Here is a 54275-nt window from a genome sequence, read left to right on the forward strand (position 1 = left end):
GCCGCGCTGCCGCCGAGCAGGCCGCCAAGGCCCGCCTGGCCAGCTTCAACCGCGCTACGGCTCACGTGCGCCTGGACTTGCCGGGGCGCACCGACCTGTTCGCCGAGCGCAGCATCGAGCTGTACGGTTTTGTCGACGGCCTCGACGGCCAGTACCAGATCGACGCGGTGGAGCATGTGTTTACCAGCTCGGGCTGGCGCACCACCGTGCAGGGCAATGGCGGCAAGGCGGGCAAGGTGCAGGCCAAGGGCGCGGCCCCGCGCCGCCAGGCCGCGATCAAGGCGTGAAGAGCGATACAGGGAGGGAAGTTACCCATGCTCACTGAAACACAATTGCTACAGATTTTGCCGAACGCCCGCCCCGTAGCGGGCGTTTTTCTTTCTGCACTGAACGTCACCCTGCCACGTTGGGAAATCGATAATCCCAAACGCGTGGCGGCGTTCATCGCCCAGGTAGGCCATGAGTCAGGCCAGTTCCGTTATGTGAAGGAGCTGGGCAACGAACGCTACCTGGCCCGCTACGACACCGGCAGCCTGGCCCAGCGCCTGGGCAATACGTCCCAGGCCGATGGCGATGGCCAGTTGTACTGCGGGCGTGGCCTGATCCAGGTGACCGGGCGCAACAACTACCAGGCCTGCAGCCGCGCCTTGTTCGGCGACGAGCGCTTGCTGGCGCAACCGCAACTGCTCGAACAACCACGCTGGGCCTGTGAATCGGCGGCGTGGTTCTGGCATTCACGCGGGCTCAATGCCCTGGCTGACCGGGGCGAGTTCAACCGCATCACGCGCCATATCAATGGTGGGCTCAATGGGCTGGAGGAGCGTCTCAAACTCTGGGCCCGGGCGCGCGAGGTGTTGTGTTGAGCCGATGGCAACTGGCGCTGGGCGGCTGCTTGCTGATGCTGTCGGTAGCGCTGGCCTGGCAGATTCAGGGCTGGCGCCATGGCCGCCAGCTGGCACAGCTGGCGCAAGCCCAGGCCGAAGCCGAGGTCGCCCGAGTGCTGGCCGAACGTGAGCGGCGCCAGGTGCTCGAACGACGTCTGGAAGAAAATGAAACCCGTTATTTCAAGGAACTTGCCGATGCTCAGCAGTCTCAGGCTCGCCTGCGTGATCGCCTTGCTACTACCGATCTGCGCCTGTCGGTCCTGGTCGAACGCGACACCCTCCTTTCCGCAGTGCCTGCCACCGCCACCCCCGGCAGCCTGGATCATGCAACCGTACGTGCCGGACTTGAGCCGGCGCATGCTCGACGAATTATCGCCATCACCGATGAAGGGGACCGGGGGCTGATTGCGTTACAGGCTTGTCAGGCTTATGTGCGGGAACTGCGTAGCGGGCGTTAGGGCAAAACGGACGCGTCTGTGCCTGTGAGGCATGCACTTGAAAGGCGCAAAAATGCTACGGTGTTTTCACCCCCTTCAAGGAACCCGTCATGGACCCGATCACCGTCCTCGCCACCCGTCTCGGCGAACACCTGCGTCGCTTCAATGCTCAGGTCACCACCGCTGAATCCTGTACCGGCGGCGGTATCGCCGAAGCCATCACCCGGATACCTGGCAGCTCTGCCTGGTTCGAAGCCGGCTATGTGACCTATTCCAATGCCCAGAAAACCCGTCAGCTGAATGTACCGGCGGCATTGTTTCCCGAGGTGGGCGCAGTCAGCCAGGAAGTGGTCGAGGCCATGGCCCGTGGCGCCCAGGCCGCCAGTGGTGCGCGTTTCGCCGTGGCGGTCAGTGGCGTGGCCGGCCCCGACGGCGGTTCGCCGGCCAAACCAGTGGGCACCGTGTGGCTCGCCTGGGCCGATGGCAGCCATGTCACCAGCGAACGGCGGCACTTCGAGGGCGACCGCGAAGCGGTGCGGCGACAGACGGTGATCGCCGCGTTAGACGGCTTGTTACAGCTTGGTGCCGAGTAAATCGACAACAGGGGTTTGCTCGCGCGCTCGCCTGTGGAATAATACTGGCTACTTATACAGGTATTCCGGCCATCAGGGCCAAGTCGAACACGTGAGGATTGCAATGGACGACAACAAGAAGCGCGCCTTGGCTGCGGCCCTGGGTCAAATCGAACGCCAATTCGGTAAGGGCGCGGTCATGCGCATGGGCGACCACGAGCGCCAGGCGATTCCGGCCATCTCCACCGGCTCCCTGGGCCTGGATATCGCCCTCGGCATTGGCGGTCTGCCGAAAGGCCGTATCGTCGAAATCTACGGCCCGGAGTCGTCGGGTAAGACCACGCTGACCCTGTCGGTCATCGCCGAAGCCCAGAAGAATGGCGCCACCTGTGCCTTCGTCGACGCCGAGCACGCCCTCGACCCCGAGTATGCCGGCAAGCTGGGTGTCAATGTCGACGACCTGCTGGTTTCCCAGCCAGACACCGGCGAACAGGCCCTGGAAATCACCGACATGCTGGTGCGCTCCAACGCCGTTGACGTAATCATCGTCGACTCCGTGGCTGCCCTGGTACCCAAGGCTGAAATCGAAGGCGAGATGGGCGACATGCACGTGGGCCTGCAGGCTCGCCTGATGTCCCAGGCACTGCGCAAGATCACTGGTAACATCAAGAACGCCAACTGCCTGGTCATCTTCATCAACCAGATCCGTATGAAGATCGGCGTGATGTTCGGCAGCCCGGAAACCACCACCGGTGGTAACGCCCTGAAGTTCTACGCCTCGGTGCGTCTGGACATCCGCCGTACCGGTGCAGTCAAGGAAGGCGACGAGGTGGTCGGCAGCGAAACCCGCGTCAAGATCGTCAAGAACAAGGTGTCGCCACCGTTCCGCCAGGCCGAGTTCCAGATCCTCTACGGCAAAGGCATCTACCGGAACGGCGAGATCATCGACCTGGGTGTGGCCCAGGGGCTGGTCGAGAAGTCCGGTGCCTGGTACGCCTACCAGGGCAACAAAATCGGTCAAGGCAAGGCAAACGCTGCCAAGTACCTGGCTGAGAACCCGGCCATTGGCGCCGAGATCGAGAAGCAGATCCGCGAGAAGCTGCTGACCGCTGGCGCTGTTGCTGCTGCCGGGAAGGCTGCGGCTGCCGAAGCTGATGCCGATGACATGGCCGACGCTGACGCCGGCTATTGATTGCACGGGTACCGAACATGTCCGCCGAACTCGACACCCCCGTCGCTATCAGGCGGACAGCCATGGACCTGCTCGCGCGACGTGAGCACGGTCGTGTCGAGCTGACGCGCAAATTGCGTCAGCGCGGCGCTTCGGATGAGCTGATAGAGCCCGAACTCGATCGGCTTGCCGAAGAAGGGCTGCTCAGCGAAGCCCGCTATCTCGAAAGCTTCATCCGTTATCGTTCCGGCTCTGGCTATGGCCCTGCGCGAATTCGCGAGGAGCTGAGCCAGCGCGGCTTGGCGCGGGCGGATATCGAGCAGGCGCTGCGTGACAGCGGGGTAGAGTGGAGCGAGCGCATGCGTGAGGTGTGGCAGCGCAAGTTTGCTGGTCAACGCCCCCACGACCCGCGTAGCCGTGCACAGCAGACGCGTTTTCTTGCTTACCGTGGATTCCCCATGGACATGATCGGTCGTCTGCTCAGTGGACGTGATCTCGACGACTACTGAAGATGAGGGGCGCAGTACGCCCCTCCACAGCAACACGGTATCAATTGGCTTTCAACGCCTCCCGGGCCCGCTGGGTGGTATGCATGGGTTGCGGCTTGGCCCAGTTCTCCGGCAAGTTGATGAAATCCACCAGTTCGCGCAGCCGGCCCTGATCCCGGCCATTGAAGGCAAATGACAAACGGGTCAGGTGGCTGAAGTTGCCCACTTCGTGCTCGGCACTGCTGTCAGGTTGTTGGTGATACTTGCCACTGAGGCGCAAATCGGCGAAGCCTTCCTGAATGTCATACAGCGCCGCCTCGCTGAGCGGGTGATGCATGCGGATCACGAACTGGCTCTTCAGCCAGCGGCTGGAATGGTAGTTACTGTAGAACTGGTTGATTTCCTCGACCGCCTCGTCGGCGCTGTGCACCAGGCGCAACAGCTTCAGGTCGCTGGGCAGGATGTAGCGGTTTTCTTCCAGCTGGCGGCTGACGAAGTCCAGGCAATCGCGCCAGAAGCTGCCGCCCGGCGAGTCCAGCAGCACTACCGGTACCAGCGGGCTTTTGCCGGTCTGGATCAGGGTCAGCACCTCCAACGCTTCATCCAGGGTGCCGAAACCGCCTGGGCACAGCACCAGGGCATCGGCTTCCTTGACGAAGAACAGTTTGCGGATGAAGAAAAAGTGGAAAGGCAGCAACTTGTCGGTGCCGTCCACCGTGGGGTTGGCGTGTTGCTCGAAGGGCAGGGTGATATTGAAACCCAGGCTGTGATCGCTGCCAGCGCCTTCGTGGGCTGCAGCCATGATGCCGCCGCCGGCGCCGGTGATGACCATCAGGTCCGAACGCGCCAAGGTCGCGCCCAGCTCGCGGGCCAGGGCGTACATCGGGTGTTCCAGTGGTGTGCGTGCCGAGCCGAACACGGTTACCTTGCGCCGACCCTTGTAGCGTTCCAGGGCGCGAAACGAGTGGTCCAGTTCGCGCAGGGCCTGCAGGGTGATCTTGGCGCTCCAGCGGTCGGTGTCGTCATGGGCCATGCGCAGGATGGTCAGCATCATGTCGCGGTACAGCGGCAGGTTGGGGCTGTCCGGTGCCACCAGTTGCAGTTGTGCGTCGATGTTGCTCAGGTCGATGTTGTTGTCGCGAAAGTGGCTGAACAGCAGTTCGTTCGATTGGTAAGGCATGCAACGTCTCCTTCTACACCAATACCTCTGACCTCAATCTAGACCCTTGCGTCCGATCGTGCCGGGGTGTTTGGCCTGGCCGCTCGTCAGCAGGCAACCACTGGCGATGCGGGTTTGGTTAACTGGATAGGCGAAACGTGTCGATGCAGGAGGTGGCGGTATGCATCGCTTGATCATCGAGGTGGACCGGCAGCTTTACCAGCAGCTGGAAAATGCGGCCCGGGCGCATCACCTGAGCCTTGAGGCCGAATGCCGACGCAGGCTGTTGGGGCTCGAATGCCAATCGCGCTACTTGCAGGCGTTGCTGGCAGAGATGCGCGCCGATGCCGCTGAAGGATGTTGGCGCGCCCGGGAGGACGAAAAGGCGTAGCGATTACCGGTTGTCGTTACTTCTTCTTGTTGCCGGCCACGCAGCTGGCATTGTCGAAGGCCTGGTCCATGATCGGCTGGTTGGTCTTGTGTACCGTGAAACGGTAGACCATGACTGCGCCCTTGGACATCAGGTTGCGGAACCCGTTGTTGCGGCAGACGCTGTCACCCAGCTGGCTGCGAACCTGTTCCGGGTTGGCCTGCATGCGCTCGGCATGGCTCTGGCGCACGCTCAGGTGGTTGATCAGTGCCTTGCCTTCCACGGTATAACCCTGGTCGAGGATATCCTCGTTGATGGCCCGCGGGGTGCCGACACTGCTCTCTTTGGCGACCTTCTGCAGCATGTTGTTCAGGTCGTAGTCCTGCTTGGAAGCCGCCTGGGCTGCCAGGGGCAGGGCGAGCATCAGGCTCAGGACGGTGGCGATACGGCGCAGCATGGATCTCTCCTGGTTCGGTGACTGGCGCTTTGACATGCGCGGGTCGACAGCGTTCCGTTACTATCGCGAAGGGGCGAGGTTCAGGCACGTCAAAACCCGATTATAAAGACCGCCTTGCCGGCTGCACAGCAATTGCGCCCTGTTCTGGTAGACTGGCGACCTTGTTTTCACCGAGCAATCCTAGTGTCCGTACCCAATCTCTCCAGAGGCCTGCCGGCATGAGCCATGCGGTAGCGCGCCTGCGCGCCGAACGCCTGGCGCGCAGCAACAAGCCTTTTATTGCCCGGGGGTCGCGTGCCGAACGTTGCCCGGATTGCCGGGTCATCGCCAGCCATTGCCTGTGTGCCTGGAAGCCGCGGGTGCAGGCCGATTCCGGCATGTGCCTGCTGATGCATGACACCGAGCCGCTGAAGCCGACCAATACCGGATGGCTGATCGCCGACCTGATCGAAGACACCTTCGCCTTCGGCTGGCTGCGCACGTCGGTCGACCAACGCTTGCTGGCATTGCTGGACGACCCGCGCTGGCAGCCCTACATCGTCTTCCCAGGCGAATTCGTTGCCCAGGAACGGGTGGTCAGCGGAGTGCGGCGTGAACCGGGCAAGCGCCCCTTGTTCATCCTGCTGGACGCTACCTGGACCGAGGCGCGCAAGATGTTTCGCAAAAGCCCGTACCTCGATCGCTTCCCGGTGTTGAGCCTGGCGGCCGAGCAGATGTCGCGCTACCGCCTGCGTCGCTCGCGGCGCGATGATCACTTCTGTACGGCGGAAGTGGCTGCCATGTGCCTCGACCTGGCTGGCGATACCCAGGCCTCGCAGGCACTGGATGCCTACCTGGATGTGTTCAGCCTGCATTATCTGAGCGGCAAGCGGCGCCTGCCACTGGATGAGCAGGACGACACCCATCAGCGTTTGCATACCTTCCTATAGTCCAAGGGGCACAACCCCTGCTTTGGTTCATAATGACCCTACCCGAGTGCCCGACACAGAACAGGATCCCCAGATCGATGGCCACTTATGAAATCCTGATTGCCGATGACCACCCGCTGTTCCGCGGCGCCCTGCGCCAAGCCGTTACCCTCGGCCTGGGCCCGGATGTGCGCCTGGTGGAGGTTGCCAGCATCGCCGAACTGGAAACCCGCTTGAGCGAAAAGGCCGACTGGGACCTGGTGCTGCTGGACCTGAACATGCCAGGCGCCTACGGTTTTTCCGGGCTGGTGCTGTTGCGCGGGCAATACCCGCAGATTCCGGTGGTAATGGTTTCGGCGCAGGAGGAGGCCGCCGTGGTGGTCAAGTCCCGCGAATTCGGTGCCAGTGGTTTCATTCCCAAGTCCAGCACCCTGGAAGTGATCCAGGATGCGGTGCGCAAGGTGCTCGACGGCGAAGTCTGGTGGCCGCCGCAGGCATTTGAAAAGGTGGATGTCTCGGCCGAGGCCAAGGCCGCCAGCGAAGGCCTGGCCAGCCTCACGCCGCAGCAGTTCCGGGTACTGACCATGGTCTGCGAAGGCTTGCTGAACAAGCAGATCGCCTATGAGCTGAATGTGTCGGAAGCGACCATCAAGGCCCACGTCACCGCGATCTTCCGCAAGCTCGGCGTGCGTACCCGCACCCAGGCCGCGCTGCTGCTGCAACAACTTGAATCGGTTGCCAGCAACTGATCGCGCGTGCCTTCACGCTTTTTTTACCCTTGCCGCTCTAGGCTGCTGGCCTTTCGGTTGTTAAGTGACTCACATGACATCGCCATTCAAGGGCCAGACCGGCCTCAAACGTATCTTCAACGCCGCCGGCTATTCGCTGGACGGCCTGCGCGCCGCCTTCAAGGGAGAGGCCGCGTTCCGTCAGTTGGTCCTGCTCAACGTGCTGCTGATCCCAATCGCCTTCTGGCTACCGGTCAGTCGCGCGGAGCGGGCGATCATGATTGCCGTGTGCCTGTTGGGCCTGATCGTCGAGTTGTTCAACTCGGCGGTGGAGGCGGCCATCGACCGCATCTCGCTGGAGCGCCACCCGCTGTCGAAGAACGCCAAGGACATGGGCAGCGCGGCGCAACTGGTGGCGCTGACCATGGTGGCGTTGGTGTGGGGCGTGATCCTGCTTTAAGCGATTGGCGGCAGCACGATCTCGTCACTGCGGGTAAAGCCCGCGGTGAAGTTGCGGCACAGTTCGAGAAATTCGCGCATGGCCGAGGTCTGGTACTTCTGTTTGTGCCAGATGAAGTAGAACTGGCGCCTCAGGTCCAGCTCCGGGGTTTCCACCGCGACCAGGCTGCCGCGGCGGAAGGCGTCGCGCAGGGCCAGGCGCGAAATGCAGCCGATGCCCAGGCCTGATTCCACTGCGCGCTTGATGGCTTCGGTGTGCTCCAGTTCCAGGCGGATGTTGAGGTTGCTGCGCTGATGGCGCATGGCCTGGTCGAAGGTCAGGCGTGTACCGGAGCCCTGTTCGCGCAGTATCCAGGCTTCCTGGGACAAGGTCTGCACATCGGCGCGGCCCAGCCTGGCCAGTGGATGCTGCGGCGCGCAGAACACCACCAGTTCATCTTCTACCCAAGGTCGAACTTCCAGGTCCGGGTGGTTGCAGTCGCCTTCGATCAGACCCAGGTCAATTTCGTAGTGCGCAACCTGTTGCACGATATGTGCGGTGTTCTGCACATGCAGCTTCACCTGGCTTTCCGGGTGCACCTGCATGAAGCTGCCGATCAGCAGGGTGGCCAGGTAGTTGCCGATGGTCAGCGTGGCGCCGACCGCCAGCGAGCCGAAACCGGACTTGCCATTGAGCAGGTCTTCGATTTCCTTGGCCTGGTCGAGCAGGGCCACGGCCTGCGGCAGCAGCTGCTGGCCCAGGGCGTTGAGGCTCAGGCGCTTGCCGGCACGGTCGAACAGCTGGCAGCTGGACTGGCGTTCAAGTTCGGTGATCGAGGTACTGGCAGCCGATTGCGACAGCGCCAGCACACTGGCGGCGCGGGAGACGCTCTGGTGCTGGGCCACGGCAACGAAGACCTGCAGTTGACGAAGTGTGAATCGCATATCGATATAACCGATAACACATATCTTGATAATCCAGTTAACAGATATTGTCGCTGCCCCTAAACTATCGCGCAACTGCGCGTCTTGCGCGCGCCGCGTCTTTCTTCAGGAGCCCCATTAGATGAGCAACATGAACCACGAACGTGTCCTCAGTGTGCACCACTGGAACGACACCCTGTTCAGCTTCAAGTGCACCCGTGACCCGGGCCTGCGCTTCGAGAACGGTCAGTTCGTGATGATTGGCCTGCAGCAGGACAACGGCCGTCCACTCATGCGCGCCTATTCCATCGCTTCGCCGAACTGGGAAGAGCACCTGGAGTTCTTCAGCATCAAGGTGCCGGACGGCCCGCTGACCTCCCAGCTGCAGCACCTGAAGGAAGGCGACGAGATCATCATCAGCAAGAAGCCCACCGGCACCCTGGTGCTCGACGACCTGAACCCGGGCAAGCACCTGTACTTGCTGAGCACCGGCACTGGCCTGGCGCCGTTCATGAGCGTCATCCAGGACCCGGAAACCTATGAGCGCTTCGAAAAGGTGATCCTGGTGCACGGCGTGCGCTACGTGAACGAAGTGGCCTACCGTGAATTCATCACCGAGCACCTGCCACAGAACGAGTTCTTCGGTGAAGCGGTACGCGACAAGCTGATCTATTACCCGACCGTGACCCGTGAGCCGTTCGAGAACCAGGGCCGCCTGACCGACCTGATGCGCAGCGGCAAGCTGTTCAGCGACATTGGTCTGCCACCGATCAACCCGCAGGACGACCGCGCGATGATCTGCGGCAGCCCGAGCATGCTCGACGAGACCAGCGAAGTGCTGGACAGCTTCGGCCTGAAGATCTCCCCGCGCATGCGCGAGCCGGGCGATTACCTGATCGAGCGGGCCTTTGTCGAAAAGTAAGGCGCAGGTTGGTGCAAGAAGGCGACCTCCGGGTCGCCTTTCTTATGCCTGAAATTATTGCAGGGTCTGTTCCGGCAATTTTCACAAGTAAACGCGCCAAGAGGCCGGAACAGCAAACACAACCTACTCGACGCGCATCTCGCCGCTATATACCAATATCTCCCGACAGCGTTTGCACAGGTAGCGCCGTCCCTGACGCACCAGCTTGTGCCGCTGCGCGGTAAACGGGAAATCGCTGTGCGGGCAGGGGCAGCGGTAGATATAGCGGGTGGCCACGCGTCGCTGCACCTCGTAGTTGTGGCAGCGGTTGGGCGGCAGTTCATAGACGCCGCGCATGATCAGTTGCCATTCCTCGCCATGGGCCTGAATGGCGTCGCCGAACAGCTGGTGGGCCACCAGATGCGCCACTTCGTGAGCCACGGTCTGGCGCAGGAAGTCTTCCTGGTTCTCCCGGTACAGTTGCAGGTTGAAGCGCAGCAGGTTTTCGTGCAGGTGGGCGACACCGGCTTTTTGCCCACGCAGCTTGAAGCTGACTTCCGGGCGCGGGAAGGTACGTTTGAAGAAGGTTTCGGCTTGCTGGTAACAGGTTTCGACGCGTTGTAATAGCAGCTCGGGCATGGCGGGATGGTTCTCCTGGCCGAGCATTATGCCGCAACCCTGGGCAGCCTGCCGAGCCACCGGTCAGCGCACAGGCAGAGGCCGCCTTGCGGCGGCCCCTGGCAGATGCCCCAGTGTTGGTCACGTTCTAGTTGGTGTACACGGGCCCCACGCCCAGGCCCCAGATGATCACCGTGGCAGCCATGATCGCCACCAGTACTACCAGGCCCACCGCCAGCACCGAGCTGGAGAACAGGAAGCCTTCGTCGGACGGGATGTTCATGAACGTCGGTAAACCGACGTACAGCAGATACACCGTGTAGCAGATGGCTGCGGTTCCTATCAGCATGCCCAGCCACAGGTGCGGGTACAGCGCCGCCAGGCCGCCGATGAACAATGGCGTGGCAGTGTAGGTGGCAAAGGCAACGCACTGTGCCATGGACGGGTTGGCATCGTAGGTGCGCGCCATCCAGTGGATGAATGCGCCCATCACCGCGACCCCGGCAAGCATTGCCAGGTACGACATGATGCTCATCCAGATGGCGCTCTCCATGGTCAGCATCACCGCCGGTCGATCGCCGATCACCCAGCCGACCTGGGTGGTACCGATGAACGCTGAAACAGCGGGAATCGCCGCCAGGATCAGGGTGTGCGTCAGGTACATGTGGCTGATGGTTTCTTCTTCGCCACGAATTTCCCGCCATTCCTGGTCGGGATGGGTAAACAGCCCCACAACGTGATGAATCATGCCGATCACTCCTCTCAATGTTGCCAGATGCCCCCAAATGGAGCGCAGCGGCCCGAGGCCGGAACACCGATGCAAGCGGTAATGTGGCCTTATGTCGCAGTATAGGAAGCCGTTACCTACATAAACCGTGCTTTTTAGAGCAAATCGCGCTGTCAGTGCGCCTCTTGATTACATTGAAGTCTTTGTCGGAATGCCTACAGCAGCGGCGCGTTTGTGCGTAAAATAGCCGGCTTTTGTCACACCTCGCGGATCCAAGCGCTATGGGCACCCTCTCGGTCAACCAGAACAAACTGCAAAAACGCCTGCGTCGTCTCGCCGGCGAAGCCATCACCGACTACAACATGATCGAGGATGGCGACAAGGTCATGGTGTGCCTGTCCGGCGGCAAGGACAGCTACACCATGCTCGACGTTCTGTTGCACCTGCAGAAGGTGGCGCCGATCAAGTTCGAGATCGTCGCGGTGAACATGGACCAGAAGCAGCCGGGCTTCCCGGAGCATGTGTTGCCGGCCTACCTCAAGGAACTGGGCGTCGAGTACCACATTGTCGAGAAGGACACCTACTCGGTGGTCAAGGAGCTGGTCCCCGAGGGCAAGACCACCTGCTCGCTGTGTTCGCGCCTGCGTCGCGGCACCCTGTACACCTTCGCCGACGAAATCGGCGCGACCAAGATGGCGCTGGGGCACCACCGCGACGACATCGTCGAAACCTTCTTCCTCAACATGTTCTTCAACGGTGCGCTGAAGGGCATGCCGCCGAAGCTGCGTGCCGATGATGGCCGCAACGTGGTGATCCGCCCGCTGGCCTACTGCAGCGAGAAGGATATCCAGGCCTATTCGGACATGAAGGAATTCCCGATCATCCCGTGCAACCTGTGCGGCTCGCAGGAAAACCTGCAGCGTCAGGTAGTCAAGGACATGCTGGTGGAGTGGGAGCGCAAGCATCCGGGCCGTACCGAGAGCATCTTCCGCGCTCTGCAGAACGTGGCACCGTCGCAGCTGGCCGACCGCAACCTGTTCGACTTCACCAGCCTGAAGATTGACGAAAACGCCACGCCGCGTTTCCTTGATGTGCTGAATATCTGACCCATGCGCGACTATCAGTGGCTGCACGAGTATTGCCTGAATCGCTTCGGCTCGGCCAAGGCCCTGGAGGCTTTCCTGCCGCAGCCGCGTACGCCGGCGCAACTGCGTGACATCAGCGACGACCGTTACCTGTCGACCCTGGCCCTGCGCGTATTCCGCGCCGGGCTCAAGCACAGCCTGGTGGATGCCAAGTGGCCGGCGTTCGAGCAGGTGTTCTTCGGCTTCGACCCGGAGAAGGTGGTATTGATGGGCGCCGAACACCTGGAGCGGCTGATGCACGACGAGCGCATCATTCGCCACCTGGGCAAGCTCAAGAGCGTGCCGCGCAATGCGCAGATGGTGCTCGATATCACCAAAGCGCATGGCAGCTTTGGCGCATTCATCGCCGACTGGCCGGTGACCGATATCGTTGGGCTGTGGAAGTACCTGGCCAAGCACGGCAACCAGCTGGGCGGGCTATCGGCGCCGCGCTTCCTGCGCATGGTCGGCAAGGATACCTTCATCCCCACCGATGACATGGCGGCGGCATTGATTGCGCAGAAGGTGATCGACAAGCCGCCGACCAGCCAGCGTGACCTGGCCCTGGTGCAACAGGCGTTCAACCAGTGGCATACCGAGAGTGGCCGGCCGCTGTGTCAGTTGTCGGTGATGCTGGCGCACACCGTCAACCATTGAGATCCGGGGGCCGCAAAGCGGCCCCGAATTCAGCTGCCTTCGCCCGCCAGGCGCCGCTCGTGCTGGAACTTCCAGCGCACATACAGCAACCCGGCGATGAACAGCCCCAGGCTTACCAGCACCTCAAGCCAGCCAAACACCGACCGCGCCGGGTCGAATGCCGCCAGCACGCCCTTGATGAAGTAGATATTCACCACGAAACAGGTCCACGCATGCGCGCGGGCGCTGCCTGCCAGCATGCCCGGCAGCAACAGCAGCAGCGGCACCAGCTCGATCGCCAGAATGACCTCGACCCGAGCCCCATGCAGGTTGGCGAAATACAGATTGTTCACCAGCAGCAGGGCGACCAGGCCGAAGAAAAATGCCAGGCTCAATACTCGCGTCAGGCGCAGGCGCGGGGCCAGCCATTCCAGCGGCGGCAACACCTTGGGCTTTCTAGCCACGTGCGGCCTCCAAGGCCTTGGCGGTAGTCGCCAGGCGTTGACCCAAGGCGCGGCACAGGGCGATTTCGTGCTGGTCCAGTTCGCGCTTGCCATCGGCCCCGGCATGATGACTGGCGCCATATGGCGTGCCGCCGCCGCGGGTTTCGAGCAATGCCGATTCGCTGTATGGCAGGCCCATGACCAGCATGCCGTGGTGCATCAGCGGCAGCATCATCGACAGCAGGGTGGTTTCCTGGCCGCCATGCAGGCTGGCGGTGGAGGTGAACACGCCCGCCGGCTTGCCGACCAGCTCACCGCCCAGCCATAGGCTGCTGGTGCCATCCAGGAAGTACTTGAGCGGCGCCGCCATGTTGCCGAAGCGGGTCGGGCTACCCAGTACCAGCCCGGCGCAGTGGCGCAGGTCGTCCAGGGTGGCGTACAGCGCGCCACTGGGCGGGATGTCCGGGGCTACCGCTTCGCATTCGGTGGAAATCGCCGGCACCGTGCGCAGGCGAGCCTCCAGGCCGGCCAGCTCGATGCCGCGGGCGATGTGCCTGGCCATCTCGCTGGTCGAACCATGGCGGCTGTAATACAGCACCAGGATATAGGGCGCGGTCACGGCAGGATCTCCAGCACTTTCTCCGGCGGACGGCCGACCACGGCCTTGTCACCGGCGACCAGGATCGGCCGCTCGATCAGCTTGGGGTGGCGGGCCATGGCCTCGATCAGTTGCGCGTCGGTCAGCGCCGGGTCGGCCAGGTTCAGGTCCTTGTATTCGTCTTCGCCGGTACGCAGCAACTGGCGCGGGCCGATACCCAGCTTGCCGAGCAGGGCCGCGAGGGTGGCGACGTCGGGCGGGGTGTCGAGGTAGCGCACGATGGTCGGTGCCAGGCCGCGGGCTTCGAGCAGTTCCAGTGCGCCGCGGGATTTCGAGCAGCGCGGGTTATGATAGAGCGTCAGGTCGGTCATGTCGGGTCGCTTCCAGCAGGGTGTGGCGGCTATTCTAACCGCAGCGACTGACCATTTTGCTTGAAAACTCGAGAAGGATTGACCCATGGCAAGGCGTCTGGCAGCAGTACTGGCCATCACCGCGAGCCTGTTGCTCGGTGGTTGCGGTGCCGATTATGGCGTGGACCAGCACGGTAATACGGTTAAGGCCGAACAGCTCGACGGGCACTGGCTGGTGCTCAACTACTGGGCCGAATGGTGCGGGCCGTGCCGTACCGAAATCCCGCAACTGAACGCGGCGGCCAAGCAATGGGCGGGCGACGGCATCAAGGTGGTGGGGGTGAATTTCGACGGCTTGCAGGGGCAGGACCTGAAGCAGGCTAGCGAAACCTTGGGCATCGATTTCACCGTGCTGGCCCAGGACCCGGCCGAGCGTTATGACCTGCCGCGCAGCGAGGCGCTGCCGGTCACCTATATCATCGATGACCAGGGCAACGTGCGTGAGCAGTTGTTGGGTGAGCAGACGCTCGAAGGGCTACAGGCCAGGATCAAGGCCCTGAAGGGCGCCTGATGTACCCGGGGCCGCAAAGCGGCCCCGGCAGTCCTCAGCCTTCTTCAGGCCAGAAGCGCAGCGGCTTGCCCTCGGCCGGCCAGAAACGCATCTGCTCGATCGGCGACACGTCCCAGCGTTGCACGGTTTCCAGCGCCTGCAAGAAGCGTTTTTCCTGCTCCATCAAGGCCGGCGCGCACAGTTTGCGGGTCTTGCCGACCTTGCCGAAGCTCAGGTGCTCGCCCTCCAGCGTGTATGGTGCAAACCAATGGTTGCAACCCGCGTTGCCATAGGCACGGCCATCGCTGGCCAGGGTCAGGGTCAGGTGGCTGTAATCGACCAGCGGCCGTTCGCCAATCCACTCCAGAACATAGCTGCGCTCCTGCTGCAGCCTGGCAGGTTCGGCGGCGCAGCCCAGCAGGCCGGAGGCAATCAGCACGCCGGTCAGCAGATTCTTCACTCGGCGCTCTCCTGGCAACGCGGGCACAGGTGTTTTTCGCCACGGCAGGCCCAACCCAGCTCGGCAATACGTGCACTGGCGGCAGGCTGGCGGGCTTTCTTGCCCAGCTTGGCATCCACTGCAAACTCGAACTCGAGCACGGCGTCGCAGCTGTCGCAGGCGACCTGCCAGGCAAGGATTTCCAGCTCGTTGAATACCGGGCCACTGGCCACGGCAACCCACTGGCCGCGCGGGTTGATCAGGTGACGCACGCTCTCCACGGTCAGGCGCATCGACAGGTCCTTGCTGCCCTTGAGAGTGACCAGCAGGGTATCGCCTTTGTGCATCGAACCACCGTTGCCGGTGACCTGATAACGGCCCGGCACCAGGGCGCGGCACTCGATCAGGGTGTGTTGCGGGTTGAAAAGGGTGTAACGGAAATCGTGCTCGACCATGGGTCCTCCAGAAATGCCGCGTATCCTAGCACTAACCCATCACCAGATTCTGTGGTTTGCCTGCCGCCCAGCGGTCGATGTTGTCCAGTGTGGTCGCAGCGATGGCATCCAGGGCTTCACGGGTCAGGAAGGCCTGGTGAGCCGTGACGATCACGTTGGGGAAGGTCAGCAGGCGGGCCAGTACGTCGTCCTGTAGCGGCAGGTCGGAGCGGTCCTCGAAGAACAGCTGGGCCTCTTCCTCATAGACGTCCAGGCCCAGGTAGCCGAGCTGGCCGCTCTTGAGTGCGTCGATCAGTGCCGGGGTGTCGACCAGCGCGCCGCGACCGGTGTTGATCAGCATGGCGCCGGGTTGCAGCCGGGCCAGGCTGTGCGCATTGATCAGGTGGCGGGTGTGCTCGTTCAACGGGCAGTGCAGGCTGATGATACGGGCTTCGCGCAGCAGCTCGGCCAACGGCAGGTAGCGCGCGCCCAGCGCTAGCAACTCTGGGTTGGGATGAGGGTCGTAGGCCAGCAGCTGGCAGCCGAAACCGGCCATGATGCGGGCGAAGGCGGAACCGATCTGGCCGGTGCCGACTACGCCGACGGTCTTGCCGTGCAGGTCGAAGCCGGTCAGCCCGTGCAAGGTGAAATCACCTTCGCGGGTACGGTTGTAGGCTCGGTGCAGGCGCCGGTTGAGGGCCAGGATCAGCGCAACGGCATGTTCCGCCACGGCATGCGGCGAGTAGGCCGGCACGCGCACCACGGTCAGGCCCAGGCGCCGGGCGGCGGCCAGGTCGACATGGTTGTAGCCGGCCGAGCGCAAGGCGATCAGGCGCGTGCCGCCGGCGGCCAGGCGCTGCAGAACCTGGGCGTCGAGCTCGTCATTGATGAAGGCGCAGACCACCTCGTAGCCCTCGGCCAGGGCCGCGGTGTCGAGGGTCAGGCGGGCAGGCTGGAAATGCAGGTCCACGCTGGTGCCGCTGGCGGCCTGGCTGAAGCTTTCCTGGTCGTAGTGCTGGCTGCTGAACAACAGGGCGTGCATGGTAATGCTCCTCAAGATTCACTCGGCTGCGGCCCCAGGCCGCTCTGCTCAGGCGCTCAATCTGGCCTGGACAGCCAGGCGGTCGATGGCAGCATCCAGTTCATCCAGCGCCTGCTGCGCCTGGGGGTGTTCCTGCTTGAGCAAGGTCTCGCTGCGTTGGCACGCGGCGCGCAGCTGCGGGACACCGCAGTAGCGCGAGGCGCCGTTCAGCCGGTGCACCTGCTCGATCAGCGTGGTGCGGTCGTCGGCCTCGCGGGCGGCGCGTATGGCTTCGCGGTCAGCCTCCAGCGAGGCCAGCAGCATGCTCAGCATGTCGGCCGCCAGGTCCGCCTTGCCGGCGGCCAGGCGCAGGCCTTCTTCGGGGTCGAGCACTTGCAGTTCATCGCCGCTGGCCAGTTGTTCGGTCAGGCGCTCCTGCCGTGGCGTGCCCAGGCTCAGCCCGGTCCATTTCATCACCACCTGGGCCAGTTGCCGTTCGCTGATCGGTTTGGTCAGGTAGTCGTCCATGCCGCCATGCAGCAACGCACGTTTCTCGTTGGCCATGGCGTGGGCGGTGAGGGCGACGATCGGTAGCGGGTTGCCGCTCTGGGTGTTTTCCCACAGGCGGATCTGCTCGGTGCAGGCGCGGCCGTCCATGCCGGGCATCTGCACGTCCATCAGCACCAGGTCGAAGGGCTCGTTCTGCACTGCCTGCACCGCAGCATAGCCGTTGTCGACGGCCAGCACTTCGGCCCCCAGGTCTTCAAGCAGGGTCTGCACCAGCAGCAGGTTGGCGGCATTGTCGTCGACACAGAGGATCTTCGGCTGGCGTTGTCCGTTGACGCTGTTCGCCTCGCCCAGGGGACGGCGCGGTTGCACCAGCTCCAGCAACAGACGCCGCAGTTTGCGGGTGCAAGTCGGCTTGGACAGCAGTTGGCCATGACCGTTGGGCAGGTAGGGATGATACAGCGCCTGCTCGGTAGTCGGGCACAGCACCACGCACTGGCAATGGTAACGTTCCAGCTGCTGGTGGTAATGGCCCAGCTGTTCGGGCGACAGGTTGCCCAGGTTGGCCCCGAGCACGGCGAACTCGAATGGCTGGCCGGCCTGGCTGGCGGCCTGTACGCCCTGCAGCAACTGGGCATAGGAGGTGAACAGGCTGACGCTGAGCCCGCAGTCTTCCAGCTGGTGTTCCAGCGCCTGGCGGGCCAGTTCGTGACCATCGACAATGGCTGCGCGGCGGCCCAGCAGCGGTTGCAGTGGCGGCTCCTGGAGATCGTCGTGGGCCTTGGGCAGGTTGAGGCTGATCCAGAACTGCGAACCTTCGCCCGGGGTGCTGTCGACGCCGATCTCGCCGCCCATCTGCTCGATCAGACGCTTGGAAATCACCAGGCCCAGGCCGGTGCCGCCGGGCTGGCGAGCCAACGAGTTGTCGGCCTGGCTGAACGCCTGGAACAGCGTGCGCACATCCTGGGGCGACAGGCCGATACCAGTGTCCTGCACGCTGATGCGCAACTGTGCGCTGTCTTCGTGCTCGTCTTCGAGCATGGCGCGCACGACGATGGTGCCCTCGCGGGTGAACTTGATGGCGTTGCTGACCAGGTTGGTGAGGATCTGCTTGAGCCGCAGCGGATCGCCGATCAGCGACGACGGGGTGTCGCGGTAGATCAGGCTGAGCAGCTCCAGCTGCTTGGCATGGGCAGCCGGGGCGAGGATGGTCAGGGTGTCCTGGACCAGGTCCCGCAGGTTGAACGGGATGCTGTCGAGCACCAGCTTGCCGGCCTCGATCTTGGAGAAGTCGAGGATCTCGTTGATGATACCCAGCAGGTTGTCGGCGGATTTCTCGATGGTGCCCAGGTAGTCCAGCTGACGCGGGGTCAGTTCGCTTTTCTGCAGCAGGTGGGTAAAGCCGAGGATGCCGTTGAGCGGGGTGCGGATTTCATGGCTCATGTTGGCCAGGAATTCCGACTTTATGCGGCTGGCCTCCAGAGCCTCCTTGCGCGCCATGTCCAGCTCGATGTTCTGGATCTCGATGGTTTCAAGGTTCTGGCGCACGTCCTCGGTGGCCTGGTCGATGCTGTGCTGCAGTTCTTCATGGGCATTGTGCAGGGTTTCAGCCATACGGTTGATGCCGCGCGCCAGTTCGTCCAGCTCATGGCTGCCCATGGTCGGCAGGCGTTCTTCCAGATGGCCGTCCTTGAGCTGGTTGACCGCGTGCTTGATGCGCTCGATGGGATCGTTGATGGTACGGCTCATGCGCAGCGCCAGCAGACCGCTGAGCACCAGGCAGGCGAGGATCAGCAACAGGCTGGTGAACAGGTTGCGGTAGCCGCGCAGTAGCGTGCCGTCGTGGGACAGCTCGATCTCGACCCAGCCCAGCAGGCGTTCGGCTTCGGCCGGCACGGCGTCGGTCGCCAGGTCGCGATGGTGGCCGAACACCGGCATCAGGTAGCGCGTGGCGTCATTGCCGCTGCGCTGCAGCAGTTGCATGCCGGTGCCGCCGCTTGGCGGCTGGTTGAGCATGCTCGGGCCGGCGTGGGCCAGGCGTGTGCGGTCCGGGGCCAGGAAGGCGACGGCGCGCACATCGGCTTGCTCCAGGGTCTGTGCGGCGATGCGCTCCAGTTGCGCCGGTGCCAGCCTGGCCATGGCGGGTGCAGCCAGCGGTGCCAGTTGTTCGGCAATCATCTTGCCGCGTTGCAGCAACTGGGTGCGCAGGTCGTTTTGCTGCAGCCAGGTGAAGTAGCCGCCCAGCACCAGCGCCATCAGACTGGCTGGCAGCAGGGCCAGCAGCAGGACCCGGCTGCGTATTCCCAAGCGATCGAGCACACTCGCCTCCTGTCATGTGCCTGGACGCCGTCAAGCGATGACGGCCAAGGCGGGAAGTTACTCCGCCTGCGGCAGCATTGCACCTCTTTAGTCGGTGTTTCATGCCAGTTGCCGCGCATTGGTCGCAGCGCGGTTGCCCGGCGGGCGGCGGATGCTCGATAATTGCGCAATTGAGAATGCATGGCAGTTGCCAATGAATCCCGAAGCTTTTCACAACTGCAATATCCTCGCTATCGAGGATGACCCGGTGCTGGGTGCCTACCTGCACGAAACGCTGCAATGCGGCGGCTTCCAGGTGACCTGGTGCCGCAATGGCCTGGAGGGCCTGGAAACAGCAGGGCGTCACGCCTTCGATGTGGTGCTGCTGGACATCCTGCTGCCCGGGCTCAATGGCCTGGATGCCTTGGCGCAGTTGCGCAAACGCAGCGCCACGCCGGTAATCCTGATGTCGGCACTGGGGGCCGAGGCCGACCGCATCAACGGTTTCCAGCGCGGCGCCGATGACTACCTGCCCAAGCCGTTCAGCATGGCCGAACTGCAGGTGCGCATCGAGGCGATCCTGCGCCGGGTCGCCCTCGAACGGCGCCACCGCGCCCCGCAGGCGCAGCCCGCCAGTGGTGAATTGCACTACGACGAAGGCCTGTGCGATGTACGCCTGGAGGGCCGCCTGGCTGGCCTCACGCCCAGCGAATATCGTCTGCTCGACATCCTCAACCGCAACCCCGACGAGGTGTTGAGCAAGCCGTTCCTGTACCAGCAGGTCCTGCAACGGGGCTATTCGCGGCATGACCGCAGCCTGGACATGCATGTCAGCCAGATCCGCCGCAAGCTCAAGGCCATCGGTTATCACGCACGGCAGGTCCGTACCGTGTGGGGCAAGGGCTATGTGCTCAGCGCCAGCGAGGCGCAGTGAGCCATGCTCGACCGTCATTCGTTGTTCTGGAAACTGGCCATCCTGCTAGTGGGCTTCTGCCTGCTGATGATCGGCCTCAGCTACACCTGGGGGCGGCACATGGAAACCCAGGACGCCTTTCTTTCGGCACCGGCGCAGCAGGTGTTGCGTGGTTATGCCAGCGAGGCCGAGCAGGCCTGGCGCAGCGGCGGGCGGGCAGGGCTGGACCGTTGGGTGGCAACGATGCGCCAGCGCGAACGTGGCTGGGTTGGCGTTTTCGACCTCAACCTGCGGCCACTTGACAGCGCCAGCCTCGACCCGCAGATCATGCAGCGCTTGACCCGCCTGCGCGGCGTCGACTGGCCGATGAGTCAGCGCACCGTGGGTCAGCCATGGCTGCGCATACCGTTTCCGGGGGCAGCGGAGCAGGGCTTGCTGGTGATCGAACTGCCGCAGCGCTTCAACCCCGGCCAGCACCGGCTGTTATGGCGGGTCGTCACCAACGGCATCATCCCTGGTTTGTTCACCCTGCTGCTGTGCGTAGGTCTTTACCGCATGCTGATCGTGCCGTTGAACCAGTTGCGCGAGCAGGCCAACGCCTGGCGCGCCGACCAGCTGTCGGCGCGCCTCGACTCGCGTACCATCGCCCGGCACGACGAACTGGGCGAGCTGGCCCGCGCCTTCGACCAGATGGCCGAGCGCCTGCAAGGCACCGTGGCCATGCAGCAGCAATTGCTGCGCGACCTGTCCCATGAAATGCGCACGCCGCTCAGCCGGTTGCGCGTGGCCTGCGACGGTGAAACCGACCTGCCGCGCCTGCGCGAACGCCTGTCGCGAGAGTTGGCCTGCATGCAGCAACTGGTCGAGGATACCCTGCAACTGGCCTGGCAAGACGCCGAGCGTGCGCCGCTGAACCTGGAGCCGATCGAGATTCACGCCTTGTGGGACTTGTTGGCCGAGAACGCCAGCTACGAGAGCGGCTGGTCGCTGGCGCGGCTGCGCTGTGAGGTGCCGGCCGACTGCTGGGTGCGGGGCAACCTCAATCATCTTGCCCAGGCGCTGGAGAACCTTTTACGCAATGCCATCCGGCATTCACCGGCCGAGGGTGTGGTGCGCTTGGGCGGGCAGCGTGACGGCAGCTATTGGCGGCTGTGGCTGGAGGATGAAGGTGGCGGCGTAGGTGACGAGGACCTGGAGCGGATCTTTGCGCCGTTCTCGCGGCTGGACGGCTCACGGCCCGGGGATGGGGGCTTCGGCCTGGGGTTGAGCATCGCCCGCAGTGCCATTCAGCGCCAGGGCGGCACCTTGTGGGCAGAAAACGGTAAACGCGGGCTGCGGTTGTGGATGCGCTTGCCCTTATATGCAGAGGACACCCAACAGGCAAAGCTGCCCTGCAGGACAACCACAACAGGCACATATAGCTTGTAGCTATATTCATCACAGATTGCGTGATATGGCCGCGCAGGGTTTGCCGGTATGATAGGCGCCCCTGCCGTCCGGATTGTGAAATACGCCATGACCTTGCAGTACCCAACCATCGCCGATTGCGTCGGCAATACGCCTCTGGTTCGCCTGCAGCGCATCGCTGGCGAAACCAGCAATACCCTCCTGCTCAAGCTCGAGGGTAACAATCCTGCCGGCTCGGTGAAGGACCGCCCGGCATTGTCGATGATCACCCGTGCCGAACTGCGCGGCCAGATCAAGCCCGGCGACACGCTGATCGAAGCCACCTCTGGCAACACTGGCATCGCCCTGGCGATGGCAGCGGCGATCAAGGGCTACAAGATGATCCTGATCATGCCCGACAACTCTACCGCCGAACGCAAGGCCGCCATGACCGCCTACGGCGCCGAGCTGATCCTGGTGACCAAGGAAGAGGGTATGGAAGGTGCCCGTGACCTGGCCGAGAAGCTGCAAGCCGAAGGCCGTGGCCTGGTGCTGGACCAGTTCGCCAACGGCGACAACCCGATCGCCCATTACACCAGCACCGGCCCGGAGATCTGGCAGCAGACCCAGGGCACCATCACCCATTTCATCAGCTCCATGGGCACCACCGGTACCATCATGGGCTGCTCGCAGTACCTCAAGGAACAGAACCCGGCGGTGCAGATCATCGGCCTGCAGCCGATGGAAGGTTCGGCCATCCCCGGCATCCGCCGCTGGCCCGAGGAGTACCTGCCGAAGATCTTCGACGCTACCCGCGTCGACCGGGTGGTCGACATGTCGCAGCAGGAAGCCGAGGACACCACCCGCCGCCTTGCCCGTGAAGAGGGCATTTTCTGCGGCGTGTCGTCCGGTGGTGCGGTCGCGGCCATGCTGCGCCTGTCCCGCGAGGTGGAAAATGCCACGATGGTCGCGATCATCTGCGACCGTGGCGACCGTTACCTGTCCACCGGCCTGTTCGACCTGAGCTAAATGTCCAAGAAGAAAAGCAACAGCGGTCTGCGTTTCCAGCCGGCCGGCGGCAACCGTACCTCCCAGGTGCCCGTGGGCAAGAAACAGCGGCTGGACATCGAGCGTCTGGCCGGTGACGGCCGCGGTATCGCCTTCTTCGAGGGGCGCACCTGGTTCGTCAGTGGCGCCCTGGCCGGAGAGGCGGTGGAGGCGCGGGTGCTCAACGCTCGTGGCAAAGTGGTCGAGGCCCGCCTGGAGCGGCTGCTGCAGGCCAGCCCCGAGCGCCGTGAGGCCCCCTGCCGGTACTACGGCCGTTGCGGTGGCTGCAACCTGCAGCACCTGCCGCACGAGGCACAGCTGGCGCTCAAGCAGCGTACCCTGGCCGAGCAGTTGCAGCGGGTGGCCGGCGTGCAGCCCGAGGAATGGGCCGCCCCGCTGAGCGGGCCTGAATTCGGCTACCGGCGCCGGGCCCGCGTGGCGGTGCGCTGGGATGCCAAGGCACGCCAGTTGCAGGTAGGCTTCCGCGCCGAAGCCAGCCAGGACATCATTGCCATCGATGATTGCGCGGTGCTGGTACAGCCCTTGCAGTCGATTCTGCGCCACTTGCCGACCGTGCTGCGTTCGTTGAGCAAGCCGCAGGCGCTGGGCCATGTCGAATTGTTCAGCGGCACCGCCGAGGCGCTGCTGGTGCGTCATGTCGCGCCGCTGCCAGCAGAAGACCTGGCCAGGCTGCAGGCGTTCTGCGCGCAGGCCAGGGCGCAACTGTGGCTGCAAGGCGAAGGCGAGCCGGCACCGGTGGAGCCGACAGCGCAACTGGGCTTCGCCCTGCTGCCATGGCAACTGGAACTGGCCTGGCGCCCAGGGGACTTCGTGCAGGTGAATGCCCAGGTCAACACGGCAATGATCGAGCAGGCCCTGGCCTGGCTTGCACCGCAGGCCGACGAGCGTGTGCTGGACCTGTTCTGCGGCCTGGGCAACTTCGCCCTGCCGCTGGCGCGCCGGGCGCGTGAGGTGGTAGCAGTGGAAGGCGTGCAGGCCATGGTCGATCGGGCCGCAGCCAATGCCCGGAACAACAATGTGCATAACGCACGGTTTTTTCAGGCCGATTTATCGCAGCCTTTGGCAGGCACCGGATGGGCCGCCGAGGGCTTTTCTGCGGTACTCTTGGATCCACCGCGCGACGGTGCTTTCGAGGTGGTGCAAGGCATCGCCCGCCTCAAGGCCAGACGGCTGGTCTATGTATCGTGCAACCCGGCCACGCTGGCGCGAGACGCCCAGGTGCTGGTCGGCCAGGGGTACCGGTTAAAAAGGGCCGGGATTCTCGACATGTTTCCTCAGACGGCGCATGTCGAGGCCATGGCGTTATTCGAAGCGGGCTAGCTGACTGGCCCCTTGGTGCGGCTTTCACGGAATGGCAGCCGCACGGTGATCGCCAGCGCACCTGCGTGGTGCGCTGTATGGAAAGGTAAAACAAAGATGGTACAGGTGAGAGTGCACCAGCCGGTCAACACTGACGGCAGTATCAATCTCGATGCATGGTTGGACCATGTGGTGAGCGTCGATTCGGCACTGGATCGCGCAGCGCTGAAAGAGGCCTGCGAGTTCGCCCATGAGGTCGAGAAAAAAGGTAACCCGGCCAAGCATTCCTGGGCAGACGGGACGTCCAGCTTCCAGGCGGGCCTGGAAATCGCCGAGATCCTCGCCGACCTCAAGCTCGACCAGGATTCCCTGGTAGCGGCAGTCATCTATCGCTCGGTGCGCGAGGGCAAGGTGACCCTGGCCGAGGTCAGCCAGCGTTTCGGCCCGGTTGTGGCCAAGCTGATCGACGGCGTGCTGCGCATGGCGGCCATCAGCGCCAGCCTCAGCCCGCGGCAGTCGCTGGTGCTGGGTTCGCAGGCGCAGGTCGAGAACCTGCGCAAGATGCTCGTGGCCATGGTCGATGACGTGCGCGTGGCGCTGATCAAGCTGGCCGAGCGCACCTGCGCGATCCGTGCGGTCAAGGCCGCCGACGACGAGAAACGCCTGCGTGTTGCCCGCGAGGTGTTCGATATCTATGCGCCGCTGGCCCACCGCCTGGGTATCGGCCACATCAAGTGGGAGCTGGAAGACCTGTCCTTCCGCTACCTTGAACCCGATCAGTACAAGCAGATTGCCAAGCTGCTGCATGAGCGGCGGCTGGACCGCGAGCGCTTCATCAGCGACGTGATGAACCAGCTGCAGAACGAACTGCTGGCCACCGGCGTCAAGGCCGACATCAGCGGTCGGGCGAAACATATCTATTCGATCTGGCGCAAGATGCAGCGCAAGGGCCTGGAGTTCAGCCAGATCTATGACGTACGTGCGGTGCGCGTGCTGGTGCCGGAAATCCGCGACTGCTACACCGCACTGGGTATCGTGCACACGCTGTGGCGGCACATTCCCAAGGAGTTCGACGACTACATCGCCAACCCCAAGGAAAACGGCTACCGCTCGCTGCACACCGCGGTGATCGGCCCCGAGGGCAAGGTGCTGGAGGTGCAGATCCGTACCCACGGCATGCACGAGGAAGCCGAACTCGGGGTTTGCGCCCACTGGCGCTACAAGGGCACCGACGTCAAGTCCAGCTCCAACCATTACGAAGAAAAGATCTCCTGGCTGCGCCAGGTGCTGGAATGGCACGAAGAACTGGGTGACATCGGGGGCCTGGCCGAGCAGTTGCGGGTCGATATCGAGCCGGACCGGGTCTACGTGTTCACCCCGGACGGCCACGCCATCGACCTGCCCAAGGGGGCTACCCCGCTGGACTTCGCCTACCGCGTGCACACCGAGATCGGTCACAACTGCCGCGGCGCCAAGATCAACGGGCGCATCGTGCCGCTCAACTACAGCCTGCAGACTGGCGAACAGGTCGAGATCATCACCAGCAAGCACGGCAACCCCAGCCGTGACTGGTTGAACTCCAACCTGGGCTATGTCACCACCTCGCGCGCGCGGGCCAAGATCGTGCACTGGTTCAAGCTGCAGGCGCGCGACCAGAACGTCGCTGCCGGCAAGACCTTGCTCGAGCGCGAGCTCAGCCGCCTGGGCCTGCCTCAGGTGGACTTCGAGCGCCTGGCCGAAAAGACCAACGTCAAGACCGCCGAAGACATGTTCGCCTCGCTTGGCGCAGGCGACCTGCGCCTGGCTCATCTGGTCAACGCGGCCCAGCAACTGTTGGAGCCTGAGCGCATCGAGCAGATCGAACTGGTGCCGCGCAAGCCAACCGGGCCACGGAGCGGCAAGCGTGGCGACATTCAGATCCAGGGTGTCGGTAACCTGTTGACGCAGATGGCCGGCTGCTGCCAGCCGTTGCCGGGCGACGCCATCGTCGGCTACATCACCCAAGGCCGCGGCGTCAGCATCCACCGTCAGGACTGTGCCTCGGTGCTGCAGTTGGCAGGCAAGGAGCCCGAGCGCATGATCCAGGTCAGCTGGGGGCCGATTCCGGTGCAGACCTACCCGGTCGACATCGTCATCCGTGCCTACGACCGCCCGGGTCTGTTGCGCGACGTGTCGCAGGTGCTGCTGAACGAGAAAATCAACGTGCTGGCGGTGAATACCCGCTCGAACAAGGAAGACAACACCGCGCTGATGTCATTGACCATCGAGATTCCCGGCCTGGACGCGTTGGGGCGCCTGCTGGGGCGGATCTCGCAGTTGCCGAACATCATCGAGACGCGGCGTAATCGTACGCCTTGACACTGCGGCGCCTGCTTCGCGGGGTGGGTTGAACCGCGAAGCAGCCACCACCGAAGGACTCCTGCTCAGATGACCTACACCCTTGACGACCTGCTGCACCTCATGGCCCGCCTGCGCGACCCGCAGTACGGCTGCCCATGGGACCTGCAGCAGAACTACGCGAGTATCGTCCCGCATACCATCGAAGAGGCCTACGAGGTCGCCGATACCATCGAGCGCGGCGATTTCGAGCACCTGCAAGGCGAGCTGGGCGACCTGCTGTTCCAAGTGGTCTACTACAGCCAGCTGGCCCGCGAAGAGGGGCGCTTCGAGTTCGATGGCGTGGTCGACAGCATTACCCGCAAGCTCATTCGCCGCCACCCGCATGTGTTCCCTACTGGTGAGTTGTATGCGCCGGTAGACACGCCAAGCCTGACCGAGGCCCAGGTCAAGTCACGCTGGGAAGAAATCAAGGCCGAGGAGCGCGCGGAAAAAAACCAGCCCGAGCAGTTGTCGCTGCTTGACGACGTACCGGCGAATTTGCCGGCATTGTCGCGTGCCGCCAAACTGCAAAAGCGCGCGGCCACCGTCGGTTTCGACTGGCCTGAGGCATTGCCGGTGCTGGACAAGGTCCGCGAGGAACTGGACGAAGTGCTGCAGGCCATGGCCGACGGCGATGCCAATGCGCTCGAAGATGAAATCGGCGACCTGCTGTTCGCCACGGTCAATCTGGCCCGCCACCTCAAGCACGACCCGGAACACGCCCTGCGCCGCGCCAACCGCAAGTTCGAACAGCGTTTTCGCTTCATCGAACAGGCCTTGCGCGACAGTGGGCGCCCCATCGAGGATTGTAACCTTGACGAGCTGGACGCCCTTTGGGGTGAAGCCAAACGTCAGGAAAAGAACCTGCCCAGCTGCGGCTGAGCTGTTGCATAAGTGAGTGAACATTCATGAGCCTTTCCCTTCGCGACCAATTGCTCAAAGCCGGTCTGGTCAACCAGAAACAGGTTTCCCAGGCCAACAAGGCCGAGAAGAAACAGAAACGCCTGGAGCACAAAGGCCAGGTCGAGGTGGACGACAGCCAGCAGCGCCTGGCCAAGGAAGCCATGGCCGAGAAAGCCAGGCGTGACCAGGAACTGAACCGCCAGCAGCAGGAAAAAGCCGAGCAGAAGGCCCGTGCCGCGCAGATCAAGCAACTGATCGAAGCCACCCGGCTGCCCAAACTGAACACCGAGGACTACTACAATTTCGTCGACGACAAGAAGGTCAAGCGTATTGCCGTCAACGCCCTGATGCGCACCAAGCTGAGCAACGGTGCGCTGGCCGTGGTGTCATTTGCCGGTGGTTACGAGGTCATCCCCCGCGAAGCGGCGGTGAAGATCCAGGAGCGCGACCCCAGCCGTATCCTGCTGCTCAACACCCATGTCGAGGAAGCGGACGAGGATGACCCGTATGCGGCGTACAAGATCCCCGACGACCTGATGTGGTAAACAGCAAAAACCCCGCCTTGGCGGGGTTTTTCATGGGTAGCGGATTCATTGCGTGGTGCGCTGGTTTTCCAGGTTTTCCAGCTCGGCCCGGTACTGGTGTGCTTCGTGTTCATTGTGGAACATGCCCACCAGCTGGCCTTGTTGGTGCACATCCCAGATCCGCACGCCAGCGGCCAGGCCTTCGTGGGACATTTTCGATTCGTCGCGTTCGGTTACTTGGACTGTCATCGTTAAACTCCACTTCTTGAGTTGGCTGCGACACTCTGTCGCACACCCTCTTTATAGAGTTTGTTAGCAGGCTAAGTAAATAAAACAGCCATGAAACAAGTTTCATGAAATGGGATACGTGTTGCCTGTACCGGCCCACGGTCTACCAGGCAAAAAAAGCCCCGCACAAGGCAGGGCTTCGGGTGCTGCGGGCAGCGCGGATCAGTTACCCTTCACCGGTTTGCCGTCGACCGTGCCATCCTGCAGCACGATCACGTACTCCTTGCCGTCGGTCTCGACCTGACGCAGTTGCACCAGCAGGTAGTCCCAGTTCTTGGCAAACCACAGCTCGGTGATGCGCTTGCTCTGGCTTGGGTCGCGTACACGCTCGACCTTCACCGCATCCACCTGGCCGGTCTTGGTGGTGACCTTTTCGGTACCCAGCACGCGGAAGTCGTAGGTGTCGATCTCGTCACCGTCGACCACCTGGTAGGTCATGCTCTTCTTGCCGGCGGCCACGTCATGCTGCAGGGCCAGCTGGTAGGACGACTTGTCGAGCACGCCACGGTTCAGCGGCAGGTTGATGGCATCGCCACGATCGCTGCCGGTGACCTTCTTGGCGTTCCAGTCGAAGTTCAGGTCGACCTTCTTGGCCTTGCCCAGGCCGCCGCGCTCGAAGTGATACTGCTGCGGCAGCAGGGTATCGTTGTCCATGCGCAGGGTGCTTTGCTCGGTCAGGCTGGCAATCATCATGGAAGCCTTGAAGTTAAGGTCCCAGGTACCGTTGGCATTCTTGACCAGGCTGCGCTCGGCGGTGCCGCTCATGGGCAGCTGTTTCCAGTCGGCGGTGTAGCTGGCCGAGAAAGGCTTCAGATCAGCTGCCTGGAGGGGCAGGGCGAGCACGGCGAGAGCCAAGAGCAGGGCGCGACGCATAAATTCTCCTAGGATCGAATCAGGTGACCGCTGGCCGCCAGGGGTTGGCCATCCAGTAATGCGCCCTGTTCGCCGAGGCGCAAGCGCCCCTCAGCGTACCAGCGCACTGCCAGCGGGTAGATCAGGTGTTCCTGACGGTGAACCCGCTGGGCCAGGCTTTCGACGGTGTCGTCAGACGCCACCGGCACTACAGCCTGTACGACCAATGGGCCGCCATCGAGTTCCTCTGTCACGAAGTGTACGCTGCAGCCATGCTCGGCGTCGCCTGCCTCCAATGCCCGCCGGTGGGTATGCAGGCCCTTGTACTTGGGCAGCAGCGACGGATGGATGTTGAGCAGGCGGCCCTGGTAGTGGCGTACGAATTGGCCACTGAGGATGCGCATGAAGCCGGCCAGTACCACCAGGTCCGGAGCAAAATCGTCGATGCGCGCCATCAGCGCGGCATCGAAGGCTTCACGGCTGTCGAACTGGGTGTGCTCGAGTACCACGCTGTCGATGCCGGCCGCCGCGGCGCGTTGCAAGCCGTAGGCGTCAGCGCGGTTGGAAACCACCGCACGGATACACACCGGGCTGTCGGCGCCTTGGCAGCTGTCGATCAGGGCTTGCAGGTTGCTGCCGGAGCCCGACAGCAGTACCACTACATTGCAGGTCTTGCTTGGCATCAGTGTGCCTTGAGGTTCTGCAGCTCGACCTGGGCAGCGCCCTCGGCGGCTTCGGCGATGTGGCCGATCACCCATGGCTGCTCACCGGCGGCGCGCAGTTCGTTCAGGGCGGCTTCTACCTGGTCCTGGGCCACGCAGATGACCATGCCGACACCGCAGTTCAGCACGCGGTGCATTTCATGCTCGTCGACGTTGCCCTTTTCCTGCAGGAAGTCGAACACCGCCGGGCGCTGCCAGCTGGCCACGTCGATCACCGCCTGGGCGTTGGCCGGCAGTACGCGAGGAATGTTGTCCAGCAGGCCGCCACCGGTGATGTGGGCCATGGCCTTGACCGCGCCGGTGTTCTTGATCAGTTGCAGCAGCGGCTTGACGTAGATGCGGGTCGGCGCCATCAGCAGGTCAGCCAGCGGCTTGCCGTCCAGCTGGGTGTTCTCGATGTCGGTGGCCGACACTTCGAGGATCTTGCGGATCAGCGAATAGCCGTTGGAGTGCGGGCCCGAGGAGGGCAGGGCGATCAGCGCGTCGCCAGTGGCGACCTTGGAACCGTCAATGATCTCGGCCTTTTCCACGACGCCGACGCAGAAACCGGCCAGGTCATAGTCTTCGCCTTCGTACATGCCCGGCATCTCGGCGGTTTCACCACCGACCAGCGAGCAGCCGGCCAGCTCGCAACCGGCGCCGATGCCGGTGACCACGGTGGCCGCCACATCGACGTTGAGCTTGCCGGTGGCGTAGTAGTCGAGGAAGAACAGCGGCTCGGCGCCGCACACCACCAGGTCGTTGACGCACATGGCGACCAGGTCCTGGCCGATGCTGTCGTGCTTGTTCAGGTTCAGTGCAAGGCGCAGCTTGGTGCCGACGCCGTCGGTGCCGGACACCAGCACCGGTTGCTTGTAGCCGGCCGGGATCTCGCAGAGGGCGCCGAAGCCGCCCAGGCCACCCATGACTTCAGGGCGTGCGGTGCGTTTTGCCACGCCCTTGATGCGTTCGACCAGTGCTTCGCCGGCGTCGATGTCTACACCGGCGTCCTTGTAGCTCAGGGAGGGTTGCTTGCTCATTGATCCAGGCCTTTAGGAGGGAGGGATTCTAAAAAACGACCATGACGGCCAAGGCCGGCTGGTAAGCGGCGGCTGCCTGAAACGTCAGTGGTCTGTGAAGGCGCGCGATTTTATCAGGGTTGCCGTGCAGCGGCCATCCTCAGGCCGACGGGCAGGGCGGTAATTGTTGAAAAAAGCCTTGGGGTGGTTGATGCGGTTGCATGTGTATAAGCTGCAAGCAACGAGCTGCAAGCTGCTTCGCAAGGCAGTCTGGCGCTCGGCCTGCTTTTTCTTGCCGCTTGAAGCTTACGGCTTGAAGCTCGACTGGACAGGAATCCTCCATGCGTTTGTTCAATATTCTGGCAGCCGGTTGCCTGGCCCTGATCTCCGCCACCGTCCAGGCTGAAAATGTCTCCGGCCTTTACCAGGTGCGCGAAGCGGTGTCCGGGCCGGGCGCCGAAGCCCGCGCCGCGGCTACCGCCAAAGCGCTCGACACCCTGGTGCTGCGTCTGACCGGCGACCCCAAGGCGGCGCAGAACCCGGCGTTGGCCGAGCTGCGCAAGGACCCACAGCAAATCATCAACCAGGTGGGCAGCGAGGCCGGGCCACCCGAGTCGGTGCTGGTCGAATTCGACCCCGGCAGTACCGAGCGGGCCCTGCGCAAGGCCGGCCTGGCCTTGTGGGGCAGCAACCGCCCGTCGATCCTCGGTTGGTGGCTGAACGACAGCGCCGAAGGCAGCAGCCTGGTCGGCGATGGCCAGGCCAGCGCCCAACCGCTGCGCCGCGCAGCCCAGCACCGTGGCCTGCCGCTGCGCCTGCCGCTGGCCGACCTGCAGGAGCAACTGGTGGCCAACCCCGGGCAGATCGAAAGCAGCAACCCGGCGCCGCTGCGTGAAGCCTCCGAACGCTACGGTGCCGATGCGCTGCTGGCGGTGCACGCCCGCGAAGCCGACGGCAAGTGGCAAGGCAAGTGGCAGCTGTGGCTGGGTGACCAGCGTGAGCAAGGCACTGCCGAGGGGGCCGACCCGGCAGCCTTGGCGGACGCCGTGATGCAGGCGGTCAGCGTCCGTCTGGCGCCGCGCTACGTCACGCGCCCCGGCGCCAGCAGCCAGTTGCAGGTGCAAGTGCAGGGCATGAACCTGCAGCGCTACGCCGAGCTGGCCCGCGTGCTCGAACCTTACGGCCCGCGCCTGCAAATGGTCGAGGGCAGCACCCTGACCTATGCGCTGACCGCCAGCCGTGAACAGCTGCGGGCCCAGCTTGGTCTGGCCAGGCTGCAGGAAGTACCGGCCGAGCAGGCGTCGGCGTTGCCGGCCCCGCCAGTTGCGGCAGGGGCGCCGGGCGTGCCACCGTTCACGCCGGCCCAGCCTGCGGCCACGCCGTTCAACGGCCTGCGTTTTCGCTGGTAAGGGGAGGCACACAGCATGACCGACGTACGTCGTTGGATCTGGCTGGGCGTTGCCTTGCTGGTCGCTGTGCTGCTTTATAGCCTGCACAACATCCTCACCCCGTTTCTGGTCGGCATTCTGCTGGCTTACCTGGCCGACCCGCTGGTCGATCGCCTCGAGCGCCTGGGGCTGTCGCGCACCTGGGGCGTGATCGCGGTGTTCGGCTTGTTCACCCTGCTGCTGCTGGCCCTGCTGCTGGTGCTGGTGCCACTGCTGGCCAAGCAGCTGTTGCGTCTCTACGAGCTGGCGCCACAGATGCTCGACTGGCTTGAACACATGGCGTTGCCCTGGGTGCAGAGCCGCCTGGGTCTGGCTGACGGCTTCTGGAAATTCGACCGGATCAAGGCCGCCATCGGCAGCCACATGAGCCAGACCACCGACCTGGTCGGCATGCTGCTGTCGCATGCCACCGCCTCGGGCCTGGCGCTGATGGCCTGGTTGGCCAACATGGTGCTGATCCCGGTGGTGGGCTTCTATCTGCTGCGTGACTGGGACCTGATGATGGCCAAGCTGCGCAGCCTGCTGCCGCGCCAGCGCGAGGCGCAAGCGATGGGCCTGGCCGGGGAGTGCCATGAAGTGCTGGGTGCTTTCGTCCGCGGGCAGTTGATGGTGATGGTGGCCCTGGGCGTCATCTATTCGGCCGGGCTGATGCTGGTGGGGCTGGAGCTGGGGCTGCTGATCGGCATGCTCGCGGGGCTGGCGGCCATCGTGCCGTACATGGGGTTTGTCATCGGTATCGGCGCGGCCCTGGTGGCTGGCCTGTTCCAGTTCGGTGGCGACTTGTACCCGATGCTGGGCATCGTCGCGGTGTTCATGGTTGGCCAGGCGCTGGAAGGCATGGTACTGACGCCTTTGCTGGTGGGAGACCGCATAGGCCTGCACCCGGTGGCGGTGATCTTCGCCATCCTGGCCGGCGGTGAGCTGTTCGGCTTTACCGGTGTGTTGCTGGCGCTGCCGGTGGCGGCGGTGATCATGGTATTGCTGCGGCATGTGCACGACCTGTACAAGGAATCGGACATGTATGCCGGGGGCGTCGACCCGGAGCTGTGATGCCAGGCCGCGCCACGGCGCGCGGAACCTGTTTGGGACGCAACTCCTTGATTTTACTTGTGCTATCCGCTGCCGTGATTGTGCGCCCCGCGCTGCGGGTATAGACTTTGCAGATTGTTCACCAAAGGCCCCCCTGCGGTCCTGCGACCGCCCGCGAGCATGAAACCACCGATCCAGTTGCCCCTGGGTGTGCGCCTGCGCGATGACGCCACCTTCATCAACTACTATCCGGGCGCCAATGCTGCGGCGTTGGGCTACGTCGAGCGGCTATGCGAAGCCGACGCCGGCTGGACCGAAAGCCTTATCTATCTATGGGGCAAGCAGGGTGTTGGCCGTAGCCACTTGCTGCAGGCGGCCACCCACCGCTTCCAGCAACGCGGCGAGCCTGCCGTGTACCTGCCGCTGGCGCAATTGCTCGACCGTGGCGTCGAGCTGCTCGATTACCTGGCCCAGTACGAGCTGGTGTGCATCGACGATCTGCACGTGATCGCTGGCAAGGCCGACTGGGAAGAGGCCATGTTCCACCTGTTCAACCGCCTGCGTGACAGCGGCCGGCGGCTGCTGCTGGCGGCCTCTGCGTCGCCGCGCGAACTGCCGGTCAAGCTGCCGGACCTGAAATCGCGGCTGACCCTGGCCCTGGTGTTCCAGATGCGTGGCCTGTCCGACGAAGACAAGCTGCGCGCTCTGCAATTGCGTGCTTCGCGCCGTGGCCTGCACCTGACCGACGAAGTCGGCCATTTCATCCTTACCCGCGGTGCACGCAGCATGAGTGCCCTGTTCGACCTGCTCGAACGCCTCGACCAGGCCTCGTTGCAGGCACAGCGCAAGCTCACCATCCCGTTCCTAAAGGAAACCCTCGGCTGGTAAGTGCCGAAAACGCTGGGCCAGAGCGGCAAAACAAAAAAGTCACATCTTTTTCGATAAAATTTGCAAATGGCCATGATAGAGGGCATAGTTTCACCCTTCTAAAGGATTACAGACACGGTCGTGCCCATGCTCAAGCGCTTCGCACCCCTCGTGCCACTCGCACTCGTGACCCTGCTTTTTGGCTGCGCGGCCCATGGCCCGGCTTCTCATTCCGAGCAGCAGCCCCAGGATCACAGCCCGATCGCCGCAGAATCGGCGTTCAAGGCCAAAGCCTCGTCCTCGTCGGTGTTCGGCGAGCCGCAAGAGCTGGCCACCGAAGATGACCTGGAGGCCTTCTCCAGCAGCAAGCCTTACCAGTTGCCAGCCTTGGCTGACAGCATTCTCGAGCGTGGCATGTCGCTGATCGGCACCCGCTACCGTTTCGGCGGCACCTCGGAGAAGTCCGGTTTCGACTGCAGTGGTTTCATCGGCTACCTGTTCCGCGAAGAAGCGGGCGTGACCCTGCCGCGTTCGACGCGTGAAATGATCAACGTCGATGCCCCGAAAGTGGCCCGCAACAAGCTCAAGCCTGGCGACCTGCTGTTCTTCAGCACCAACGGCCGCGGCCGCGTCAGCCACGCTGGCATCTACCTGGGTGACAACCAGTTCATCCACTCCAGCAGCCGCCGCAGCGGTGGCGTGCGCATCGACAGCCTCGGCGACAGCTACTGGAGCAAGACCTTCATCGAAGCCAAGCGGGCCTTGGCCATGGCGCCGACCAATATCGCGCGCAACTGATAGCAGAATGATGTACCTTGCCACGGCGGCGATGCTTTGAAAAAAGCTCGCCGCCGTGCGCATTTATAGAAAGCGTCTAATCTAAATTCTCAACTCTTTTCGGCTGCGGCCCCGCGACCTCAGACAGGATGTTCTGGCCATGGTAAGACTGGCGCGCTTCGCATTGATTTCCCTGGCAGCCTTGCTGGCTGCATGCTCCAGCCGCGCGCCAGCGCCGGCCCCTGTGGTACAGCCGCAGGTCACCTACAGCCAGCCCAGCCCGTCGCCGATTGCCGATGACGTGTTGATGCGCGCCATCGGGTTGGTGGGCACGCCTTATCGCTGGGGGGGCAATACCCCGGATTCCGGCTTCGACTGCAGTGGCTTGATCAAGTATGTGTACCGGGATGCGGCTGGTATCAGCTTGCCCCGTTCGACTCGGGAGATGATTGTGATGCGGGCGCCGACAGTGGATGTCGGGTCGCTGCAGTCCGGTGACCTGGTGTTCTTTGCCACTGGTGGCGGTTCGCAAGTCAGCCATGCCGGTATCTATGTCGGGGAGGGTCGTTTCGTGCATGCACCATCCACGGGCGGCACGGTACGCCTGGACTACCTGTCCAACAGTTACTGGGCCAAGGCCTACCTGCAGGCCAAGCGGGTGATCCCCGCCGGGCATCTGGCGCAGAATCCCTGACTGTTCCCGCACGCTCCACGGTTTGACCTGTCTGGCCTCAGGGGCTATGCCGCTACCACCCGACAGTGGCAGCACAGGTCAGCATCGCTACAGGATCAAGTAAACCTGGAGTGATGATGAGTACTGTTTTGCAAAGAGTCGAACGTGGCCTGGATGCGGCTGACGCAGCCCATCCACTGGTGCAACTGGTGGACGAAGTCATCCGTGACTATCCCGATCCCTCCGCACTGGCCGCCGAGAAGGCTGCTGGCATACTGCTCAGGCGCACCGGCAGGGCGATGGACCCGCGTTTCGTGTGGTGGCATCAGTTCGAGGGTACCAGCGTCAGCAGCCCACGCAGTTTCACTGGCTGGCAGCATGCCGGGCCGCCAAGCAAATCGTTGCGGCTGCCGGAACTGGTCATCGAGCGTTTCGACTCTGGCTTCCAGGAAGCCAGTGACGAGTTGAACACCTACGGCGGTTTCTACCGGCAGGGCGCGCATGCCCCAACGTTCGACGAACGTAACGAAGTGCCGATGCTGCCTAGCGATGTGCATGACGACTTGTGGGCGCTGGACTTTGCCGCCTTCTATCGCCAGCGCATCACGGCGTTTTGGGAGAAGCATGGCCGGCATTTTCGGACTTTGGCCAAGGTCAATCTGCTGGGGCAGGCCGCCAGTGCATTGCGTGTCGGGCGCATCGGCGGGCTGGACCATTCGCGATTGCGGGCCATGGTGGCCGATGACCTGCCAGTCGATGGCTTGCCCACCCCGGCCATGCTGGCACGTGACAGCCGCCGCAGCCCCCTGCAGGTTTGCCGCTACGCGTTGCATCAGGATGACCGCGGCTGCCTTTACAGCCTGCACGCCGAGGACGGCCGGGTAATCCTGTACCTGCCATGGGCCGAGGAAGCGCTGAGAGCATTTGAGTCGGCACAAGCCATGGCGCAGTGGCTGCGGGCTGAACTCCAGGTATCGCAACGCTTGCAACTGTTCATCGACGCCAGCCGGATACACGATCCAGATAGCAACAGGACCGCCGCCGCGCACCTGCGCGCCATAGCCGATAGCCAAACGGAACAGGCGGCGCTCACGCTGCTCGACGTTATCAAACGGCCGCTCAATCAGGAATTCTTCGCTTACCTGGCGAGCCTGGCGTCTGCCGAGATGCAGCAACAGGCGACATTGATGGTCGGCAATGCCGAGTTGCGCAAGGCCCTGTGGCAAGGTTACCTGGCTGCCTTCCTGAAGGTTTTTGGCAGTTTTGCGCCATTGGGGCGTCCCTTGCTGTGGATCATGCTGGGAGTGACAGTCGGCAAGCTTGCGCTGGAAGTGGATGCGGCGGTGTACGAGCCGGACGCGCAGACGCGCAAGGCTGAGTTGCGAGCGGCCATGATCGACACCCTGCTGGCTGCCTTGGGCCTGGCCGACCTTGGTTTCCAGACCAGCTTCGATTCGCTCACCTATGAGGTGCCCGAGCATGAATCAGGGGCATCGCTCGCGGATTGGCAAGTGCAGGGGTCGGCAACGCTGCCGGTAGAAGGGCTGGAAAGCAATGGCCTGCTGTCCGGAGACGTGGGCGAGGCGGGGCGCCTGCAAGGCGTGCTGGTGCAAAGCAATGGCAGTTGCTGGATCTCGCTGAACGGTCTGTCTTACCGCGTACGCTATAGCCACGACCTGGGCTGCTGGTTGATTGTGCCGGCTGACAACCCTTACGCATTTGGCCCCCTGCATCCCGTGCGGCTGAACGCGAATGGCGAATGGGAGTTGCTGGTCCCACCGCGGTTGACAGGGGGCAACCCGCCTCCGATCGAGGGGGTGGCAGATGTCAATTCTGCATTCTGGGATACTTATACGCGCCTTGATGGGCTGCGCAGCAAGCGGCTGGCGGCAAACGCCTTGAGGCGGCAGAAGGCGTTGCTGGAGTCGTGGCCGATTCCTGCCCTCGAGCCGGAGCGTGTCCCCGACCTGGATGAACATGGCCTGGACTGTGTCATGGTCAACGGCGCGCCCGAGTATTCCTATCGCCACGGCCGGCAATACTTCAACTCGCTGATCGAGTACTACACCAGCGACGAGTCGCAAGTGAACGATGTGTTTCGCCATGGGCAATACCGTTATGGCGATGAGGACAGCTACATCGCCAACCTGGCCGACTCGCTGCAGCGGCTGCCGGAAAGCAATGCGGTGACATTGTATCGTGGTGGCCATGCCACGCGTGGTACCGGAGCCGGGCTATACCGTAGCGGCCAGTTGCGGGTCGGGGATGCGCTGATCACCACCGATCTCACTGCATTTACCGAAAACCCTTATATAGGTGTCGAATTTGCCACCCGTACTGCCAGCCAGCAGGCTGCGAGCGTGGCGAGAACATTCGACGACAGTTCGGTGATCTTTCAGCTCCCTGCCGGTCGCTATGGTGGCGGTACGCCGATCAGCCCGTTTTCCCTGTACTGGGATGAAGCTGAAACGCTGTTCCTGCCGGGCCAGTATTTTCGCGTCGACAAGCTTGAGCAGGTGTATGGTGCCGACTATCACTTCATCCTGGTAACGCTCAGCCGTACGACCAGGCCCGCATCGGGCGTGGTCCACGACCTGCGAACCGGCGAAGCATTCGATGCCCAGCGGTATCGCGAGCGCTTCAGGACACCGGCGCTGGCACAGCGGTTCTTCCCCGTGTTTTAGCGCAAGGCCTCGTTCGGCAGCAAAGGCGCCCGCTTCGATTGACGCTCCCGGTGCAACCCTCTAACCTTCGCGCGTGTTTCAGGTGTCCTGCCAGCGCTGTCTGGGCAGGGTGAAACTGGGAAGCCGGTGGGCGCCAGCAAGGTGCGATTCCGGCGCTGCCCCCGCAACGGTAGGTGAGACGCGGCCGCGCAGGGCCACTGGGTGCCAGCGCCCGGGAAGGCGCGCAGGTTTGGGCGAACGCCCGCTCACAAGCCCGGAGACCGGCCTGATACTGCCAACGGCATCACGGAGGGTGATGCGCGGTGCACCGTGGCTCGCGGCCATGGCCTCTGCGCGTTCTCCGTCTGCCCGCCTATTACCTGTCGTCGCGCGTTGCCGTGGCGCCAGCCAGCGGAGAACCTGATGAGCGAGTCCACCGAACGCGACGAACGTCACTTGGCGCGCATGCAGCGCAAGAAAGCGATCATCGACGAACGCATCGCAAATTCCCCCAACGAATGCGGCCTGCTGCTGGTGCTGACCGGCAATGGCAAGGGCAAGAGCAGCTCGGCCTTTGGCATGCTCGCGCGCGCCCTGGGGCATGGCATGCAGTGCGGTGTGGTGCAGTTCATCAAGGGCCGCAACAGCACCGGCGAAGAGCTGTTCTTCCGTCGCTTTCCGGAGCAGGTGCGCTACCACGTGATGGGCGAGGGCTTTACCTGGGAAACCCAGGACCGCCAGCGCGACATTGCCGCCGCACAAGCGGCCTGGGCCGTGTCGCGCCAGTTGCTGCAGGACCCGGGCGTCCAGTTCGTGGTGCTGGATGAGCTGAACATCGCCCTCAAGCATGGCTACCTCGACCTTGACCAGGTGCTGTCCGACATCCAGGCGCGCCCACCGATGCAGCATGTGATCGTCACGGGCCGCGCCGCCAAACCTGAAATGATCGAGCTGGCCGACACCGTGACCGAGATGGGCATGCTCAAGCATGCGTTCCAGGCCGGTATCCGTGCACAGAAGGGCGTCGAACTGTGAGCCAGCCCCGTCATTGCCCCGCCGTATTGATCGCGGCACCGGCCTCCGGCCAAGGCAAGACCACCGTTACCGCCGCCCTGGCCCGCCTGCACCGCAACCGCGGGCGCAAGGTGCGGGTGTTCAAGTGCGGGCCTGACTTTCTCGACCCGATGATCCTCGAACGGGCCAGTGGTGCGCCGGTGTACCAGCTCGACCTGTGGATGATCGGCGTCGAGGAAAGCCGCCGTTTGCTCTGGGACGCTGCCGGCGAGGCCGACCTGATCCTGATCGAAGGGGTAATGGGGTTGTTCGACGGTACCCCGTCCAGCGCCGACCTGGCCCGCCATTTCGGTGTACCGGTACTGGCGGTGATCGACGGCACGGCCATGGCGCAGACCTTCGGTGCCCTGGCCCTGGGCCTGGCGCGCTACCAGCCCGACCTGCCGTTCGCCGGCGTGCTGGCCAACCGGGTGGGCAGCCTGCGCCATGCTCAACTGCTGGAAGGTAGCCTGAGCGAAGGGCTGCGCTGGTATGGTGGTTTGTCCCGCGAGCGCGGCATCGAGCTGCCCAGCCGTCACCTGGGGCTGGTGCAGGCCAGCGAACTGAACGACCTGGATGCACGCCTGGACGCCGCCGCCGAGGCACTCGGTGCGAGCTGCGACGCCGCCTTGCCACCGCCGGTGGCGTTTGCCGAGCCTGTACCACAACCCCGCGCCACGCCGCTGGCCGGTGTGCGTATCGGCGTGGCACGGGACGAGGCGTTCGCCTTCATCTATGGTGCCAATCTTGACCTGTTGCGCACGCTTGGCGCGCACCTGGAGTTCTTCTCGCCATTGCATGACCGCGCATTGCCAGCGGTGGATAGCCTGTACCTGCCCGGTGGCTATCCTGAGCTGCACCACCACGCCCTCGCCGCCAATGCGCCGATGAACGAAGCGATCCGGGCTCATCACGCCCAGGGCAAGCCCTTGCTGGCCGAGTGCGGCGGCATGCTGTACCTGCTCGATGCCTTGACCGACGTAGCCGGCGCGCGGGCCGAGCTGCTCGGCCTGCTGCCAGGCGAGGCGACCCTGCAAAAGCGCCTGGCAGCCTTGGCGTTGCAGGTCGTGGAGCTGCCGGAGGGCACCTTGCGTGGGCACACCTATCACCACTCGTTGACCACTACCGCGCTGGAGCCGATTGCCCGTGGCCTGAGCCCCAACGGTGGGCGTGGCAACGAAGCGGTGTACCGCCTGGGGCGGCTGACGGCTTCCTACGTGCATTTCTACTTTCCCTCCAATCCGGATGCGGTGGTGGCGCTGTTGCGACCATGAGCAAACACGCCTACAGCGATGCCGAGCGCGCCGCGATCTACCGCGCCATCGGCGAGCGCCGGGACATGCGCCATTTCGCCGCTGGCGAGGTGGCTCCGGAGCTGCTCGGCCGCCTGCTGGCTGCTGCGCACCAGGCGCCCAGCGTCGGCCTGATGCAACCCTGGCGATTCATTCGTATCAGCCGGCCTGACCTGCGCGCGCAGATCCAGGCGCTGGTGGAAGCCGAACGGGTGCGCACTGCCGAGGCCCTGGGCGAACGCTCCGACGCCTTCATGAAGCTGAAGGTGGAAGGTATCAACGACTGCGCCGAATTGCTGGTGGCCGCGCTGATGGACAACCGCGAACCCCATATCTTTGGCCGCCGCACGCTGCCGGAAATGGACCTGGCCTCGCTGGCCTGCGCTATTCAGAACCTGTGGCTGGCGGCCCGTTGCGAAGGGCTGGGCCTGGGCTGGGTGTCGCTGTTCGACCCGCAGGCCTTGGCCACGCTGCTGGGCATGCCGGCTGGAGCCAAGCCGGTCGCGATACTGTGCCTGGGCCCGGTCACCGAGTTCTACCCGGCACCAATGCTGGTGCTGGAAAACTGGGCTGAGGAACGGCCCTTGAGCGAAATGCTGTTCGAGAACCAATGGGGAGAGCGCCAATGAGCGTGGCCTTGCTGACCGTGGCCGGGGTGGCGCTGGATGCCCTGCTGGGTGAACCGCAGCGGCGCCACCCGCTGGTGGCTTTTGGCAACCTGGCCGGCAACCTCGAGCGCCGCCTGAATGCCGGTGGGCGCGGCTGGCGCAGCCACGGTGTGAGCGCGTGGTTCCTGGCGGTGGTTCCGTTGACCCTGGTGGCCCTGATCCTGTCCTGGTTGCCGTACATCGGCTGGCTGGTCGACGTGCTGGCGCTGTACTGCGCCGTCGGCCTGCGCAGCCTGGGCGAGCACGTGTTGCCCGTCGCCAATGCCTTGCGCCAGGGCGATCTGGAAGAGGCGCGGCGCCGCGTGGGTTTCCTGGTCAGCCGCGAAACCCGCGAGCTGGACGAGCCCGCCGTGGCCCGGGCGGCCACCGAGTCGGTGCTGGAAAATGGTAGTGATGCAGTGTTCGCCGCACTGTTCTGGTTCGTCGTGGCCGGCGCGCCGGGCGTGGTGCTGTATCGCCTGAGCAACACGCTCGACGCCATGTGGGGCTATCGCAACGAACGCTTCGAACGCTTCGGCTGGTGCGCGGCACGTGTCGACGACGTGCTCAACTATCTCCCCGCCAGGCTGGTAGCGCTGACCTATGCGCTGCTTGGCAAGACCCGCCTGGCCCTGGCCTGCTGGCGCCAGCAAGGCCCGCTGTGGGACAGCCCCAACGCCGGTCCGGTGATGGCCGCTGGTGCGGGCGCGCTGGGGGTGGAACTGGGGGGCGCGGCGGTGTACCACGGTGAGCTGCATGAGCGACCGCGCCTGGGGCAAGGGCCAATGGCCGATGCCGAGGCCATCGAGCGTGGCTGGGGGCTGGTGCAGCGCGGTGTGTGGCTGTGGTTGCTGGTGATCTGCCTGGGGGCTTACATCAATGCTTGAACATGGTGGCCGCCTGCTGCGTGCGGTCCGGCAATACGGTATCGCCCGGGAACAGTGGCTGGACCTGTCCAGCGGCATTGCGCCGTGGTCTTTTCCGATCCCGCCGATTCCGCTGGAGGCCTGGGCTCGCCTGCCGGAAACCGAGGACGGCCTGGAGCAGGCTGCGCGCGCCTATTATGGCGCCCGCCAATTGCTGCCGGTAGCCGGTTCGCAGGCCGCGATCCAGGCCCTGCCGTTGCTCCGTACAGCGTGTCGTGTGGGCGTGCTCGCACCGTGCTATGCCGAGCACCCGTACGCCTGGCAGCGGGCTGGGCACCAACTGCTGGAGCTGGACGAAGCCAAGGTCGAGGCGACGCTGGACAGCCTCGACGTGCTGGTGCTGGTCAACCCGAACAACCCGACCGGCTGCCGGGTGCCGCCTGAACGCCTGCTGCAGTGGCACGCGCGCCTGGCCGCCCGCGGTGGCTGGCTGCTGGTCGACGAAGCGTTCATGGACAACACCCCGGCCGACAGCGTAGTCGGCGATGCCGAGCGCCCGGGCCTTATCGTGTTGCGCTCGTTCGGCAAGTTCTTCGGCCTGGCCGGCGTGCGCCTGGGCTTCGTCGCCGCCGAACGCAGCCTGCTGCTGCGCCTGGCCGAGTTGCTCGGCCCTTGGACTGTCAACGGCCCGACCCGGGTACTGGCCCAGGCCAGCCTTGCCGACCATGCCAGCCAACGCATGCAGGTTGAACGCTGCGCCGCCGCCAGCCAGCGGCTGGCCGTGCTGCTGGAGCGCGCCGGCCTGGCGCCCAGCGGCGGTTGCGAGCTGTTCCAGTACGTGCGCTGCGAGCGCGCATCGCAACTGCACGATTTTCTCGCCCGCCGTGGCATCCTGGTACGCCTGTTCGAGCAGCCATCGGCGCTACGCCTGGGGCTGCCTGCCTGTGAAGCAGATGAACTGCGCCTGGCCCAGGCCCTGGCGGCCTATCAGAAGGAAATGGCATGACCACCCTCATGGTGCAAGGCACCACCTCCGACGCAGGCAAGAGCACGCTGGTGACTGCGCTGTGCCGCTGGCTGTTGCGCCAGGGTGTCGGCGTGGTGCCATTCAAGCCGCAGAACATGGCCCTGAACAGCGCGGTGACCGCAGATGGCGGGGAAATCGGCCGGGCTCAGGCAGTACAGGCCCAGGCCTGCCGGCTGCAACCGCACACCGACATGAACCCGGTGCTGCTCAAGCCCAACAGTGATACCGGCGCCCAGGTGATCATTCATGGTCGCGCCGTCACCAGCATGAACGCGGTGGCCTATCACGACTACAAGGCCGTCGCCATGCAGGCGGTGCTGGCTTCGCACCAGCGCCTGAGCGCTGCCTGGCCGGTGGTCATGGTCGAGGGCGCGGGTTCGCCGGCGGAAATCAACCTGCGAGCCGGCGACATTGCCAACATGGGCTTTGCCGAAGCGGTGGACTGCCCGGTGATCCTGGTCGCCGACATCAACCGCGGCGGCGTGTTTGCCCACCTGGTGGGCACGCTGGAGTTGCTGTCGCCCAGCGAGCAGGCGCGGGTCAAGGGCTTCGTCATCAACCGCTTCCGTGGCGACATTGCCTTGCTGCAGCCAGGGCTGGACTGGCTGGAACAGCGCACCGGCAAACCGGTGCTGGGTGTGCTGCCCTATGTCAGCGATCTGCACCTGGAAGCCGAGGACGGCATCGATGCACGCCAGGGAGCCAAGGCCGGGCGCGTGCTCAAGGTAATCGTCCCGGTGCTGCCACGCATCAGCAACCACACCGACTTCGACCCGCTGCGCCTGCACCCGCAGGTGGACCTGCAGTTCATCGGCCCGGGCCAGGCGATCCCGGCTGCCGACCTGATCATCCTGCCGGGCTCGAAAAGCGTGCGCGGCGACCTGGCGCAGCTACGCGAACGCGGCTGGGACAAGGCCATCGCACGGCACCTGCGCTATGGAGGCAAGCTGATCGGAATCTGCGGCGGCCTGCAGATGCTTGGCCGCGAAGTGCATGACCCACTCGGTCTCGAAGGTGCTGCCGGCTCGAGCCCCGGGCTTGGCCTGTTCGATTACGCCACGGTGCTCGAAGCCGACAAGCAGCTGCGCAACATTGCCGGCACGCTGACGCTTGAAGCCGTCCCGGTTGCCGGTTATGAAATTCACGCCGGCGTCACCAGTGGGCCGGCACTGGAGCAGCCTGCCGTGCAGTTGGCCGATGGCCGTTGCGATGGTGCCGTCAGTACCGATGGCCAGGTGCTTGCCACCTACCTGCACGGCCTGTTCGAAAGTAGCCAGTCGTGCGCTGCGCTGCTGCGCTGGGCTGGCTTGGAGGACGTGCAGAGCATCGATTACCAGGCCCTGCGCGAACGCGACATCGAACGCCTGGCCGACCTGGTGGAAAAGCACCTGGACACTGCGCGCCTGCGCCAGCTTTGTGGGGTCGCCTGACATGCTCAACCTGATCCTCGGCGGTGCCCGCTCTGGCAAGAGTCGCCTGGCCGAACAGCTGGCCAGCGCCAGTGGCCTGCCGGTGACCTACATCGCCACCAGCCAGCCGCTGGACGGTGAAATGAATGCCCGCGTGCGATTGCATCGTCAGCGCCGCCCCGCAGACTGGGGCCTGATCGAAGAGCCCCTGGCCCTGGCTGCCGTGCTGCGCGCTGAAGCGGCCGAAGGGCGCTGCCTGCTGGTGGATTGCCTGACCCTGTGGCTGACCAACCTGCTGATGCTCGAAGACGACCAGCGCCTGGCCGAGGAGCGTGATGCGCTGCTGGCCTGCCTGGAGCAGTTGCCGGGTACAGTCATCCTGGTCAGTAACGAGACCGGCCTGGGCGTCGTGCCCATGGGCGAGCTGACCCGGCGCTATGTCGACCTGGCCGGCTGGTTGCACCAGGCCGTCGCCGAACGCTGCCAGCGCGTGGTGCTGACGGTGGCTGGCCTGCCTTTAATGCTCAAAGGACCTGCACTATGACTCAAGCCTGGTGGCGTGACGCCTGCCAACCCCTCGACAACGCCGCCATGGAGCAGGCCCGCGCCCGTCAGCAGCAGTTGACCAAACCCGCCGGTTCACTCGGCCAGCTGGAAAGCCTGGCCATCCAGCTGGCTGGCCTGCAGGGGCGTGAAAAGCCAAACCTGGATCAGCTTGCCATCAGCCTGTTTGCCGGCGACCACGGCGTAGTCGAAGAGGGCATCTCGGCCTACCCGCAAGCGGTGACCGGACAGATGCTGCGCAACTTCGTCGGCGGCGGCGCGGCAATCAGCGTGCTGGCGCGCCAGCTTCAGGCCAGCCTGGAAGTGGTCGACCTGGGTACCATCGACCCGCATCTGCAGCTGCCTGGCGTGCGCCATCTGTGCCTGGGCGCCGGCACGGCCAACTTCGCCCGCCAGCCAGCGATGACGGATGACCAGTTGCAGGCCGCACTGCAAGCCGGCCGCGACAGCGCCCTGCGCGCTGCCGACCAGGGCGCACAGCTGTTTATTGGCGGCGAGATGGGTATTGGCAACACCACCGCCGCCGCAGCCCTGGCCAGCGTGCTGCTGGGCTGCCCGGCCATCGAGCTGAGCGGTCCGGGCACCGGCCTGGATGACGCCGGTGTGCGGCACAAGGCCGAGGTCATCGAGCGGGCGCTGCGCCTGCATCGCCTGCGCGCCGAAGCGCCATTGCAGGCGCTGGGTTGTGTAGGCGGCTTCGAGATCGCCGCGTTGGCGGGGGCCTACCTGGGCTGCGCGCAGGCGGGTATCGCGGTGCTGGTGGACGGTTTCATCTGCAGCGTTGCCGCGCTGCTGGCGGTGCGCCTGAACCCGCAGTGCCGGGCCTGGCTGCTGTTCGCCCACCAGGGCGCGGAGCCTGGGCACAAGACGGTGCTGGCGGCCTTGCAGGCCGAACCGTTGCTGGCTTTGGGCCTGCGCCTGGGCGAGGGCAGTGGTGCGGCTCTGGCGGTGCCGTTGTTGCGCCTGGCCTGTGCCCTGCACGGGCAGATGGCGACCTTTGCCGAAGCAGCAGTGGCGGACCGCCCGGCATGATCCTCGACCTGCTGCGCCATGGTGAAACAGTGCACGGCGGCTTGCGTGGGAGCCTCGATGATGCCCTGACCGACAAAGGCTGGGCGCAGATGCGCGATGCCGTGGCCGAAGCCGGCCCGTGGCAGGTGCTGGTCAGTTCGCCGCTGCAGCGGTGTGCACGTTTTGCCGATGAACTGGGTGCACGCCTGAACTTGCCGGTGCAGCTTGAGCCGGCCCTGCAGGAGCTGCATTTCGGTGATTGGGAAGGCCGCAGCGCGGCGCAGATCATGGAACACCAGGCGGATGCACTGGGGCGCTTCTGGGCAGACCCGTACGGGTTTACCCCGCCCAATGGCGAGCCGGTGGCGGCGTTTGCCGAGCGTGTATTGGCGGCTGTCGAGCGGCTCAGCCTCGAGCATGCCGGCAAGCGTGTGTTGCTGATCACCCATGGCGGCGTGATGCGGCTGTTGCTGGCCCGTGCCCGTGGCTTGCCAAAGGCCCAGTTGCTGCAGGTAGAGGTCGGCCACGCTGCATTGATGCGGCTGGTGCCGGGTGATAACGGCCACTGGATCGAAGGGCGCTGAAATGTTGCCGTTCTGGATTGCCTTGCAATTTCTCAGCAGCTTGCCGGTGCGCCTGCCGGGCATGCCCGCAGCAGCCGACATGGGGCGCTCGCTGCTGTGCTATCCGCTGGTGGGGTTGCTGTTCGGTCTGTTGCTGTGGCTGGTCAGCCATTGGCTGCAGGGGGCCCCGGCGCCACTACATGCAGCGTTGCTGCTGGCGTTGTGGGTGCTGCTCAGCGGTGCCTTGCACCTCGATGGGCTGGCGGACAGTGCCGACGCCTGGCTGGGCGGTTTCGGCGACCGCGAACGCACCCTGCAGATCATGAAAGATCCGCGTAGCGGGCCGATTGCCGTGGTCACCCTGATTCTGGTGCTGTTGCTGAAGTTCTGTGCCCTGTGGGTGCTGATTGAGCAGGGTACCGGGGCGCAGTTGCTGCTGGCACCGCTGATCGGGCGGGCGGCGATGCTCGGGCTGTTCCTGAGTACACCCTACGTGCGCCCAGGCGGTCTGGGACAGGCGCTGGCCGAGCATCTGCCCCGCGCTGCGGCCGGTTGGGTGCTGTTGGCTTGTGCACTGTTCTGTCTGGCCCTGGGTGGGTGGATCGTGGTGCTGGCGCTGGCCGTTTTCGGCGGGTTGCGGCAACTGATGTGGCGGCGCCTCGGTGGAACCACCGGCGATACCGCAGGGGCACTGCTGGAGCTGCTCGAACTGGCCGTAGTGCTGGGATTGGCGTTGGGCCTGTAATTTGCGCGTAAGGCGTTTCTGTAGGCCCTTTCTGGTCTGAATGTGGCGGTAACCTCCCGAAAAAGCTTGGCAGACGCCGCTATCGTTCGCAGGCGTATGCTCGGCCTTGCGCAAACGTGCGAGGAGGGGTCGCATGCGTCACGTCATACTTGGGATAGTATTGTTGGTCGTCGGGCCTGTTGTTACCGCGGCGGATCTCATTGCGTTCTGGAACACCCCGCGCCACGGTGGCAACAGCTTCAACCGGCTACCCCCTGGCCAAGCTTACTTCGATGCCTTGCGCGGCTATGGCGCGACCTGGGTGCGGCTGTCCTACGACAAGTGGCAACCGGCAAGGCGTGACTTCCTGCTTGGCGATGCCGATGCCTATCAAGGCCTGCCGGCTGCTGACCTGGCCACGCTGCGCGCCACGCTCGACCGTGCCCATCTGGCCGGGCTCAAGGTGGTCATCGCACCACTCTCGCTACCCGGCATGCGCTGGTCGCAAAACAACCAGGGCCGGTTCGACGACCGCCTCTGGCAGGACAAGCGCTACTGGCTGCAGGCTGCCGCCTTCTGGCGTGACTTGGCCCGCGAGTTGAAGAGCCATCCCGCCATCGCGGCGTACAACCTGGTCAACGAACCCGCTCCAGAGAAGTACGGTGGCCTGGCCGAGCATGCCGACGCCGGGCAAATGCAGCAGTGGTATACGCGGGCGCAGGGTAGCGCGCGTGATTTGCCGGCACTGTATCAACAACTGATAGCGGCCATTCGTGAGGAAGACGCCGAGACGCCGGTCATGCTCGATGCCGGTTGGTTTGCTGCCGCCGACGCCTTTGCCTACTGGCCAGCTCCCTTGGGCGACCGGCGGCTGCTGTACAGCGTGCACATGTACGAGCCATACGCAGTCACCAGTGCGCTGAACATGACGCGCAAGCGCCCCTTGGCTTACCCCGGCCCGGCACCGTTCGCAGCAAACCCAACAGTGGGACGGCCAGCGGGTGGCACGCTACCTGCGCCAACCGCTCGACTGGGCCGAAACCATGAAGGTGCCGCGTGAGCGCCTGGTGGTGGCTGAGTTTGGCTGCATGCGTAGGTTGCCCGGGTGCCGGCAATACCTGGAAGACGTGCTCGGCGTGCTGGAGCGCAATCGCTTGCACTGGGCGTTCTACAGTTTTCGGGAAGACAACTGGGATGGCATGGACTACGAACTGGGCTCAACCAAGGTGCCATGGCGCTACTGGCAGGCGATCGAACAGGGCGCACCGGACCCGCTGCCGCGCAAGGCCACTGCGGAATTCGAACCGATCCGCAAGCGCTTGAAGCCGGATTGAGTTCGCCGGTAGACCACGAAATATCTTGCAACGCCCAGTATGCGGGTATATACACGTATCCATGCTGACCAGTGAATGTATTTGTACCCATCTGCGTCGCGCCGCCCGTGGGGTGAGCCGGCATTACGACGAGGCCCTCGCCGGCTTCGGAGTGAATGTTGCGCAGTTTTCCCTGTTGCGCCACCTGCAACGGCTCGACCGTCCCAGTATCACCACCTTGGCCGAGGCCATGGGCCTGGAGCGCAGTACCTTGGGCCGCAACCTGCGAGTGCTGGAGGCCGAAGGGCTGGTAGCCCTGGCTGATGGCGATGACCAGCGCAACCGCGTTGTGTTGTTGACCGATGCCGCTACGCAACTGCTACAGGCTGCCCATCCGGCCTGGGAACGAGCCCAGGCCGGACTGGTGGAGCGCTTGGGAGCGGGGCAGCGGGATGAACTGGTGCGGCTGCTGGGCCTGCTGGCTTGAACTGATGCGACCATAAGCGGGTATATACCCGTAAAACCTTGCGATGTGCTGGAGATAACGACAATGACTTCGGTGTGGCGAACCAGCGGGTGGGTGTTGTTGGGGGCGGCGTTGATCCTGGCGCTGTCCTTGGGTGTGCGGCATGGCTTCGGCCTGTTCCTGGCGCCGATGAGCGCCGACTTCGGTTGGGGGCGTGAGGTGTTCGCCTTTGCCATCGCCCTGCAGAACCTGATCTGGGGCTTGGCACAGCCCTTTGCCGGTGCGCTGGCCGACCGCCTCGGCGCGGCGCGGGTGGTGATCATCGGTGGCATCCTCTACGCCGCGGGCCTGATCCTGATGGGCATGGCCGACTCGGCCTGGTCGCTGTCGCTGAGTGCCGGCCTGCTGATCGGCATCGGCCTGTCCGGCACTTCGTTCTCGGTCATCCTCGGTGTCGTCGGGCGCGCCGTGCCGGCAGACAAGCGCAGCTTGGCCATGGGTATTGCCAGTGCCGCCGGCTCGTTCGGCCAGTTCGCCATGCTGCCGGGTACCCTTGGCCTGATCCAGTGGCTGGGCTGGTCTTTGGCGCTGCTGGTGCTGGGCCTGCTGGTTGCACTGATCGTGCCCTTCGTCGGCTTGCTGCGTGACCGCCCGTTGCCCAGCCATGGCACGGAACAGACCCTGGGCCAGGCCTTGCACGAAGCCTGTTCGCATACCGGCTTCTGGTTGCTGGCCCTGGGCTTTTTCGTCTGCGGTTTCCAGGTGGTGTTCATCGGTGTGCACCTGCCGGCCTACCTGGTAGACCAACATCTGCCCGCGAGCACCGGGACCACGGTGCTGGCGCTGGTCGGCCTGTTCAACATCGTCGGTACTTTCACCGCAGGCTGGCTCGGCGGGCGCATGTCCAAACCGCGTCTGCTGACCGGGCTGTACCTGCTGCGTGCGGTGGTCATCGTGCTGTTCCTGTGGGCGCCGGTGAGCGCGTTCAGTGCCTATCTGTTCGGCATCGCCATGGGCTTGTTGTGGCTTTCCACGGTGCCGCTTACCAACGGTACCGTGGCCACGCTTTTCGGTGTGCGCAACCTGTCCATGCTTGGCGGTATCGTTTTCTTGTTCCACCAGCTGGGTGCGTTTCTCGGGGGCTGGCTGGGCGGGGTGGTGTATGACCGCACCGGCAGCTACGACCTGGTCTGGCAGGTTTCCATCCTGCTCAGCCTGCTGGCCGCCGCCCTCAGCTGGCCCGTGCGCGAGCGCCCGGTCGCACGCCTCCAGGCCCAGGCCGCATGAACCGCTACCTGGCCCGTGGGCTGTTGGCCGTTGCCGCGTTGTTGCTGCTGGCGTTGGTCTGGTGGGGCTGGCACGAGGGCGGGATGGCGTTGATGCAACTGGGCATGAGTGTTTGTTAGGCGCTACCCTGCAAGCTCAAGGATTGGTTTGCAGGAGAAACGAACCATGCGTTCACATTGCTTGACGGTACCGTTACTGGCCCTGCTTGCCAGCGCCTCGAGTTGGGCTGCCGATTGCCCGGCCTTGCTGCAGGGCAGCCTGCCAGAGTTGCGCGGCAAGGGGCAGGTCGACCTGTGCCAGCGTTTTGCCGGCAAGCCGCTGGTGGTGGTCAATACGGCCAGCTATTGCGGCTTCGCGCCGCAGTTCGAAGGCCTGGAGGCGACTTACAAGGCGTATCACCAACAAGGCCTGGAAATGCTTGGCGTGCCCTCCAACGATTTCAAGCAGGAAGATGCCGATAGCGAGAACACGGCCAAGGTCTGTTATGCCAACTATGGGGTCACCTTCACCATGACCAAGGCGCAGCCGGTGCGGGGCAAGGATGCGATTCCGCTGTTCGCAGACCTGGCCAGCCAGAGCAGTGCGCCGAAGTGGAATTTCTACAAGTATGTTGTCGACCGCAAGAGCAAGGTGATAGGCAATTTCTCCAGCCTGACCAAGCCGGATGATCCGGAATTCCGGGCCGCCATTGAAAAGGCTATCGCCTCGCAGCCGTAATGTAGCCGCGCTTGCATGCGCGCGGGCTTTTGCTTCCAGGTGCGCGATAGCCTCTGGCTGAAAGCGAATCAGCGCTGGTTTGTATTGCCAGCAGGTAGCGTGGCGGGTTACGGGTTATTCACTTCGCATGCACCGTGATCGCCACTAACCGCACCACCAACGGCCTGACCATCAATACGCAAACGAACGCCACCGGCATCGCCAATTGATACGCCTTCAATACATTACTCAGGTAATCCGGGGTTATCCCGGCATTGGCCGCCGTAATCACGAAGCACATCAACAGCGCCATGATCGACGACATGTAAAAGGCAAAAACGTAGGGCGTGGCGCCCGGGTGCAATTTGCGTCGGCTGCGCGCCTGCGACAGGTTACTCATGCGAACTCCTGAAAGGTAGGTGGAGGCACAGGTTAGCAACGCACCTGACTGCAACTGTAGACCAGCCAAAGTGAGTTCTTTATAAAGAGATTCTTACGAATCCAAGAGCCAAGCATGGATCTGCTCAATGCCATCCGCAGCTTCATCAAGGTGGTCGAAGCCGGCAGCATCGCCGCCGGCGCTCGCAACCTGGGCCTGAGCCCGGCTGCGGTCAGCCAGAACCTGGCACGCCTGGAAAGCCACCTTCAGGTGCGCCTGCTCAGCCGCACTACCCGCAGCATGGCGCTGACCCCCGCCGGAACTCAGTACTATGAGCGTGTCCGGCACGTCGAACGCGACCTGGCCCTGGCCGAGCAAGCCGTTACTACCCCCGACAGCGAGCCCCAGGGACGTTTGTGCATTGCCTCGACCTCCGCCTTCGGCCGCCACGTGCTGGCGCCGCTGATACCCGCGTTCAGTGCCCGCTACCCCCTGTTATCGATAGAACTGGTAACGACTGATCGTCGGGTCAACCATGCGCGGGAAGACGTGGATGTAAGCCTGCGCATTACGCCGCAGCTGGAAGACCACATCCTGGCCCGGCACATTGCCCGTATACCGTTCGTTTGTTGTGCCTCGCCCGGTTACCTGCGTAGCGCCGGCGTGCCGGCCACACCCGAAGCCTTGCGTGATCACCGGTGCCTGGTGTTCCGCTACCCCGTGGATGGACGTTTCCTGCGCTGGGGGTTCATGCGTGACGGGCTACGTTTCGAGGCTGAGTTCGGTAGCGTATTGATCAGCGATGACATCGATGCCCTGACCCAGATGGCACTGCACAATGGTGGCATCACCCGCTTGGCCGAGTTCATCGTACGGCCGCACCTGGCCTCTGGCGCGCTGGTACCGTTGTTCGAATACCGCGACAGCGGCCAGGCCTATGCCCAGACTGAGCCGATGGATATCTACCTGTGCCTGGCCGACCGTTTTGCCATGACCGCAAAAGTCCGCGCGTTCATGGACTACCTGCGAGAATGCCTGGGTGACAGCTGGCAATCGCAGGCATGAAAAAACCGCCACCAGGGCGGTTTTTCATGTGGCGCATACGAATCAGAAGCGGTAGGTGAGGGATGCACCAATACCGTGTGCACTGTTCTCGTACTTGGCCTGGTAGGTGCCTTTCAGCGCCTGCTGGGTCGGCGAGCCCGACACGTTGTTGACCTTGGTATCCTCTTCCCACAGGTACGAGTAGGCCACATCGATGGTCATGTCGTCGTTCGGGCTCCAGCCGGCACCAAAGCTGACCGCTTTACGATCGCCAGTCGGAATGCGTGGCGAGCGATCGTGGTTGTTGGTAGGCGACTGGTCGACCGAGAAACCTGCACGCAGGGTCCACTCCTTGTTCACCTTGTAGGATGCACCAATGGCGTGGGCCCAGGTGTCATGCCAGTTCTGCTCTTCGGTGATGGTTTGCAGCGGGTAGGCCGATGGTGCGTCGTTCTTGACGATGATGCTTTCCAGGCGGCTCCAGCGCGTCCAGGTGCTACCTGCGTACAGCGTCCAGTGGTCATCCAGTTCATGGGTGATCGAGAAGTCCACCGACTCCGGGGTTTTGACCTTCAGACTGGCGTCGAACCTGCCGCTGAGGCCAAGCTGTGGAATCGGGTAGGAAACACGGGTGTTGCCTTCAAGCTCGTAGTCGACCATCGAATGGTAGGTCAGGCCCAGGCGGGTACGGTCGGTAGCCTGCACCAGAACACCGATGTTGTAGCCGACCGCGGTGTCGTCGCCCTTGATCTTCACCTCGCCATCCGGGCCGTTGGGGCCCAGCAGGGCCTTGCTGCTCAGGTTGGAGCCGAGTTCACCCTTGATGCGGTTGATGGTCGGGCCAAAACCGATCGATACCTTGTCGTTGAAGGCATAGCTGATGGTTGGCTGGAAGGTGACGACCTCGACCTTGCTCTTCTTGCCCCAGTAGCGCGCCGCGTCACCGCTGCCGTAGTCGGTGATCAGACCGAATGGCACGTAAACGCCGAAGCCCACGCTCCAGTGTTCATCGAGCGGTTTGACGTAGTAGCCCATTGGTACGCCCACGAGCGGGACCATGTCGCCATCGGTTTCCCCCCCGAAATTGCTACCACGGCCCGAAATATCAGTCTTGGCAATGACGGCTGCGCCACCCACGGTAACCTGTTCGCGCTTCAGGCGCGACATGCCGGCAGGGTTGCCGTACACCGTACTGGCATCTTCGGCAGAAGAGGAACGCCCTGCAAAACCGGTTCCCATGCCGCTGATGCTTTGTTCGTTCAGCGCGAACCCGGCGGCCAGCAACTGGCTCGAAGCAAGAGCAACGGCAATGCCGAGGGAGGTTTTGAGCATTACTTTTTTCATTATTAGAAAACTCCTTGGGATCTCCGGGGCGAAACGCTACCAACAAATCACGCGTCGCGCTATAGCCGCGATCGAGGGAGATAGAGCGGTTTTGTAGGACAATCCGACCAAAGTTCCCTTTTTTTCGGGAATCTTGTAGGAGGAGTCTTAAGATGCCTGCGGCAATTTCTGGTTTATGCAGGTGTGCCAAGCGTGGGTGAAATCGCGCAGGCGGCCTTGTGGGTTGAAAACCTGGCGCCAGATTCGCGCCTGCGCCAGCAGGTCATCGGCGGCGGGCAAGGGGGCGGCCTGCGCTTCGACCAGCATCCAGGCAATGGCGGTGGAGTAACGCAGGTTGACCGCAAGTTCCAGGTGCGGGCCGCCGAGGAAGGCGTGCTGGCTGGCGAGGCCGCGGACCAGGCTGGCCAGGTCGGGATCGCGGGCCAGGTAATCGTCCCACAGCGCTTGATGACGATGTTCGCCGATGCGGTACAAGCCATGTCCGCGCCGGTCGTGCAGGGCCGAGCCCAAGGCCGACTGGCTGGCGGCGATGCCCAGCAGCAAGGCTTCGGCGCTGGCGCTATGACGATTCAGGTAGACCAGGGTGGGTCGGATCACATACTGACACAATTCATTCGCC

The 54275-nt window shown here is 63.9% G+C and carries 61 protein-coding genes, 1 pseudogene and 1 riboswitch (2 of these 63 cut by a window edge); of the genes and pseudogenes, 43 read left to right on the forward strand and 19 right to left on the reverse strand.

Annotation, left to right across the window (positions count from 1 at the left end; all coding sequences use genetic code 11):
* The 6 genes from B4L76_RS15405 to recX all read left to right on the forward strand — a co-directional run.
* On the forward strand, window positions 1–287 hold the final stretch of the coding sequence (locus tag B4L76_RS15405; RefSeq protein ID WP_296233667.1) for a phage late control D family protein. 748 nt of this gene lie to the left of the window's left edge; 287 of the gene's 1035 nt are visible here — the last part of the coding sequence; its start codon lies off the left edge, out of view; the stop codon is at window positions 285–287.
* A 27-nt stretch (window positions 288–314) separates the two neighbouring features.
* The gene (locus tag B4L76_RS15410; RefSeq protein WP_296233668.1) at window positions 315–863 is read left to right on the forward strand and encodes a glycoside hydrolase family 19 protein; all 549 of its coding nucleotides are present in this window, start codon (window positions 315–317) and stop codon (window positions 861–863) included.
* A gap of 35 nt (window positions 864–898) precedes the next feature.
* Window positions 899–1342 (forward strand): lysis system i-spanin subunit Rz, encoded by a 444-nt coding sequence (locus B4L76_RS15415; RefSeq protein ID WP_414707205.1) that lies wholly within the window; start codon window positions 899–901, stop codon window positions 1340–1342.
* Window positions 1343–1431: 89 nt separating this feature from the next.
* A complete protein-coding gene (locus tag B4L76_RS15420; protein WP_296233672.1) occupies window positions 1432–1914 on the forward strand; it encodes a CinA family protein in 483 nt (160 codons plus the stop codon).
* Window positions 1915–2017: 103 nt separating this feature from the next.
* Complete coding sequence (recA, locus tag B4L76_RS15425; RefSeq protein ID WP_170028690.1) at window positions 2018–3085, forward strand: recombinase RecA; 1068 nt, start codon at window positions 2018–2020, stop codon at window positions 3083–3085.
* A gap of 17 nt (window positions 3086–3102) precedes the next feature.
* Window positions 3103–3573 (forward strand): recombination regulator RecX, encoded by a 471-nt coding sequence (gene recX / locus B4L76_RS15430; protein ID WP_170028691.1) that lies wholly within the window; start codon window positions 3103–3105, stop codon window positions 3571–3573.
* A gap of 40 nt (window positions 3574–3613) precedes the next feature.
* Here recX and B4L76_RS15435 read toward each other — a convergent pair whose 3' ends face one another.
* Window positions 3614–4732, reverse strand: a complete 1119-nt coding sequence (locus B4L76_RS15435; protein WP_296233676.1) for an LOG family protein — start codon at window positions 4730–4732, stop codon at window positions 3614–3616.
* 160 nt (window positions 4733–4892) lie between these two features.
* On the opposite strand from B4L76_RS15435, the gene B4L76_RS15440 reads away from it, so the two are divergent.
* On the forward strand, window positions 4893–5102 hold the full coding sequence (locus tag B4L76_RS15440) for a hypothetical protein (RefSeq protein WP_296233677.1): 210 nt from the start codon (window positions 4893–4895) through the stop codon (window positions 5100–5102).
* A 16-nt stretch (window positions 5103–5118) separates the two neighbouring features.
* On the opposite strand, the gene B4L76_RS15445 is transcribed toward B4L76_RS15440, so the two are convergent.
* Window positions 5119–5538, reverse strand: coding sequence for a quorum-sensing-regulated virulence factor family protein (locus B4L76_RS15445; RefSeq protein WP_296233679.1), 420 nt, complete (start codon window positions 5536–5538; stop codon window positions 5119–5121).
* Between the two features lie 218 nt (window positions 5539–5756).
* On the opposite strand from B4L76_RS15445, the gene B4L76_RS15450 reads away from it, so the two are divergent.
* The 3 genes from B4L76_RS15450 (at window position 5757) to B4L76_RS15460 (ending at window position 7634) form a co-directional block, all read left to right on the forward strand.
* The gene (locus B4L76_RS15450; RefSeq protein WP_296233681.1) at window positions 5757–6467 is read left to right on the forward strand and encodes a tRNA-uridine aminocarboxypropyltransferase; all 711 of its coding nucleotides are present in this window, start codon (window positions 5757–5759) and stop codon (window positions 6465–6467) included.
* A gap of 77 nt (window positions 6468–6544) precedes the next feature.
* A complete protein-coding gene (erdR, locus tag B4L76_RS15455; RefSeq protein WP_016715442.1) occupies window positions 6545–7195 on the forward strand; it encodes a response regulator transcription factor ErdR in 651 nt (216 codons plus the stop codon).
* Between the two features lie 73 nt (window positions 7196–7268).
* The gene (locus tag B4L76_RS15460) at window positions 7269–7634 is read left to right on the forward strand and encodes a diacylglycerol kinase (RefSeq protein ID WP_010952700.1); all 366 of its coding nucleotides are present in this window, start codon (window positions 7269–7271) and stop codon (window positions 7632–7634) included.
* Here B4L76_RS15460 and finR read toward each other — a convergent pair.
* Complete coding sequence (gene finR, locus B4L76_RS15465) at window positions 7631–8557, reverse strand: LysR family transcriptional regulator FinR (RefSeq protein WP_225776658.1); 927 nt, start codon at window positions 8555–8557, stop codon at window positions 7631–7633. The genes B4L76_RS15460 and finR overlap by 4 nt on opposite strands.
* 121 nt (window positions 8558–8678) lie before the next feature.
* On the opposite strand from finR, the gene fpr reads away from it, so the two are divergent.
* Window positions 8679–9458 (forward strand): ferredoxin-NADP reductase, encoded by a 780-nt coding sequence (gene fpr, locus B4L76_RS15470; RefSeq protein ID WP_023381933.1) that lies wholly within the window; start codon window positions 8679–8681, stop codon window positions 9456–9458.
* A gap of 123 nt (window positions 9459–9581) precedes the next feature.
* Here the strand turns inward: fpr and B4L76_RS15475 are convergent, their stop codons facing one another.
* Both B4L76_RS15475 and B4L76_RS15480 read right to left on the reverse strand, forming a co-directional pair.
* The gene (locus tag B4L76_RS15475; protein WP_296233689.1) at window positions 9582–10076 is read right to left on the reverse strand and encodes a SprT family zinc-dependent metalloprotease; all 495 of its coding nucleotides are present in this window, start codon (window positions 10074–10076) and stop codon (window positions 9582–9584) included.
* Window positions 10077–10203: 127 nt separating this feature from the next.
* On the reverse strand, window positions 10204–10803 hold the full coding sequence (locus B4L76_RS15480; RefSeq protein ID WP_225776662.1) for a Yip1 family protein: 600 nt from the start codon (window positions 10801–10803) through the stop codon (window positions 10204–10206).
* A 260-nt stretch (window positions 10804–11063) separates the two neighbouring features.
* On the opposite strand from B4L76_RS15480, the gene ttcA reads away from it, so the two are divergent.
* Window positions 11064–11888: a tRNA 2-thiocytidine(32) synthetase TtcA gene (ttcA, locus tag B4L76_RS15485; RefSeq protein ID WP_012270926.1), complete on the forward strand. Its 825-nt coding sequence runs from the start codon at window positions 11064–11066 to the stop codon at window positions 11886–11888.
* A gap of 3 nt (window positions 11889–11891) precedes the next feature.
* Window positions 11892–12563, forward strand: coding sequence for a DNA-3-methyladenine glycosylase I (locus B4L76_RS15490; RefSeq protein ID WP_296233691.1), 672 nt, complete (start codon window positions 11892–11894; stop codon window positions 12561–12563).
* Between the two features lie 29 nt (window positions 12564–12592).
* Here B4L76_RS15490 and B4L76_RS15495 read toward each other — a convergent pair whose 3' ends face one another.
* The 3 genes from B4L76_RS15495 to arsC are packed head-to-tail and all read right to left on the reverse strand — an operon-like array spanning window position 12593 to window position 13954.
* A complete protein-coding gene (locus B4L76_RS15495) occupies window positions 12593–13006 on the reverse strand; it encodes a DUF2069 domain-containing protein (protein WP_296233692.1) in 414 nt (137 codons plus the stop codon).
* Window positions 12999–13604 (reverse strand): NAD(P)H:quinone oxidoreductase, encoded by a 606-nt coding sequence (wrbA, locus tag B4L76_RS15500; protein WP_296233693.1) that lies wholly within the window; start codon window positions 13602–13604, stop codon window positions 12999–13001. Before wrbA ends, B4L76_RS15495 begins: the two co-directional genes overlap by 8 nt.
* On the reverse strand, window positions 13601–13954 hold the full coding sequence (arsC, locus tag B4L76_RS15505) for an arsenate reductase (glutaredoxin) (RefSeq protein WP_296233695.1): 354 nt from the start codon (window positions 13952–13954) through the stop codon (window positions 13601–13603). The genes wrbA and arsC overlap by 4 nt, the downstream gene beginning before the upstream one ends.
* Window positions 13955–14039: 85 nt before the next feature.
* On the opposite strand from arsC, the gene B4L76_RS15510 reads away from it, so the two are divergent.
* Window positions 14040–14504, forward strand: a complete 465-nt coding sequence (locus B4L76_RS15510) for a TlpA disulfide reductase family protein (protein WP_296233696.1) — start codon at window positions 14040–14042, stop codon at window positions 14502–14504.
* Between the two features lie 34 nt (window positions 14505–14538).
* Here the strand turns inward: B4L76_RS15510 and B4L76_RS15515 are convergent, their stop codons facing one another.
* From B4L76_RS15515 to B4L76_RS15530, 4 genes are read right to left on the reverse strand one after another with little or no spacing between them, the layout of a single operon-like run.
* Window positions 14539–14943 carry an META domain-containing protein gene (locus B4L76_RS15515; protein ID WP_296233697.1) on the reverse strand — a complete coding sequence of 135 codons (405 nt, stop codon included), beginning with the start codon at window positions 14941–14943 and terminating at the stop codon, window positions 14539–14541.
* Entirely contained in the window at window positions 14940–15377 is a 438-nt protein-coding gene (locus tag B4L76_RS15520) for a hypothetical protein (protein WP_296233699.1), read from the reverse strand. The genes B4L76_RS15515 and B4L76_RS15520 overlap by 4 nt, the downstream gene beginning before the upstream one ends.
* A gap of 31 nt (window positions 15378–15408) precedes the next feature.
* Window positions 15409–16398, reverse strand: coding sequence for a 2-hydroxyacid dehydrogenase (locus B4L76_RS15525; RefSeq protein WP_296233701.1), 990 nt, complete (start codon window positions 16396–16398; stop codon window positions 15409–15411).
* A 48-nt stretch (window positions 16399–16446) separates the two neighbouring features.
* On the reverse strand, window positions 16447–19203 hold the full coding sequence (locus B4L76_RS15530; RefSeq protein WP_296233703.1) for a response regulator: 2757 nt from the start codon (window positions 19201–19203) through the stop codon (window positions 16447–16449).
* A 193-nt stretch (window positions 19204–19396) separates the two neighbouring features.
* Between B4L76_RS15530 and B4L76_RS15535 the strand changes: the two genes are divergently transcribed.
* The 7 genes from B4L76_RS15535 to B4L76_RS15565 all read left to right on the forward strand — a co-directional run bounded on the left by B4L76_RS15535 (window position 19397) and on the right by B4L76_RS15565 (window position 27675).
* On the forward strand, window positions 19397–20116 hold the full coding sequence (locus tag B4L76_RS15535; RefSeq protein ID WP_296233705.1) for a response regulator transcription factor: 720 nt from the start codon (window positions 19397–19399) through the stop codon (window positions 20114–20116).
* A 3-nt stretch (window positions 20117–20119) separates the two neighbouring features.
* A complete protein-coding gene (locus B4L76_RS15540; RefSeq protein WP_296233707.1) occupies window positions 20120–21523 on the forward strand; it encodes a sensor histidine kinase in 1404 nt (467 codons plus the stop codon).
* Window positions 21524–21610: 87 nt separating this feature from the next.
* Window positions 21611–22510, forward strand: coding sequence for a cysteine synthase CysM (gene cysM / locus B4L76_RS15545; RefSeq protein ID WP_225776674.1), 900 nt, complete (start codon window positions 21611–21613; stop codon window positions 22508–22510).
* Window positions 22511–23869: a 23S rRNA (uracil(1939)-C(5))-methyltransferase RlmD gene (gene rlmD / locus B4L76_RS15550; RefSeq protein WP_296233709.1), complete on the forward strand. Its 1359-nt coding sequence runs from the start codon at window positions 22511–22513 to the stop codon at window positions 23867–23869. It begins immediately after the preceding gene.
* Between the two features lie 96 nt (window positions 23870–23965).
* Complete coding sequence (relA, locus tag B4L76_RS15555) at window positions 23966–26206, forward strand: GTP diphosphokinase (protein ID WP_225776676.1); 2241 nt, start codon at window positions 23966–23968, stop codon at window positions 26204–26206.
* A gap of 69 nt (window positions 26207–26275) precedes the next feature.
* Window positions 26276–27109 carry a nucleoside triphosphate pyrophosphohydrolase gene (gene mazG, locus B4L76_RS15560; protein ID WP_296233710.1) on the forward strand — a complete coding sequence of 278 codons (834 nt, stop codon included), beginning with the start codon at window positions 26276–26278 and terminating at the stop codon, window positions 27107–27109.
* A gap of 26 nt (window positions 27110–27135) precedes the next feature.
* Complete coding sequence (locus B4L76_RS15565; protein WP_296233711.1) at window positions 27136–27675, forward strand: DUF2058 domain-containing protein; 540 nt, start codon at window positions 27136–27138, stop codon at window positions 27673–27675.
* A gap of 45 nt (window positions 27676–27720) precedes the next feature.
* On the opposite strand, the gene B4L76_RS15570 is transcribed toward B4L76_RS15565, so the two are convergent.
* The 4 genes from B4L76_RS15570 to purM all read right to left on the reverse strand — a co-directional run bounded on the left by B4L76_RS15570 (window position 27721) and on the right by purM (window position 30535).
* On the reverse strand, window positions 27721–27903 hold the full coding sequence (locus B4L76_RS15570; RefSeq protein WP_170028714.1) for a hypothetical protein: 183 nt from the start codon (window positions 27901–27903) through the stop codon (window positions 27721–27723).
* A gap of 201 nt (window positions 27904–28104) precedes the next feature.
* Window positions 28105–28815: a DUF3108 domain-containing protein gene (locus B4L76_RS15575; RefSeq protein ID WP_170028715.1), complete on the reverse strand. Its 711-nt coding sequence runs from the start codon at window positions 28813–28815 to the stop codon at window positions 28105–28107.
* Window positions 28816–28823: 8 nt separating this feature from the next.
* Entirely contained in the window at window positions 28824–29477 is a 654-nt protein-coding gene (gene purN, locus B4L76_RS15580) for a phosphoribosylglycinamide formyltransferase (protein WP_296233713.1), read from the reverse strand.
* Complete coding sequence (purM, locus tag B4L76_RS15585) at window positions 29477–30535, reverse strand: phosphoribosylformylglycinamidine cyclo-ligase (protein WP_186689768.1); 1059 nt, start codon at window positions 30533–30535, stop codon at window positions 29477–29479. Before purM ends, purN begins: the two co-directional genes overlap by 1 nt.
* A gap of 320 nt (window positions 30536–30855) precedes the next feature.
* Here purM and B4L76_RS15590 point away from each other — a divergent pair, with 320 nt between their 5' ends.
* The 21 genes and pseudogenes from B4L76_RS15590 (at window position 30856) to B4L76_RS15690 (ending at window position 50910) form a co-directional block, all read left to right on the forward strand.
* Complete coding sequence (locus B4L76_RS15590; protein ID WP_296233716.1) at window positions 30856–31923, forward strand: DUF2066 domain-containing protein; 1068 nt, start codon at window positions 30856–30858, stop codon at window positions 31921–31923.
* 15 nt (window positions 31924–31938) lie between these two features.
* Window positions 31939–33012 (forward strand): AI-2E family transporter, encoded by a 1074-nt coding sequence (locus B4L76_RS15595; protein ID WP_296233717.1) that lies wholly within the window; start codon window positions 31939–31941, stop codon window positions 33010–33012.
* A 159-nt stretch (window positions 33013–33171) separates the two neighbouring features.
* Window positions 33172–33879, forward strand: coding sequence for a DnaA regulatory inactivator Hda (gene hda / locus B4L76_RS15600; protein ID WP_296233718.1), 708 nt, complete (start codon window positions 33172–33174; stop codon window positions 33877–33879).
* A gap of 126 nt (window positions 33880–34005) precedes the next feature.
* Window positions 34006–34656: a C40 family peptidase gene (locus tag B4L76_RS15605; protein WP_296233719.1), complete on the forward strand. Its 651-nt coding sequence runs from the start codon at window positions 34006–34008 to the stop codon at window positions 34654–34656.
* 139 nt (window positions 34657–34795) lie between these two features.
* Window positions 34796–35329: a C40 family peptidase gene (locus tag B4L76_RS15610; protein WP_296233720.1), complete on the forward strand. Its 534-nt coding sequence runs from the start codon at window positions 34796–34798 to the stop codon at window positions 35327–35329.
* 128 nt (window positions 35330–35457) lie between these two features.
* On the forward strand, window positions 35458–37992 hold the full coding sequence (locus B4L76_RS15615; protein ID WP_296233722.1) for a dermonecrotic toxin domain-containing protein: 2535 nt from the start codon (window positions 35458–35460) through the stop codon (window positions 37990–37992).
* Between the two features lie 63 nt (window positions 37993–38055).
* Window positions 38056–38275: riboswitch (cobalamin riboswitch) on the forward strand.
* A gap of 119 nt (window positions 38276–38394) precedes the next feature.
* The gene (gene cobO, locus B4L76_RS15620) at window positions 38395–39006 is read left to right on the forward strand and encodes a cob(I)yrinic acid a,c-diamide adenosyltransferase (RefSeq protein WP_296233724.1); all 612 of its coding nucleotides are present in this window, start codon (window positions 38395–38397) and stop codon (window positions 39004–39006) included.
* Window positions 39003–40298, forward strand: coding sequence for a cobyrinate a,c-diamide synthase (locus B4L76_RS15625; RefSeq protein ID WP_296233725.1), 1296 nt, complete (start codon window positions 39003–39005; stop codon window positions 40296–40298). Before cobO ends, B4L76_RS15625 begins: the two co-directional genes overlap by 4 nt.
* Window positions 40295–40945, forward strand: coding sequence for a 5,6-dimethylbenzimidazole synthase (bluB, locus tag B4L76_RS15630; RefSeq protein ID WP_296233726.1), 651 nt, complete (start codon window positions 40295–40297; stop codon window positions 40943–40945). The genes B4L76_RS15625 and bluB overlap by 4 nt, the downstream gene beginning before the upstream one ends.
* Window positions 40942–41850 (forward strand): adenosylcobinamide-phosphate synthase CbiB, encoded by a 909-nt coding sequence (cbiB, locus tag B4L76_RS15635; RefSeq protein WP_296233727.1) that lies wholly within the window; start codon window positions 40942–40944, stop codon window positions 41848–41850. The genes bluB and cbiB overlap by 4 nt, the downstream gene beginning before the upstream one ends.
* Complete coding sequence (cobD, locus tag B4L76_RS15640) at window positions 41843–42835, forward strand: threonine-phosphate decarboxylase CobD (RefSeq protein ID WP_296233728.1); 993 nt, start codon at window positions 41843–41845, stop codon at window positions 42833–42835. Before cbiB ends, cobD begins: the two co-directional genes overlap by 8 nt.
* Entirely contained in the window at window positions 42832–44286 is a 1455-nt protein-coding gene (locus tag B4L76_RS15645) for a cobyric acid synthase (protein WP_296233729.1), read from the forward strand. The genes cobD and B4L76_RS15645 overlap by 4 nt, the downstream gene beginning before the upstream one ends.
* A 1-nt stretch (window position 44287) precedes the next feature.
* On the forward strand, window positions 44288–44809 hold the full coding sequence (gene cobU, locus B4L76_RS15650; protein ID WP_296233731.1) for a bifunctional adenosylcobinamide kinase/adenosylcobinamide-phosphate guanylyltransferase: 522 nt from the start codon (window positions 44288–44290) through the stop codon (window positions 44807–44809).
* Entirely contained in the window at window positions 44806–45861 is a 1056-nt protein-coding gene (gene cobT, locus B4L76_RS15655; protein WP_296233732.1) for a nicotinate-nucleotide--dimethylbenzimidazole phosphoribosyltransferase, read from the forward strand. The genes cobU and cobT overlap by 4 nt, the downstream gene beginning before the upstream one ends.
* The gene (cobC, locus tag B4L76_RS15660; protein WP_296233733.1) at window positions 45858–46424 is read left to right on the forward strand and encodes an alpha-ribazole phosphatase family protein; all 567 of its coding nucleotides are present in this window, start codon (window positions 45858–45860) and stop codon (window positions 46422–46424) included. The genes cobT and cobC overlap by 4 nt, the downstream gene beginning before the upstream one ends.
* Before the next feature lies 1 nt (window position 46425).
* On the forward strand, window positions 46426–47148 hold the full coding sequence (locus tag B4L76_RS15665; protein WP_296233734.1) for an adenosylcobinamide-GDP ribazoletransferase: 723 nt from the start codon (window positions 46426–46428) through the stop codon (window positions 47146–47148).
* Between the two features lie 199 nt (window positions 47149–47347).
* Window positions 47348–48461, forward strand: a pseudogene (locus tag B4L76_RS15670) (glycoside hydrolase family 5 protein).
* A 61-nt stretch (window positions 48462–48522) separates the two neighbouring features.
* Entirely contained in the window at window positions 48523–48927 is a 405-nt protein-coding gene (locus B4L76_RS15675; protein WP_296233735.1) for a MarR family winged helix-turn-helix transcriptional regulator, read from the forward strand.
* A 63-nt stretch (window positions 48928–48990) separates the two neighbouring features.
* Window positions 48991–50193 (forward strand): MFS transporter, encoded by a 1203-nt coding sequence (locus B4L76_RS15680; RefSeq protein WP_414707202.1) that lies wholly within the window; start codon window positions 48991–48993, stop codon window positions 50191–50193.
* Entirely contained in the window at window positions 50190–50312 is a 123-nt protein-coding gene (locus B4L76_RS15685; protein WP_296233736.1) for a hypothetical protein, read from the forward strand. Before B4L76_RS15680 ends, B4L76_RS15685 begins: the two co-directional genes overlap by 4 nt.
* 46 nt (window positions 50313–50358) lie before the next feature.
* Window positions 50359–50910 carry a glutathione peroxidase gene (locus tag B4L76_RS15690; protein WP_296233737.1) on the forward strand — a complete coding sequence of 184 codons (552 nt, stop codon included), beginning with the start codon at window positions 50359–50361 and terminating at the stop codon, window positions 50908–50910.
* Window positions 50911–51028: 118 nt separating this feature from the next.
* Here B4L76_RS15690 and B4L76_RS15695 read toward each other — a convergent pair whose 3' ends face one another.
* A complete protein-coding gene (locus B4L76_RS15695; protein ID WP_296233738.1) occupies window positions 51029–51289 on the reverse strand; it encodes a DUF2798 domain-containing protein in 261 nt (86 codons plus the stop codon).
* Window positions 51290–51403: 114 nt separating this feature from the next.
* On the opposite strand from B4L76_RS15695, the gene B4L76_RS15700 reads away from it, so the two are divergent.
* Window positions 51404–52333 carry a LysR family transcriptional regulator gene (locus B4L76_RS15700; protein ID WP_296233739.1) on the forward strand — a complete coding sequence of 310 codons (930 nt, stop codon included), beginning with the start codon at window positions 51404–51406 and terminating at the stop codon, window positions 52331–52333.
* A gap of 42 nt (window positions 52334–52375) precedes the next feature.
* On the opposite strand, the gene B4L76_RS15705 is transcribed toward B4L76_RS15700, so the two are convergent.
* Both B4L76_RS15705 and B4L76_RS15710 read right to left on the reverse strand, forming a co-directional pair.
* Window positions 52376–53656 carry an OmpP1/FadL family transporter gene (locus B4L76_RS15705; protein WP_296233740.1) on the reverse strand — a complete coding sequence of 427 codons (1281 nt, stop codon included), beginning with the start codon at window positions 53654–53656 and terminating at the stop codon, window positions 52376–52378.
* A 147-nt stretch (window positions 53657–53803) separates the two neighbouring features.
* Window positions 53804–54275, reverse strand: partial view of a hypothetical protein gene (locus tag B4L76_RS15710; protein WP_296233741.1) — the 3' portion only. 11 nt of this gene lie beyond the right edge of the window; the window shows 472 of its 483 coding nt (coding positions 12–483); its start codon lies beyond the right edge, outside the window; the stop codon is at window positions 53804–53806.

Source organism: Pseudomonas sp. UBA4617 (genome assembly GCF_002386445.1).
Taxonomy (GTDB): Bacteria; Pseudomonadota; Gammaproteobacteria; order Pseudomonadales; family Pseudomonadaceae; genus Aquipseudomonas.

Excerpts from the sequence above, each read along its gene's own strand:
- B4L76_RS15410 (WP_296233668.1), top strand. The coding sequence starts at position 315 with ATGCTCACTGAAACACAATTGCTACAGATTTTGCCGAACGCCCGCCCC.
- B4L76_RS15415 (WP_414707205.1), top strand. The coding sequence starts at position 899 with ATGCTGTCGGTAGCGCTGGCCTGGCAGATTCAGGGCTGGCGCCATGGC.
- B4L76_RS15420 (WP_296233672.1), top strand. The coding sequence starts at position 1,432 with ATGGACCCGATCACCGTCCTCGCCACCCGTCTCGGCGAACACCTGCGT.
- recA (WP_170028690.1), top strand. The coding sequence starts at position 2,018 with ATGGACGACAACAAGAAGCGCGCCTTGGCTGCGGCCCTGGGTCAAATC.
- recX (WP_170028691.1), top strand. The coding sequence starts at position 3,103 with ATGTCCGCCGAACTCGACACCCCCGTCGCTATCAGGCGGACAGCCATG.
- B4L76_RS15435 (WP_296233676.1), bottom strand. The coding sequence starts at position 4,732 with ATGCCTTACCAATCGAACGAACTGCTGTTCAGCCACTTTCGCGACAAC.
- B4L76_RS15440 (WP_296233677.1), top strand. The coding sequence starts at position 4,893 with ATGCATCGCTTGATCATCGAGGTGGACCGGCAGCTTTACCAGCAGCTG.
- B4L76_RS15445 (WP_296233679.1), bottom strand. The coding sequence starts at position 5,538 with ATGCTGCGCCGTATCGCCACCGTCCTGAGCCTGATGCTCGCCCTGCCC.
- B4L76_RS15450 (WP_296233681.1), top strand. The coding sequence starts at position 5,757 with ATGAGCCATGCGGTAGCGCGCCTGCGCGCCGAACGCCTGGCGCGCAGC.
- erdR (WP_016715442.1), top strand. The coding sequence starts at position 6,545 with ATGGCCACTTATGAAATCCTGATTGCCGATGACCACCCGCTGTTCCGC.
- B4L76_RS15460 (WP_010952700.1), top strand. The coding sequence starts at position 7,269 with ATGACATCGCCATTCAAGGGCCAGACCGGCCTCAAACGTATCTTCAAC.
- finR (WP_225776658.1), bottom strand. The coding sequence starts at position 8,557 with ATGCGATTCACACTTCGTCAACTGCAGGTCTTCGTTGCCGTGGCCCAG.
- fpr (WP_023381933.1), top strand. The coding sequence starts at position 8,679 with ATGAGCAACATGAACCACGAACGTGTCCTCAGTGTGCACCACTGGAAC.
- B4L76_RS15475 (WP_296233689.1), bottom strand. The coding sequence starts at position 10,076 with ATGCCCGAGCTGCTATTACAACGCGTCGAAACCTGTTACCAGCAAGCC.
- B4L76_RS15480 (WP_225776662.1), bottom strand. The coding sequence starts at position 10,803 with ATGATTCATCACGTTGTGGGGCTGTTTACCCATCCCGACCAGGAATGG.
- ttcA (WP_012270926.1), top strand. The coding sequence starts at position 11,064 with ATGGGCACCCTCTCGGTCAACCAGAACAAACTGCAAAAACGCCTGCGT.
- B4L76_RS15490 (WP_296233691.1), top strand. The coding sequence starts at position 11,892 with ATGCGCGACTATCAGTGGCTGCACGAGTATTGCCTGAATCGCTTCGGC.
- arsC (WP_296233695.1), bottom strand. The coding sequence starts at position 13,954 with ATGACCGACCTGACGCTCTATCATAACCCGCGCTGCTCGAAATCCCGC.
- B4L76_RS15510 (WP_296233696.1), top strand. The coding sequence starts at position 14,040 with ATGGCAAGGCGTCTGGCAGCAGTACTGGCCATCACCGCGAGCCTGTTG.
- B4L76_RS15520 (WP_296233699.1), bottom strand. The coding sequence starts at position 15,377 with ATGGTCGAGCACGATTTCCGTTACACCCTTTTCAACCCGCAACACACC.
- B4L76_RS15525 (WP_296233701.1), bottom strand. The coding sequence starts at position 16,398 with ATGCACGCCCTGTTGTTCAGCAGCCAGCACTACGACCAGGAAAGCTTC.
- B4L76_RS15535 (WP_296233705.1), top strand. The coding sequence starts at position 19,397 with ATGAATCCCGAAGCTTTTCACAACTGCAATATCCTCGCTATCGAGGAT.
- B4L76_RS15540 (WP_296233707.1), top strand. The coding sequence starts at position 20,120 with ATGCTCGACCGTCATTCGTTGTTCTGGAAACTGGCCATCCTGCTAGTG.
- cysM (WP_225776674.1), top strand. The coding sequence starts at position 21,611 with ATGACCTTGCAGTACCCAACCATCGCCGATTGCGTCGGCAATACGCCT.
- rlmD (WP_296233709.1), top strand. The coding sequence starts at position 22,511 with ATGTCCAAGAAGAAAAGCAACAGCGGTCTGCGTTTCCAGCCGGCCGGC.
- relA (WP_225776676.1), top strand. The coding sequence starts at position 23,966 with ATGGTACAGGTGAGAGTGCACCAGCCGGTCAACACTGACGGCAGTATC.
- mazG (WP_296233710.1), top strand. The coding sequence starts at position 26,276 with ATGACCTACACCCTTGACGACCTGCTGCACCTCATGGCCCGCCTGCGC.
- B4L76_RS15565 (WP_296233711.1), top strand. The coding sequence starts at position 27,136 with ATGAGCCTTTCCCTTCGCGACCAATTGCTCAAAGCCGGTCTGGTCAAC.
- B4L76_RS15570 (WP_170028714.1), bottom strand. The coding sequence starts at position 27,903 with ATGACAGTCCAAGTAACCGAACGCGACGAATCGAAAATGTCCCACGAA.
- B4L76_RS15575 (WP_170028715.1), bottom strand. The coding sequence starts at position 28,815 with ATGCGTCGCGCCCTGCTCTTGGCTCTCGCCGTGCTCGCCCTGCCCCTC.
- purN (WP_296233713.1), bottom strand. The coding sequence starts at position 29,477 with ATGCCAAGCAAGACCTGCAATGTAGTGGTACTGCTGTCGGGCTCCGGC.
- purM (WP_186689768.1), bottom strand. The coding sequence starts at position 30,535 with ATGAGCAAGCAACCCTCCCTGAGCTACAAGGACGCCGGTGTAGACATC.
- B4L76_RS15590 (WP_296233716.1), top strand. The coding sequence starts at position 30,856 with ATGCGTTTGTTCAATATTCTGGCAGCCGGTTGCCTGGCCCTGATCTCC.
- B4L76_RS15595 (WP_296233717.1), top strand. The coding sequence starts at position 31,939 with ATGACCGACGTACGTCGTTGGATCTGGCTGGGCGTTGCCTTGCTGGTC.
- hda (WP_296233718.1), top strand. The coding sequence starts at position 33,172 with ATGAAACCACCGATCCAGTTGCCCCTGGGTGTGCGCCTGCGCGATGAC.
- B4L76_RS15605 (WP_296233719.1), top strand. The coding sequence starts at position 34,006 with ATGCTCAAGCGCTTCGCACCCCTCGTGCCACTCGCACTCGTGACCCTG.
- B4L76_RS15610 (WP_296233720.1), top strand. The coding sequence starts at position 34,796 with ATGGTAAGACTGGCGCGCTTCGCATTGATTTCCCTGGCAGCCTTGCTG.
- cobO (WP_296233724.1), top strand. The coding sequence starts at position 38,395 with ATGAGCGAGTCCACCGAACGCGACGAACGTCACTTGGCGCGCATGCAG.
- bluB (WP_296233726.1), top strand. The coding sequence starts at position 40,295 with ATGAGCAAACACGCCTACAGCGATGCCGAGCGCGCCGCGATCTACCGC.
- cbiB (WP_296233727.1), top strand. The coding sequence starts at position 40,942 with ATGAGCGTGGCCTTGCTGACCGTGGCCGGGGTGGCGCTGGATGCCCTG.
- cobD (WP_296233728.1), top strand. The coding sequence starts at position 41,843 with ATGCTTGAACATGGTGGCCGCCTGCTGCGTGCGGTCCGGCAATACGGT.
- B4L76_RS15645 (WP_296233729.1), top strand. The coding sequence starts at position 42,832 with ATGACCACCCTCATGGTGCAAGGCACCACCTCCGACGCAGGCAAGAGC.
- cobU (WP_296233731.1), top strand. The coding sequence starts at position 44,288 with ATGCTCAACCTGATCCTCGGCGGTGCCCGCTCTGGCAAGAGTCGCCTG.
- cobT (WP_296233732.1), top strand. The coding sequence starts at position 44,806 with ATGACTCAAGCCTGGTGGCGTGACGCCTGCCAACCCCTCGACAACGCC.
- cobC (WP_296233733.1), top strand. The coding sequence starts at position 45,858 with ATGATCCTCGACCTGCTGCGCCATGGTGAAACAGTGCACGGCGGCTTG.
- B4L76_RS15665 (WP_296233734.1), top strand. The coding sequence starts at position 46,426 with ATGTTGCCGTTCTGGATTGCCTTGCAATTTCTCAGCAGCTTGCCGGTG.
- B4L76_RS15675 (WP_296233735.1), top strand. The coding sequence starts at position 48,523 with ATGCTGACCAGTGAATGTATTTGTACCCATCTGCGTCGCGCCGCCCGT.
- B4L76_RS15680 (WP_414707202.1), top strand. The coding sequence starts at position 48,991 with ATGACTTCGGTGTGGCGAACCAGCGGGTGGGTGTTGTTGGGGGCGGCG.
- B4L76_RS15685 (WP_296233736.1), top strand. The coding sequence starts at position 50,190 with ATGAACCGCTACCTGGCCCGTGGGCTGTTGGCCGTTGCCGCGTTGTTG.
- B4L76_RS15690 (WP_296233737.1), top strand. The coding sequence starts at position 50,359 with ATGCGTTCACATTGCTTGACGGTACCGTTACTGGCCCTGCTTGCCAGC.
- B4L76_RS15695 (WP_296233738.1), bottom strand. The coding sequence starts at position 51,289 with ATGAGTAACCTGTCGCAGGCGCGCAGCCGACGCAAATTGCACCCGGGC.
- B4L76_RS15700 (WP_296233739.1), top strand. The coding sequence starts at position 51,404 with ATGGATCTGCTCAATGCCATCCGCAGCTTCATCAAGGTGGTCGAAGCC.
- B4L76_RS15705 (WP_296233740.1), bottom strand. The coding sequence starts at position 53,656 with ATGAAAAAAGTAATGCTCAAAACCTCCCTCGGCATTGCCGTTGCTCTT.